49 protein-coding genes and 2 riboswitches (2 of these 51 only partly in view) are annotated in these 57671 nt (G+C 43.4%); of the genes, 20 read left to right on the top strand and 29 right to left on the bottom strand.

What is annotated here, in order from left to right; translation table 11 throughout:
- The 3 genes from AACW90_RS16885 to AACW90_RS16875 all read right to left on the bottom strand — a co-directional run.
- Positions 1–820 carry the 5' portion of a Wzz/FepE/Etk N-terminal domain-containing protein gene (locus AACW90_RS16885; RefSeq protein WP_390236782.1) on the bottom strand. It extends 158 nt beyond the left edge of the window, so 820 of the gene's 978 nt are visible here — the first part of the coding sequence; its start codon is at positions 818–820; its stop codon lies beyond the left edge, outside the window.
- A gap of 87 nt (positions 821–907) precedes the next feature.
- A complete protein-coding gene (locus tag AACW90_RS16880; RefSeq protein WP_390236780.1) occupies positions 908–3529 on the bottom strand; it encodes an SLBB domain-containing protein in 2622 nt (873 codons plus the stop codon).
- A gap of 73 nt (positions 3530–3602) precedes the next feature.
- Complete coding sequence (locus AACW90_RS16875) at positions 3603–4952, bottom strand: capsule assembly Wzi family protein (protein WP_390236778.1); 1350 nt, start codon at positions 4950–4952, stop codon at positions 3603–3605.
- 333 nt (positions 4953–5285) lie between these two features.
- Between AACW90_RS16875 and AACW90_RS16870 the strand changes: the two genes are divergently transcribed.
- From AACW90_RS16870 to AACW90_RS16855, 4 genes are all read left to right on the top strand, one after another.
- Positions 5286–5540, top strand: coding sequence for a hypothetical protein (locus tag AACW90_RS16870; RefSeq protein ID WP_390236776.1), 255 nt, complete (start codon positions 5286–5288; stop codon positions 5538–5540).
- A gap of 129 nt (positions 5541–5669) precedes the next feature.
- Positions 5670–6356, top strand: coding sequence for a YjbF family lipoprotein (locus AACW90_RS16865; RefSeq protein ID WP_390236774.1), 687 nt, complete (start codon positions 5670–5672; stop codon positions 6354–6356).
- A 3-nt stretch (positions 6357–6359) separates the two neighbouring features.
- Complete coding sequence (locus AACW90_RS16860) at positions 6360–7139, top strand: capsule biosynthesis GfcC D2 domain-containing protein (protein ID WP_390236772.1); 780 nt, start codon at positions 6360–6362, stop codon at positions 7137–7139.
- Positions 7136–9409, top strand: coding sequence for a YjbH domain-containing protein (locus tag AACW90_RS16855; RefSeq protein WP_502226698.1), 2274 nt, complete (start codon positions 7136–7138; stop codon positions 9407–9409). The genes AACW90_RS16860 and AACW90_RS16855 overlap by 4 nt, the downstream gene beginning before the upstream one ends.
- Positions 9410–9504: 95 nt before the next feature.
- Here the strand turns inward: AACW90_RS16855 and AACW90_RS16850 are convergent, their stop codons facing one another.
- From AACW90_RS16850 to AACW90_RS16760, 19 genes are all read right to left on the bottom strand, one after another.
- The gene (locus AACW90_RS16850) at positions 9505–10374 is read right to left on the bottom strand and encodes a helix-turn-helix domain-containing protein (protein WP_390236768.1); all 870 of its coding nucleotides are present in this window, start codon (positions 10372–10374) and stop codon (positions 9505–9507) included.
- 210 nt (positions 10375–10584) lie between these two features.
- Positions 10585–10902, bottom strand: coding sequence for a VcrB family reductive dehalogenase putative membrane anchor (locus AACW90_RS16845; protein ID WP_275137241.1), 318 nt, complete (start codon positions 10900–10902; stop codon positions 10585–10587).
- Positions 10902–12539 carry a 4Fe-4S dicluster domain-containing protein gene (locus AACW90_RS16840; RefSeq protein ID WP_390236766.1) on the bottom strand — a complete coding sequence of 546 codons (1638 nt, stop codon included), beginning with the start codon at positions 12537–12539 and terminating at the stop codon, positions 10902–10904. The genes AACW90_RS16845 and AACW90_RS16840 overlap by 1 nt, the downstream gene beginning before the upstream one ends.
- A 36-nt stretch (positions 12540–12575) precedes the next feature.
- Positions 12576–13676, bottom strand: coding sequence for a tetratricopeptide repeat protein (locus AACW90_RS16835; RefSeq protein ID WP_390236764.1), 1101 nt, complete (start codon positions 13674–13676; stop codon positions 12576–12578).
- 119 nt (positions 13677–13795) lie between these two features.
- Positions 13796–14362, bottom strand: coding sequence for a histidine phosphatase family protein (locus tag AACW90_RS16830; protein WP_390236762.1), 567 nt, complete (start codon positions 14360–14362; stop codon positions 13796–13798).
- A complete protein-coding gene (locus AACW90_RS16825; RefSeq protein WP_390236760.1) occupies positions 14356–15675 on the bottom strand; it encodes a cobyrinic acid a,c-diamide synthase CobB in 1320 nt (439 codons plus the stop codon). Before AACW90_RS16825 ends, AACW90_RS16830 begins: the two co-directional genes overlap by 7 nt.
- An 11-nt stretch (positions 15676–15686) precedes the next feature.
- Positions 15687–17153 (bottom strand): cobyric acid synthase, encoded by a 1467-nt coding sequence (locus AACW90_RS16820; protein WP_390236758.1) that lies wholly within the window; start codon positions 17151–17153, stop codon positions 15687–15689.
- A gap of 41 nt (positions 17154–17194) precedes the next feature.
- Positions 17195–18214: a nicotinate-nucleotide--dimethylbenzimidazole phosphoribosyltransferase family protein gene (locus tag AACW90_RS16815; RefSeq protein ID WP_390236756.1), complete on the bottom strand. Its 1020-nt coding sequence runs from the start codon at positions 18212–18214 to the stop codon at positions 17195–17197.
- Positions 18215–18216: 2 nt separating this feature from the next.
- Complete coding sequence (gene cobU, locus AACW90_RS16810) at positions 18217–18783, bottom strand: bifunctional adenosylcobinamide kinase/adenosylcobinamide-phosphate guanylyltransferase (protein WP_390236754.1); 567 nt, start codon at positions 18781–18783, stop codon at positions 18217–18219.
- On the bottom strand, positions 18776–19837 hold the full coding sequence (gene cobD / locus AACW90_RS16805; protein ID WP_390236752.1) for a threonine-phosphate decarboxylase CobD: 1062 nt from the start codon (positions 19835–19837) through the stop codon (positions 18776–18778). The genes cobU and cobD overlap by 8 nt, the downstream gene beginning before the upstream one ends.
- On the bottom strand, positions 19837–20769 hold the full coding sequence (gene cbiB / locus AACW90_RS16800) for an adenosylcobinamide-phosphate synthase CbiB (RefSeq protein ID WP_390236750.1): 933 nt from the start codon (positions 20767–20769) through the stop codon (positions 19837–19839). The genes cobD and cbiB overlap by 1 nt, the downstream gene beginning before the upstream one ends.
- A 40-nt stretch (positions 20770–20809) precedes the next feature.
- Entirely contained in the window at positions 20810–22183 is a 1374-nt protein-coding gene (gene cobA, locus AACW90_RS16795) for a uroporphyrinogen-III C-methyltransferase (RefSeq protein WP_390236748.1), read from the bottom strand.
- Positions 22170–22997 (bottom strand): precorrin-4 C(11)-methyltransferase, encoded by an 828-nt coding sequence (gene cobM, locus AACW90_RS16790; protein ID WP_195705408.1) that lies wholly within the window; start codon positions 22995–22997, stop codon positions 22170–22172. The genes cobA and cobM overlap by 14 nt, the downstream gene beginning before the upstream one ends.
- Positions 22994–23866 carry a precorrin-3B C(17)-methyltransferase gene (cobJ, locus tag AACW90_RS16785; protein WP_390236745.1) on the bottom strand — a complete coding sequence of 291 codons (873 nt, stop codon included), beginning with the start codon at positions 23864–23866 and terminating at the stop codon, positions 22994–22996. Before cobJ ends, cobM begins: the two co-directional genes overlap by 4 nt.
- Before the next feature lie 30 nt (positions 23867–23896).
- Positions 23897–25552, bottom strand: a complete 1656-nt coding sequence (locus AACW90_RS16780) for a cobalamin biosynthesis protein (RefSeq protein ID WP_390236743.1) — start codon at positions 25550–25552, stop codon at positions 23897–23899.
- A 12-nt stretch (positions 25553–25564) separates the two neighbouring features.
- Positions 25565–26329: a precorrin-2 C(20)-methyltransferase gene (cobI, locus tag AACW90_RS16775; RefSeq protein WP_390236741.1), complete on the bottom strand. Its 765-nt coding sequence runs from the start codon at positions 26327–26329 to the stop codon at positions 25565–25567.
- A complete protein-coding gene (gene cbiE / locus AACW90_RS16770) occupies positions 26322–27575 on the bottom strand; it encodes a precorrin-6y C5,15-methyltransferase (decarboxylating) subunit CbiE (RefSeq protein ID WP_390236739.1) in 1254 nt (417 codons plus the stop codon). The genes cobI and cbiE overlap by 8 nt, the downstream gene beginning before the upstream one ends.
- A gap of 4 nt (positions 27576–27579) precedes the next feature.
- A complete protein-coding gene (locus AACW90_RS16765; RefSeq protein ID WP_390236737.1) occupies positions 27580–28233 on the bottom strand; it encodes a precorrin-8X methylmutase in 654 nt (217 codons plus the stop codon).
- Entirely contained in the window at positions 28221–29438 is a 1218-nt protein-coding gene (locus AACW90_RS16760; protein ID WP_390236735.1) for a cobalt-precorrin-5B (C(1))-methyltransferase, read from the bottom strand. The genes AACW90_RS16765 and AACW90_RS16760 overlap by 13 nt, the downstream gene beginning before the upstream one ends.
- A gap of 100 nt (positions 29439–29538) precedes the next feature.
- A riboswitch (cobalamin riboswitch) is annotated at positions 29539–29706 on the bottom strand.
- Between the two features lie 500 nt (positions 29707–30206).
- Positions 30207–30387, top strand: a riboswitch (cobalamin riboswitch).
- Positions 30388–30558: 171 nt separating this feature from the next.
- Between AACW90_RS16760 and AACW90_RS16755 the strand changes: the two genes are divergently transcribed.
- The 10 genes from AACW90_RS16755 to AACW90_RS16710 all read left to right on the top strand — a co-directional run bounded on the left by AACW90_RS16755 (position 30559) and on the right by AACW90_RS16710 (position 41540).
- Positions 30559–31593, top strand: coding sequence for a sirohydrochlorin cobaltochelatase (locus AACW90_RS16755; RefSeq protein ID WP_390236733.1), 1035 nt, complete (start codon positions 30559–30561; stop codon positions 31591–31593).
- A 42-nt stretch (positions 31594–31635) separates the two neighbouring features.
- Entirely contained in the window at positions 31636–32553 is a 918-nt protein-coding gene (locus tag AACW90_RS16750; RefSeq protein WP_390236732.1) for an ABC transporter ATP-binding protein, read from the top strand.
- Positions 32546–33283: an ABC transporter permease gene (locus AACW90_RS16745; protein ID WP_390236729.1), complete on the top strand. Its 738-nt coding sequence runs from the start codon at positions 32546–32548 to the stop codon at positions 33281–33283. Before AACW90_RS16750 ends, AACW90_RS16745 begins: the two co-directional genes overlap by 8 nt.
- Entirely contained in the window at positions 33280–34230 is a 951-nt protein-coding gene (locus AACW90_RS16740; RefSeq protein WP_390236727.1) for a FecCD family ABC transporter permease, read from the top strand. Before AACW90_RS16745 ends, AACW90_RS16740 begins: the two co-directional genes overlap by 4 nt.
- A complete protein-coding gene (locus AACW90_RS16735; RefSeq protein ID WP_390236725.1) occupies positions 34223–34960 on the top strand; it encodes an ABC transporter ATP-binding protein in 738 nt (245 codons plus the stop codon). Before AACW90_RS16740 ends, AACW90_RS16735 begins: the two co-directional genes overlap by 8 nt.
- Positions 34914–35693 carry an ABC transporter substrate-binding protein gene (locus AACW90_RS16730; protein WP_390236723.1) on the top strand — a complete coding sequence of 260 codons (780 nt, stop codon included), beginning with the start codon at positions 34914–34916 and terminating at the stop codon, positions 35691–35693. The genes AACW90_RS16735 and AACW90_RS16730 overlap by 47 nt, the downstream gene beginning before the upstream one ends.
- Before the next feature lie 195 nt (positions 35694–35888).
- Positions 35889–37154: a 4Fe-4S binding protein gene (locus AACW90_RS16725; protein WP_390236721.1), complete on the top strand. Its 1266-nt coding sequence runs from the start codon at positions 35889–35891 to the stop codon at positions 37152–37154.
- A gap of 2 nt (positions 37155–37156) precedes the next feature.
- Complete coding sequence (locus tag AACW90_RS16720) at positions 37157–37384, top strand: hypothetical protein (RefSeq protein ID WP_390236719.1); 228 nt, start codon at positions 37157–37159, stop codon at positions 37382–37384.
- Positions 37385–37392: 8 nt separating this feature from the next.
- A complete protein-coding gene (gene nifJ / locus AACW90_RS16715) occupies positions 37393–40965 on the top strand; it encodes a pyruvate:ferredoxin (flavodoxin) oxidoreductase (protein ID WP_390236717.1) in 3573 nt (1190 codons plus the stop codon).
- A 74-nt stretch (positions 40966–41039) separates the two neighbouring features.
- Positions 41040–41540: a flavodoxin gene (locus tag AACW90_RS16710; RefSeq protein ID WP_390236715.1), complete on the top strand. Its 501-nt coding sequence runs from the start codon at positions 41040–41042 to the stop codon at positions 41538–41540.
- 75 nt (positions 41541–41615) lie between these two features.
- On the opposite strand, the gene AACW90_RS16705 is transcribed toward AACW90_RS16710, so the two are convergent.
- Positions 41616–42356, bottom strand: a complete 741-nt coding sequence (locus AACW90_RS16705; RefSeq protein WP_390236713.1) for a siderophore-interacting protein — start codon at positions 42354–42356, stop codon at positions 41616–41618.
- Positions 42357–42456: 100 nt separating this feature from the next.
- On the opposite strand from AACW90_RS16705, the gene AACW90_RS16700 reads away from it, so the two are divergent.
- Entirely contained in the window at positions 42457–42885 is a 429-nt protein-coding gene (locus AACW90_RS16700; RefSeq protein ID WP_390236711.1) for a MarR family winged helix-turn-helix transcriptional regulator, read from the top strand.
- 72 nt (positions 42886–42957) lie between these two features.
- On the opposite strand, the gene AACW90_RS16695 is transcribed toward AACW90_RS16700, so the two are convergent.
- Entirely contained in the window at positions 42958–43920 is a 963-nt protein-coding gene (locus tag AACW90_RS16695) for an aldo/keto reductase (RefSeq protein ID WP_390236709.1), read from the bottom strand.
- A 1164-nt stretch (positions 43921–45084) separates the two neighbouring features.
- Here AACW90_RS16695 and pdxJ point away from each other — a divergent pair.
- Entirely contained in the window at positions 45085–45816 is a 732-nt protein-coding gene (pdxJ, locus tag AACW90_RS16690; RefSeq protein WP_390236707.1) for a pyridoxine 5'-phosphate synthase, read from the top strand.
- Positions 45817–45909: 93 nt separating this feature from the next.
- Positions 45910–46929: an erythrose-4-phosphate dehydrogenase gene (gene epd, locus AACW90_RS16685; RefSeq protein ID WP_390236705.1), complete on the top strand. Its 1020-nt coding sequence runs from the start codon at positions 45910–45912 to the stop codon at positions 46927–46929.
- 87 nt (positions 46930–47016) lie between these two features.
- Here epd and AACW90_RS16680 read toward each other — a convergent pair whose 3' ends face one another.
- From AACW90_RS16680 to ptsP, 5 genes are all read right to left on the bottom strand, one after another.
- A complete protein-coding gene (locus AACW90_RS16680) occupies positions 47017–47397 on the bottom strand; it encodes a RidA family protein (RefSeq protein ID WP_195705428.1) in 381 nt (126 codons plus the stop codon).
- Positions 47398–47480: 83 nt separating this feature from the next.
- Positions 47481–48734 (bottom strand): aromatic amino acid transporter, encoded by a 1254-nt coding sequence (locus AACW90_RS16675; RefSeq protein WP_195705429.1) that lies wholly within the window; start codon positions 48732–48734, stop codon positions 47481–47483.
- A gap of 110 nt (positions 48735–48844) precedes the next feature.
- Positions 48845–50311 carry a tryptophanase gene (tnaA, locus tag AACW90_RS16670; protein WP_390236702.1) on the bottom strand — a complete coding sequence of 489 codons (1467 nt, stop codon included), beginning with the start codon at positions 50309–50311 and terminating at the stop codon, positions 48845–48847.
- 850 nt (positions 50312–51161) lie between these two features.
- Positions 51162–51626: a heme-degrading domain-containing protein gene (locus AACW90_RS16665; protein WP_390236700.1), complete on the bottom strand. Its 465-nt coding sequence runs from the start codon at positions 51624–51626 to the stop codon at positions 51162–51164.
- 13 nt (positions 51627–51639) lie between these two features.
- Complete coding sequence (gene ptsP, locus AACW90_RS16660; RefSeq protein WP_390236698.1) at positions 51640–54144, bottom strand: phosphoenolpyruvate--protein phosphotransferase; 2505 nt, start codon at positions 54142–54144, stop codon at positions 51640–51642.
- A gap of 535 nt (positions 54145–54679) precedes the next feature.
- Here ptsP and AACW90_RS16655 point away from each other — a divergent pair.
- From AACW90_RS16655 to AACW90_RS16645, 3 genes are all read left to right on the top strand, one after another.
- Positions 54680–55753 (top strand): PTS fructose transporter subunit EIIC, encoded by a 1074-nt coding sequence (locus tag AACW90_RS16655; protein WP_390236696.1) that lies wholly within the window; start codon positions 54680–54682, stop codon positions 55751–55753.
- A 132-nt stretch (positions 55754–55885) separates the two neighbouring features.
- Positions 55886–56203 (top strand): PTS fructose-like transporter subunit IIB, encoded by a 318-nt coding sequence (locus AACW90_RS16650; protein ID WP_390236694.1) that lies wholly within the window; start codon positions 55886–55888, stop codon positions 56201–56203.
- 115 nt (positions 56204–56318) lie between these two features.
- On the top strand, positions 56319–57671 hold the 5' portion of the coding sequence (locus AACW90_RS16645) for a formate C-acetyltransferase (protein ID WP_390236692.1). The gene runs 948 nt beyond the window's last position; the window shows 1353 of its 2301 coding nt (coding positions 1–1353); the start codon lies at positions 56319–56321; its stop codon lies off the right edge, out of view.

Below are 57671 nucleotides of genomic sequence, written 5' to 3'. Positions count from 1 at the left end.
CTACTTCTGCCAACATCAAATTCTTAGTCTGATCTTCAATCAATTGAAAGAATACCGAACGCATATCTGATACATCCGTTTTCTCTATCTGTTGCTTTAAATATTCTATGTTGCGCTTTGTTTCGTTCAGTGATTTTCCTTTCATCCACGAATTAAGGTCTTCAACCAACCATTCAGACCACTGCTGAGCGATAATCGGCGAAAAATGCGTTATCGACAGCGTCACTAAGCCCGTATCTTTAGCTTCGACGCTACCTAATACCTTCTTGAAAACTTCATACGCCTCCCAGTCGGTAGGCACTACTGATTTACCCACAGGAACCTCTCGAATCCACTGCTGACTCGTTTCGTCGTATAAATCAGAATCAATCACCAGTTCGCCAGTAGCTGCATTCCACTCGACACTTGCCATTAGAGGAACCAGTAGGTCATGTTTTTTTATAAACGCATTCAGGAACAGTCGAGAGCGGAGAACCGCAAGTGACATGCCTCTATTGTCGGTAGTTCCGCCGCCCAAATTAATACCCGCTAACGATGCAAGGCCACCAAACTGTGAGGCCATTGCAGCCATACCACTTTGACCACCGTCGCCAGAAGACGCAAGTATCACCTCAGCTTTATAGGTGTTTGGTTGCGAAAGCGCGTATAACACACCACCAATAGAAAAAATAAATGTAACAACAATAATGACCCATTTCCCTCGCCAAAGTGCGATGAATAATTCTTGCAAATCGATCTCATCGGAAGCTTCTGATGAGAAATTCTGCTCTGAATAAGGATAAAGCTGTTGATTTGGGTCTTGTAACGTTCGCATATTCATAAGGAAACTTTATCAATAGGTACTCAGCAATACTAATAATATGAAAACGTTATCTAACCGATAGCGTTTCCACTCAAATAACACCAACTAATCTTTGACCGCACTCCAAGCCACACCAATTTGGTACAACACTTGAGTAGCAGAGGTCAATGTACTCAAACCATCGAGGTAATCCGTATCAATAGGGACGATAATAGTATCCCCTGGAGCCAAAGGTTTGTCCTTTCTACTAAACCAGAATGAATTATTGGGTAAAACAACAGAGCCATCAGCTCTTACAATATAAATACGGTCTGTATCCGCCTGTTTTTTGGTTCCACCAGCCGACGAGATATATGCTTCTACTGTTTCTCCCGGTCTGAATGTATGATTAGATGCAAATTGAACCTCACCCATTACTGCTATCGTTGGGTTTGTAGCAGGAATAAACAGTTTGTCGCCTTTTTCTAGCATGACATTAGCCGCCTCATCGCCCGTCATCGCTTTCTCTAGGTTAATAATCAAACGTCCTACGGCTTCTGTTTTTGCAAGCTCGTCGGCAATAGCTAGCGCGTCGGTAGGTGATGAGGCGTAAGATGTTGATGAATTTTGTCGACGTAGTGCAAGCCCACCAATCTCTTGCTTTAATTGTAGGTTTAATAGCTCTAAGCGTTCTTGCTCTTGTCTTTTCAAGCGAACACGGCTAAATACCGCCCCTTTTGAGTAAGCAAACTGAGTAAAACCACCAGCGCGAGCCACAACATCTTGAAGCCTATCTCCACGTTGAAAGGTATATCTTCCAGGAAATTTTACTTCACCTTGTAATTCGATGATCATATCTTGCTGCCAATCAGGCTGAGTTTTAATGACCAAATGATCTAAAGGTTGAAGTGTAACCGACATACTCCCATCCAACGCCTCTTTCAATGCAAATGGAAAATGAGATACCTGATAACTTTCTACCGTTCTTTCTTTTCGCGTTATTTCTGCTTCGGTTAGATAGGCATCATCGCTCAATCCCCCCGCCGCTTTGATGACTTGATCTAAAGATTTCCCCTCTGGCAATGGGTATGTCCCAGGGAACTTGACCGCTCCCGTCACCTCAATAATGCTTGCAGAATGGTGTAGTGCAGACTGCGCTTTCAAACGTTCAATTATTGGATTAAGCAGCAACTCACGGCTCGTTTGTTTTATGTTATCAGCACGAGTTACTGTATCTTTGTTCTGAACATTGAGCTCGCTTAATGAGTCAACGTTTACGATTCCACCCGTCGAGGCGTCTATAAACTCACTCGATTTATTCGCCAACTTCTCATTACTAATAACTTTCTTATTTTGATTACTTCCGAACCAGTAATCTAATGCTAATCCGTTATCAAAAACAAATAATTGGTCCCTCTCATGCAGTTCAATATTATCGATAGATCTCGGGTCATTTAGAACATTGCCTAAATCAAACTGTAATACGCTGATCTCACGGTCCGCATTTATTTCTCTCACCACAAGTGCATAATCTAAATCTGCATTTTGCTTCAAGTCACTTTCTGCTGATGAAATGACATCACTTATTTTCATTCCAGAGAAAAACCGCACAGCACCCTGACGAACTACTTCGCCTCTAATCGCGATAGCATTTTTCAATGCATTGGAAGACGCCGATATAGTCACTTCATCACCGTCTTTCACGATTAACTTACGTCCAACAGCCGTCGCAAGATCCGCTGTGATTTGCTCCATTCCATTTGTGGAAGTACGCTTTATGCTAACTTTAGATAGATAAGCTCGAGGTGTGGCCCCGCCGGCAATTGAAAGCAACTGACCTAAAGTGGTTTTACCTTTAAGTTCATAAATAGCCGGCCGATTTATTTCACCTTTCAACATGACATTCGATAGTTTGGTCGGCACAAATAGCGTATCGCCAGCCAATAACCTCATGTCATTCGATGTATCTCCATTAAGCAACAGATCATAGAGGTCAAGAGTTGCGACGGTTTTACCTTTACGCTTCAATTGAATTTTACGCAACGATCCCGTCTCTTTAACACCACCACTAGCAATCAACGCTTGCGTCAAGGACGTTAATCCATTGACGTTATATGCTCCAGGCTGCGTAACTTCACCAACCACGAATACTTGCATGGTGCGCATTGCCCCCATAGAGACCACCACCTCCACGCCCATCACTTTCTGCTTCACTAGGTTAGAAACATACTCTCGTAACTGCGAAAAAGTTTGTCCTGCAACAGATAATGGACCAAGCGTCGGAAAATAAATAAAACCTTCACGGTCAATGGTCAAATTCAGTTCTTGGCTAGTTTTTCCGTAAAGTCGAATAGTAACTTCGTCTCCAGGTGCCATTATGTAGTCTAACGGCACTGGCATATTATCAATCACCGTAAATTCCATCGGTGAACCAGAGAATACATCGTAGCCAAAGGATTTAAGTTTGTCCTCGCTTGTATTGGTATCAGGTATTTGTGCGACAGAAATTTGTGTTTCTGTCACCCTCTCTGGCGTAATCTGTTGTATCGGCGGCTCAGTAGACTGGACGTCCCCACTTAATAGTGTGCGTACATCCACACCATATTGCCGAGCAAGTTGCTCCTGCTGAGCTTTAGGCAGACTTTGGAATTGTTTAATTTGAGCAGGTGTAGGGGTATAAGCCAAGGCGCTGAAATTAACGATGCCAGCAATAACAATAAAAGTGATAGCAATATTTTTTATAAGCATGTTAAATTCTACGTGACATATTGATTGAAGACAGAAAATTATTTTTCAATGTAAATACCTATTTATCAAATAATTAGAACCTAAATTCGTAACCAGTCCAGAATGTTGTTTGATTCTCTTTTGGTGATGTCTCAGCTTTTAACTGAGAATAACTTAAACCTGCGTGCAGCATTCCTGCAAAGGCCGGAAGGCGATAGTTGGTTTGTGTAAACGAGCGCTCTTGTTGTTCAATTTCCGACTTCTGATAGCTAAAACTTATCTTATGGTCATTACGTAATTGAAGGTAAAATGCAACCGAATAACTTTCATCCATTTCATAGGTATTAACCGATGCTTCTTTATAAGACCCTGGATACACACCTATTCCCACATTAGCGTTCGATGCTTGCCAATAACTTGTTGAATGTTGATCCGTAGTATGCTGAGATTCCAATACAACACGAACAGTATGAAGACCCACATTAAAGCTACCAGTCCAACCGACTAACCAAGCCCCAACTTCAGATAAATAAGCGGTAGAAGCCAATTCTACGTAAACGCTATGATAAAGAAATGCTGAATCAAACAGTGATATTCCAGGTAACGTCAATTTAGAATCTAACGCAATCTGTTCATCTCCTTTGTTAATGTTAGCGTCATCGAACCAAGCTTGATAGGTTACGCCTAATGTGACTTTTTTTGATGGCTTCGCGACTACTCTCGTTGCGCTATGATGGTTAAAAATTGCATCATTAGGCTTTTCTAATAAGCTCTCAAATGTCCAAATACCTAACCAGTCATTCTGATTTATATAACTTACACTGAGATCAGGTGATGCCTTTGCATAGGAACCAAAAACTAAATTATGTTGCCACCCTTGCCCCCACCAACGGTCAATATTACCAATTGATAAAAGCCAATCACCTGCATTTAATGAAAGGTAAGAGTTATCCCAGCGAATATCATTTTCTTCATTGTATCTAGAATAACCAGACGTAATACGAAAAGCATAATCGTTATCTAGATATTCATAACTTAAATAACTGCCCCATTCATCTCTGACAAATGCTCCAAAACCAGAAATAATGGGTTGTTCATTTGCTGCAACAAATTTAGCAGCGCGATTTCCGCGATTCAATTTGGCAGAACTCAAACTGTACTTCAACTCATTGATTTCAACAATAACAAATTCAGGCAGATAAACCGAATCGGTTGCTAACTCGTCGCCAAACAATGACCAACGCAGCGGGTAATGACCGGTAGGCGAAGAGATTTTACCAGCATCGGATAGGAGGACAATAGATGAGCGTAGAAATGGATCTTGTGCTTCTAGCCAAGGGGAAGCTTCTAACGAAAATGACAATGGAAAAATAACAAGATAAACAATTTTTTTTGCCAATTTATCAATGAGATGAAAATCATTGCCGTTCAAGATGGTCATCATACTTCGCTTACCCAATTCCATTCCAATTACAACCTAACTTACTGTATGATATGTTATTTATGGTCATTTCCATGAAACAAGCGCGCAAATTAACATATTTCATATTAAGTAACAAGATAGTAATTGGTTTTTTAATTATTTATTGCTATAAGTCAAAAAATATATATATTTAAATTCACTAGTCAGGTAATGTCATTTATATCAATATGAATTTTTAAAATTAATATTGCAGAATAAAAAATAGAACTTATTTAATTATGTATTTTTTGTTATATTCCTTTCGCCAACCGTTATTCGTTGGCTTTAACATCGATGTTTTATAAGGAAAAAACTATGTCAAAGGGTTTAACTGCTCTGATTCTAGCTTTATTTGCTAGCTCAGCGATGGCAGCGACTGAAACTGCAGGAACTGCTGCAGCGGGTTCTACTGGTGGCACTGCCGCGGGTACAACTGCTGCGGCTGCGGGTACTGCAGCTGGTGTTGCAACAACGACTGTTGTTGCCGTTGCAGCAGCAGCAGCGGTAACTGCCGTTGCTGTTTCTGATAACAGCACCTCAGGTACCACTGGTACCACTGGTACTAACTAAGCTAGATGTTAGCAATCTAAAAGCCATCGACGAAATGTCGATGGCTTTTTTTGACTATATTCCGTTTTAAGTCATTCGTGTTAAGTGACCCGTACGATGACATTCGTTTTTAAATAGAAGTTATTACCAATGAAAATCCTTAAGGTTTCTGTTCTAACTACTGCCTTATCAACTGTATTGATGACTGGCTGTACCCAAAACTACCAAAACGTATTCTCAACGCTTGATGAAGCAACGTTTGGTTTTGACGATGTTAACAAATCCCAACAAGAGATCGCCGCACTGCCGTACGCGAGCAGTAACGTCATCATTGATGAGGGCGCTCAAATATTTGTTGTTTTAGCTTTGGTCGAACAATCCAACAACAATAAAGACCAAACCCAACTTAAATGGGCAAGTTCAGACTACGGCATGTTTGTTACCGAAAATGGCCGTCTTGTCAAAACACTTAGACTACCAAGCGATAATTTGGCGGGTTTGACTAACCCAAATAATACTGACCCTCTAATGATAGATGGGCAAAAACCAAAACAACGCACATGGGAAGCCATTTATGACTGGCAACCAGACTATCGTTTTAACTTTCTTGCGACTATTAATTGGCACTTTGTTTCCCAACAAACCATTGCATCAACAACATGGACTAAAGAGACGAACTATTACCAGGAAGAGGTGTACATCCCCTCTTTAGATTATGAATTCACTAATCATTTTTGGTTAGATAAATCAACCCATCAGGTCGTAAAGTCTATCCAATTCATTGGTCCTGATATGCCCAGCGTCAATATGACCATTCTTAAACCTTATGCCGGATAAACCATGCTAAAACCATTTAAATATCTATTGGCAAGCTTACCTTTTTTTACCTTTTTTGCTTTTGCCAATACGCTGACCGTCAATTTGTCAGAGTATTCTGTCAACCTATCCTATCCGCAAACCTATCGATTACATCAGGTTATTTCGGATACCAATAGCCTTGTGGCTAATAACCAGTACGCTACCCCGTTTTGGTTGCGTGCACAGTTGATCCAACCCGACCTAAATGAAGATATAAAGATAGAGAAATCTAAAATCTTAGAGAAGCTAGAGTATCTCGCTAAATATCATCCAGAATTTGCTTTGAAAGCGGATAGTATTCGCACTGCTATTAATGAAAACCACTTCAACCATCGCTATTTTATTTCTTTAGATAATGACCAGATTCGACTAGAAAGCCAATTGAACCCATTGCTTAAAGGCACTTATACGCTGATTACGCCACCTCGGCCTAAACAGGTTTACGTGGTAGGTACATTGCAAGCCATTACTCCGGTAACACACCAAAACGGTGCAAATCCATTGGCCTATTTAGACGCTGTTTCGTTACCATCTGGTAGCGATATTACCCATGTTTTTGTCATTCAGCCCGATGGCTATGCGATCTCATTTTCCAATCCCATTTGGCAAAATAACAAAACTTACCTTGCTCCAGGCGCCATTATTTTAGCGGGCTTTGATTCACTTCCTAAAGAGTATGCCTCGTTGAACCAACAGGTCGCGGAGCTGCTTAGGTATATGGAACCTATCCAAGAAAACGCATTTGAAGAAGAGGCCAAATGACCATGAATATCAGAACTTCTTCGTTCCGTTTTGTTTGCAAATCGGTATGTTTAAGCGCCGCCGTGTTTAGTAGTGCTGCTTACGCAGACACATTTAATGATGCTACTTTGCATACCTCACAGTCGGATTTTGGTGGGGTCGGTTTAATGCAAATGCCCACAGGAAGAGTGGCACCAGAAGGCGAATTCAATCTTGGGGGCACCTTCAACCAAGATTACTACCACGGCTTTGTCTCTTTGCAATTAATGCCGTGGCTTGAAACCACCATTCGTTATACCCAAGTTCAGGACATGCTATTTAACAGCAATTATGACTATAGCGGCGATAACGAATACACAGACAAAGGTATGGACTTTAAAGTCCGCCTGTTAAAAGAGAGCGACTGGATACCAGAAACATCCATTGGCATTCGAGACTTTGGCGGTACAGGGCTGTTCGATGGTGAGTTTGTCGCGGCAACCAAACGATTTGGCAATCTCGATTTTACTCTCGGCATCGGCTGGGGTTACCTAGGGACACGAGACAACATATCCAATCCATTCTGCAAAGCATCGGACACCTATTGCACTAGAGACGATACTTACAAAAATAATGGGGGTTCTGTCGACTTTGAACGTTGGTTTAAAGGCCCTACTGCCATTTTTGGCGGTGTAGAATACCAAACCCCTTACCAACCACTTCGATTTAAAGTTGAGTATGACAGCAATGACTACAGTCAAGATTATCCTGTTACAACTGGGGGTAAAGACTTAGCACCACACACCCCTTGGAACGTTGGCGTACTTTACGCACTTCAAGGATGGGGCGACTTTCGGGTAAGTTACGAACGCGGAGACACGCTAACAGTGGGTGTAAACCTGCATAGCAACTTCAATGACATGCATTCTACTTGGCGGGATACGCCTAAAGCCGCGTATAAGCCTCGAGCCAATGCCGAAAACCCTGATTGGCAACAGGTGGCTGAAGAGATAAACGACAACGCGGGTTATGCGCAAAACAACATCTCTACCTCTGGCACAAATATCACCGTACAAGGTGAACCAGAAAAATATAGAACGCCTGAAACGGCACATGAACGTAGTGCGTTAATCTTGTCTCAAAATCGATCGAATGAAATCACCACCTATACCTTTATTGAACAAAACAGAGATCTAGAGCTACAAACAACCCGTTATGATGCTGATAAGTTCGATGCTTTTGCTAACAATGAATATATCGATGCGAGTTTTACCGACGCTCTCCTGCCGGAAGACTCTAAGGAAAAGCAGTTTGGCGAAACGGTGCGAAAGGATAACCTTGCGTCTAAAAAACCGGAAACGCAACTCGCTTCCTACCAGGAACCATTATCTTATGGTATTGCACCAACATTAACGCAAAGTTTTGGGGGCCCCGAAGGGTTCTACCTTTATGCGCTTGGTGTTACAGGTAGTGCCAGTTACCGGTTAACTAACAATTTGGAGCTGAGCAGTTCTCTCTATCTAAATCTTGCTGATAACTACGATAAGTTTAACTATATTGAAGACGACCCACATATCGATAATTTCTCCGTTCCGCGTGTTAGAACGTTGTTTAGATACTATGTTCACGACAATCCGCTTAGAATGAATAACTTGCAGTTAACTTGGTTCGAGCAACTTAACGAAAATATTTATTTTCAGGGCTACGGCGGTTACTTAGAGTCTATGTTTGCCGGTGTTGGTGGTGAGGTTCTGTATCGTCAACAAAACGCTAACTGGGCAATCAGTGCTGATATTAACCTTGTATCCCAACGTGACCCAAACAGCTGGTTCTCGGTCTACTCTGACGATTATTTTGAGTTTGACTCCGGTTGTGAAAATGGGGTTTACACCACCTCTTGCGCAGCGTATGTCCTTTCCAAAGGCACCACTGGCTTCGTCAACTTGTACTACATGCCAGAATGGGAGCTACTGCGAAACACCAAGTTTAAAGTTGGCTTTGGTCAATTTTTGGGACAAGACAAAGGGGTGCGAGCCGATTTCTCGAAACAGTTTGATTCTGGTGTAATAGCAGGTGCATATGCAAGCTATACGGATCTTACTGCAGACGAGTATGGCGAAGGTAGCTTTACCAAAGGATTCTATATCTCGTTTCCACTTGATATCTTGACGGTGAAACCTAGTCGTAATCGTGCGAGCTTTAATTGGCAACCCATCACAAGAGATGGTGGGCAAACCTTGAATAGAAAATATGAGCTATTCGAAGTGACCGATTCTCGATCACCATGGTTTACAAAACCTGTCTCCCATTAATCGATAGATTGACGGCCGAGTGAAAAGCGGAACAATGGCTGATATTCGTGATAATTACGAGTATCGGCCATTATTAGTACCGCAAACTAGTTTTATTAACCGGGATTATTCTCAGAGAAAAACTTAGACATATTCCTAAACTCCGTTGGCGAGATATTCGTGTGTCTTTTAAAAAACTTAGCCAAATTTGTTGGCTCATTAAACCCAAGACTAAATGCAATGTCAGAGATAGGGGTAGAGGTGTAACCAATCAATCGTTTCGCTTCAAGTACCAGTCGAGCATCGATAACCTGTTTAGCCGACGTACCTTTCACTTTTTGACAGACTGAATTGAGCCGTTTAACCGACATCCGCACGTCGTCTGTATAGTCACTTACATTGTGTCGATGATTATAACCTTTCTCTACCGAGTCACTGAATATTTGGAAAGAACCAAACTCTTTGTTGCAACACATCTCTTGTTGACTGTAGTTATGCCTAAAAAATATTTTATATAGAATACTTTGTAACAGATTTCTTTGCAGTCTGGCACTCACTAGATCTTGACGGGCCTGACACTCTTCGTACAGCATACTGAACTCGCGTCCTACCAAATCCAGCACATCATTCATGTTGTCAACACTTCTGATCGCTTTCGTAATCGCGAAGTTTGCAGATAAATTATCAACCGGAAAAACTTCCGAGTCCTGAAAGGTGACAACATACCCATCCCACTGGAAATGAGAATCAAAATAGTGGACTTGATGGGGGCTTAACACCAACAGAGTACCGGGCCGACAATGGAAAAGTTTGTTATCAATATAGTGGTAACCAGTACCTTCTGTAATCAAGATCAACGCGTAAAACTCGACTCGATGAGGTTTCGTCAATTCGTCCTTACCTCTACGAAAAATAAGGTTTTTTATGCTACCAACACTAATACCCATCAAGTAGTTATCGTTATCAAAACAAATATTTTCTATCATACTAGATTTCTATCTATGGTTAGCTCATCTATCTGGGTTTATAGGATAGCCAATTCAAGCGTTGGCTAAAGGTCTATTTAGACCCTTGAAGGATACATTTCTGCCATTGGTAATGACCTTGATATCAATCAGGTTATTGAACTATTTTTAGAATAGAGAAAAGAGAGGAAAACCCTCCACATGTTACCGAGTGGAGGGGTTAGTATGACATTACGCCGTCAGTTTTGCTTTTTCACTCAAAACTAAGAGAATTTTTAGCAAAATCGCGCCTCCAATGATAATTGCCGTCCCAACGAAACCAAGGAAATACCAACCAGCATTACCTTCATTCTCGCCAAGCAGCGTAAATGCACCGGCGATGGTGAGGATAAGAGAAAACCACCAACCCATTACCAATGTCCATTTCCAGCCATTCATACTAAGGCCATAATCTTGAGCCCATAGCTTAGCTGACTGATAGATAAACACCTGCACGGCGCCAAGTACCATCCAAAAAATTGGATCTAAAATCGTTGATTGTGGAAACATTAGAAACCCTCCCAGTTACCGTCATAGTCCCAGTCTTTATCAATGCCTTTGAAGAACTCTTCCGAACGCAACCATTCGGGTGGTTGATGGTAGTTTGCCAATCGACCTCCATTATGTGGCGCGGCATAAGACTCTGCATCGGGATAGTAAAAAAAGTTGTGTTGCATCGCTAATAATGCTTTTCGTGTTAATCCTGTTGGGTCTCGCGGATCCGCTTCTTTAACCAAGGTGTGGATCCAGTTATTACGGCGCGTATACGGACAGACCGCAATACAGACCCGACAGCCTTGTTGGCCATTAGAAGGCAATGACGACCACATGCGATAGCAGCTATCTTGGTTGAACTCGAAGATCTTATAACCACGTTGTATTGTATCAGGTCCGTCCGCTAAACTAATCGACCCACTTGGACACGATGTCGCACAGATTTTGCATTCATTACAGAAGTCTCGAACACCGATATCAATAGGCTTATCATGCTCAAACTCTAGGTCCGTGACCACACATGCTAAACGAATATTGGGGCCTACTTCTGGCGTTATCAAACAACCATTTCGAGCCGACTCTCCAAGCCCAGCTTTTACCGCTAGCGGCGGCAACGTCATTTCATAATCCCCACCAGGAACCATGGCTCGCCCTGCCCAACCAAGACGATTTAAGAATACCTCTAACTTACCGGCGGCAAAGCGCACTTCACTATAGGCTTCATAAGACGTACCGTAACCCGGCGCCGCGTACATGCCATCCCAGCTCATTGGGACGCCAAGAATGATGACCGATTTCCAGTGATCCGGAATTTTATCGCCCCAGTTTTCGCCATCATTTTCAACACCACGCATGATATTTTTAAAGATGAAATCCGGGTCAATGGCGGTGATACCAACGAAGCTGCATCCCATTTGATGAGCCACCTTTTTAATCAATTTACTCGCATGAGCCGGTGTCTTAAATTCACGCTTCTTAATTATTGGACGATTTTCATTGGCCTTATCTTCTTCACTCGCCAATCCCGAGCTTTTTAAGCCAACACGACCTGCCGATGGGTCGCCATACTGGTCATCATAGATGCTCTTAAAGTCAGCAACCGAAGGGTCACCATGAGGGGGAAGAGGCCAGTTGATTTCCACCCCATTTTGGCCATACATTGAGGCATTGTTAGCATGATCATAAGCATGTGCAATGACGAAGCGATCCAAATATTTATGTTGCATCTTTGCAGAGATAGCGCCCTGTTTAAATGCTTCAACGATCTCTGGCCAACGAGCAGGAAATTTACGGTAGTAATTAACAACACGTTCATCTGGGCAACTTTGCCACCCACCAGCAGGATCCCAACCGCTTTGTATCGCACCACCGATCATGCCGAGACGTTTGAATAAAAAATCTTCCCTTTCTGGACGTTGTTGTGTGCCCACCTTAATCAATGTGGGCGCGATGTCGACCCGAAACGGTTCGCGATCAAAGAACATGTCTTTTCCAGCTGCAGTTCTTCCCCAACCCGTATCTTGATCAGGCTCCCGTCCTAACACAAAACCTGTCGCGGCTCCTACGCCGACGGTCGCCACCGCTGCGGTTGCTCCCCCCATCTTGAGAAAATCGCGACGGCTTGGATTCTCCGCTTTATCGTCTTTTTTCATTTAACTGCTTCCTTAAAGTAAGGGTAAACCGAAGGATTACCCAATCACAATTGCTAAATTTGTTCTGATTTCTGTATATTCTTTTGTATATTGAACTCTCAGGTGGGGTGCGTTTTCTAACAGCTTGATATACGCAATCTCCGCTTCCGGCCAACGCTTAGCCTGATACAGGACAATAAATTTCGATTCGAGGGTTTGTGTATCAAATGGTTCTAGAGACAACAGCTCATCCATATCGATCAGAGCGTCATTCCAGTTTTCTAGTTGTATATTTGAATTTCCACGGATATAACGTAAGTCAATGGCTTTCGGGTAAGCCGTCAGATAACGAGTAACCAGATCAACCGCTCTCTGATACTGTTTACGCTCATAACAGATCACGCACTCAAGTTCGTCCAACTCAAGAATGTTGTCACCACATAACTTACGTGCTTTTTCAATATAGCTAGCGCTGTCGACAAAGCGCTTAGTTGCATTAAGACAGGCACACATCGTGAGATAACCACCGGGGTTATTTTTATCCGTTTCGATAACTTGCCTAGCGTATTCAATGGCAGGTTCAAACTGTTCAAGCTGGTAATAGAGATAGGCAAGGTTCATTAAACTGCCTATATGTTTCGGGTCTTTATCTAGGCTTTCCTTGTAAAAACCAACCGCGCTTTTTGTATCTCCGCTGACACTTGAGCAGAACGCTAAGTGAAAAAATGGTTCGGGTGAATCTGGGTTCTTTTCGCAGGCATTCATAAAGCATTGCTTAGCCTGATCAAGAATACCGATCTGCATCAGAGCACGGCCAAAGTTGATCAGATATTCGCTGCTTCCGTCCATTTCTATCGGCTGCAATACAGTGAGTGCAAGTTCTGGTTGTTGGTTACGAAGGAGAATTTCACTGGCTATCACCCTTATATCCATCGTCAGATTGGTTCTTGACCCATTGATATAAAAACCGGTTACGCGCTTCTGCGCCTCTTGAATAAGCTGATTTTCATTATTATTTAATGTCGACACCATAAACTGCACTTCATTTTTCAATGAGTGCAAGGTCTCTTCAACCTTACGCTGCCACTCTTGTTTAGTGGCATCGATATCTAGAATGAGAAACAATTCTTCTACCCAACTCGCCTTAATGTGGTCCATTAATTTTCTATCCCATATAACCTTATTATGAGTAGGGTATAGAATTAGGCTAAGGGCTAAAGGTAGAAATAGTAAGGTGGGGGATACAAATCAGCCGTTAGGGCTAACATTGATAAATATCAATTTATCTCGACGAGCATATCAATAATAACAGGCGATCCATTGTCCTCAATACCACGACCGCCATGCCATGAGGGGATCCCTTCTACAATATTAATAAAAGCTCGTATCCACTCGCCATGAGAGACGATGACAACATCTGAGTGAGAAGGATGCTTATCTAACTCTGACAGAAAGGAGCAAATACGCTGTTCAAATTCGGCTTCAGATTCAAAATCGAACGCATTGCCTACCTTTTTTGTATAGCGTTGGTGATAGGCCTGCCACTGTTCGCGTAGTTGGTGTTCCTGGTTGATTACTTTGCCTTCAAGCACACCAAATTTACGCTCGCGCAAGCGAAAATCCTGTGTGAAGTCAACACCAATAAGGCTCGCAATAATCCGTGCTGACTCACAAGCCCTACCTAAGTCACTTGTATACATAACAGGGTAACGGAGCGTAGGGAGTTCTATTTGTTTAAGCTTACTTATTGCGTCCTTTGTGAGATCGCTGTTGAGGCAACCTTGAATTCTTCTTTCCAAATTCCATTCTGTTTGCCCATGGCGAATCAATACAAACCTCAACATCCATCTCCAAGCAACTCGCCTTTAAACATTTTGGCCACCAACGGAAGGTTATAAGGAAAGTACCAGTGGATATAGGATGCGATAACCTTTTTATGTCTCCAAACAGGGTCAAGCTTGCGACCACGCTGTGAAACGGGCATACATAACTGCGGTTCCTTCGATTCCGTTTTAGAATAATGGAATGTATGGCCTCGCAACACCTGCTTTTTTGCTAGCTCGCCTTCAACCAAACCGAGGGCAGCCAATGACGATTGCATCTGCGAATCAGCATCTAACACACCACACATTGATGCTGATTGTCCATCAATACCCGCCAACGTTTGGTTTAGATAGAGCATTCCACCACACTCTGCGACAACCGGTTTATCCGCCTCCACGTGGGCTCTAATCTGAGATTTCAGTTCGAGGTTTGATGATAATTCGTCAAGATATAACTCAGGATAACCTCCTGGCAGATAAAGCGAATCACACACGGGAAGAGACTCACCATTGATTGGAGAAAAGAACGTAAGCGCAGCTCCAGATTCCTCTAATAGATCGAGGTTCGCCTGATAGAGGAAGCTAAACGCCGTATCATTCGCAATGGCAATGGTCGTGCCTTTTAGATACGGTTTCACTCGAATTTGGGCTGTTGATGTAAATTCTACGGCTGGTGGTAATGGTATTTCTCCAGTTTGAGCAATCAATTCAGCTGCAAGGTCTAATCGCTCATCAAGGTCTTCTAATTCCTGTGCCTGAACCAAACCCAAATGCCGTTCTGGTAACGTAAGTCCGCTATTCTTGGGCAAATAACCACAAAATTCTAACGAATCCGGCAGCGATTCTTTGAGCATTTCAGCATGGCCAGCAGAGCCGACTCGATTTGCAAAAACACCGAACATCTGAATATCGTCACGAAAATTCGCTAAACCGTAGGCAACGGCACCAAATGTCTGAGCCATTGCACCTGCATCAATAACCGCCATCACTGGAATACCAAGTGTCGCGGCAATATCTGCGCTAGAACACTGTCCGTCAAACATCCCCATAACGCCTTCTATCAGAATTAAATCGGCATCTTTAGCGGCTTCCGTCACCATTTGTTTGCAGTGCTCCTCTCCACACATCCAAAAATCCAACTGATACACCGGTTGACGAGAGGCAAACGAAAGAAAGTTAGGATCAATAAAATCAGGCCCGGTTTTAAATACCCTAACCTTCTTTCCTTGATTGGTGAAATGACGGGCAATGGCAGCGACCACCGTGGTTTTACCACTACCAGAGCTCGGTGCGGCGACAACTAATGCAGGGCAGCTTTCTTTAATGACATTCATGATACTTACTCCTACAAGTCCAGATCCGGCCAAAGTTTTTTCAGGTCAAGATGTTGCTCTATCGCATCAGCAACACGGTTGATCCCGTCTTCTCTCATCTGAGCAAAATCACACCCCTTAGCCTCTTCTAATCCAGCCCATCGAAGAATAGCGCCACAGGCATCAGGTGACTCAAAGATGCCATGTAGATAACTGCCAAACACTTGGTCTTCGAACCCCATCGCGCCATCTTTACCATCCTCGAGTGTTAGCGGTGCATCTTCGGTCACGCCCTTGGTTTCACCCGCGTGTATTTCGTAACCAAACACATCAACGGTCTCTTGCCCCGGGAGAGTCAAACTTCCTTTGGTCCGCTTGAGTTGCTTGGTTTTTTTAAGCTCTGTTTCCAATGGCAGAAAACCTAAGCCTTTGCTGTCTCCGCATTCACCCTCAATCCCTAACGGATCCGATATTTTTTCGCCTAGCATTTGGTATCCACCACAAACACCCATCACTTTCCCACCGAAGCGAAGGTGACGTTCAATCTGTTTGTCCCAACCTTGATCCCGTAAATAGGCTAAATCACTGCGGACACTTTTTGAGCCCGGAATAATAATCAGGTCGGCCGCAGGCAGAGGTTGATGTTTACCAACAAAGACAAGATCGACATTAGGGTGCATTCGCAATGGATCAAAATCGGTATGGTTACTGATACGTCGCAGTACAGGCACAACCACTTTCAATTGCGTTTCATCATTGTTTAACTGGCTGACATCAATCGCGTCTTCAGCCTCCAACATCAACCCATGAAGATAAGGCAATACCCCAATAACCGGTTTCCCTGTCTTTTCTTCCAGCCATTCCAAACCATTCACCAGAAGCGCAATATCCCCTCTAAAACGATTAATAACAAAACCAACCACTCGATTTTGCTCTGACTCACTTAGCAATGCCAACGTGCCATAAAGGTGTGCAAAGACACCACCACGGTCGATATCTGCAACAATAATTACAGGAATATCGGCCTCTTCAGCAAACCCCATATTGGCAATATCATGATCGCGTAGGTTGATTTCAGCAGGGCTACCTGCCCCTTCAATAACGACGGTTTGGAACGTGCTTTGCAATCGGTCAAACGACTGCATAACATACGGCATCATCTTAGGCTTATAGTTATGATAGCCCTTTGCATCCATATCCGTTAATACCTTGCCATGCACAATAATTTGCGCACCGGTATCGGAATTAGGCTTCAACAATACAGGATTCATATCGGTGGTGGGTTCTACGCGACACGCATAAGCCTGAACGGCTTGAGCACGCCCTATCTCACCGCCGTCTGCGGTAACCGCACTGTTCAATGCCATATTTTGAGGTTTAAATGGAGCCACATTGACCCCTTTTCTGGCTAACACTCGACAAAGTCCAGCAACCAGAACGCTTTTACCCGCGTCAGAGGTGGTTCCCTGAACCATTAATGCTTTAGAGCAAGACTGCATTTTTCTATCTCCTAGGGCCATACTTTTTCCAGTAGGCTTATCTAAACCTCAGTAAACCAATGTGCAACCGCATTATCCATACTTTCTATTATTTCAATGTGTGATAGACCGTGTTGTTCTGCAAAGACCAGACACGCTCCTAGACCACAACCTTCAACGACATACCCTCTTTCGTACATCCGAATAGCGTCAAATTTTGACTGAAGAAAATCCACTTTTGGGGTGGTTAAACTGCACTCATCCGGTAGCGCATTGGCGGCTGTTTTCGAGTCGTGAGAATCAAGCATCCAACGGGTCGTCGCAACAGAAACATTCTTTGATTTAGTCTTACCATTCATGGCAATAACAGGGGCAAAGACCATTGTCCCCCCTGCAAAGTTAAGGGCGTTCAGGTCGGCATTAAGCAAAGCACAACACGCTCGCTGAGTTGGGTCTGAACATTCCATATTATTAACATAGTCACTCACATCGCGGTCCAATAGCGCAGATTTCTTCCATAAATCATCGACAGCTTGAGATTTTTTAATTAACTTTTCTGGGTCTTTAGTACTCCCCGAAAACCAGAGCGATTCGTCGAGTAAGCGTCGTAACCAAAGTGTCGCGAATGTCGTACCACCTATTCCAGATTCCGCAATCAGATGTTCTTCTTTCTCTAGATTTTGTCGACGGAGTTCCGGCACAAGAACCTGTTGAATTAGGGCGGACTCATCACCTGTTTTGCATGAGTGAATGACCACGTCGTCCATGTTGCTATCACTAAAATCTGGCACATTGTCCAAACCAAGTTGATAACAATGAAGACGAATTTTGAACCCTTTCTTTTGCAAAGCACTAAAAAGCCCATGAACCAATATCGCTGGAGTAACCGAACCATTACCCAACAGAGGCGAAGGCAAATATTCTCCATTTAAAAAGGTGTTGGCTTTACCACAGGCAATGAGCTCGGTGTCTCTGGTTGGATGAAGCTGCATTAATCCTTCACCCGCACCAGCATCACTGATTAAATGCAGGTTAGGAACGGGCGCAACAGAATTCAAGGTAATGTAATTCAACCACGTCATCGTTAATTTCCTTTCAGCGTTAATGGTAATCCGGCGGTCACAAGGGTAACTTTTGGGATCTGCGCAGCAATGGCTTGATGAAGCCAACCCGCCTCATCAACAAATCGGCGATTCATCTCACCCATCGGAATAATACCGCAGCCAACCTCGTTACTGACCAGAATGACTTGTCCGGGTAGTGCCTTTAGCGTATCAATGAACTCTTCTTTGATCTCTGCCCACTCTCTTGGCTGCTCACCAAATAGGCAATTACTCAACCAAAGTGTCAGGCAATCGACCAGTATACAGTTGCTCTCATCGCTGCACTTCATTAGGGTCTTAGACAAGTTAAACGGCTCTTCAACAACCAACCATTCGGACGGTCGTTGATTTTTGTGTCTTTCTACCCGTTTCGCCATCTCTTGATCTCTGACTTCAGATGTCGCGATATAAATGACTCTTTTTCCACAGGCTTTAGCCCTGTTTTCTGCATAACTACTTTTACCAGACCGTGCGCCGCCAAGTACCAGTTCAACATCGGCGGTTTCGTCAGCATCTATAGCGTTTATGCTGGTTTCTAACTCACTCATAGATAGGATCCTTGTTGCGTGTAGCGACTCTATTCCTTGCCAAAAAATATAACGCTGATTCCAGTTTTTTCCACTGGGTTTCATCTGCGGGCAGACCGAAGCGAAGCGCATTTTTCTCATCACAAAGGCGTGTTAACACGTGTTGTTGGCAGAGAAAATCATGACATATAGCCGCTTCATCTAGGTAAACAGTGATGAAGAGATCCGTAACCGATGTTCTATCGTCGAGATATTCCCCCAAAAGACCACTCAATCGAATAGATGCTGACTTGATACGATGTGCGACCTCTTTTTGCCATTGGTGATCGGATAATGCCTTTTTCATCACCCAGCGAGCGGGACCTGTAACCGTCCACGGACCAAGCAATGCTTCTAGTGACCCTTTAATGTTTTCCGACGCAAAAACAAAACCCACTCTGGCCCCCGCTAGCCCAAAAAACTTACCTACCGATCGAAGAATAATCAAGCTACTCTGTTGCTCGTCAGTACTCAGCATCGATATCTCTGGTGTGCAGTCAGCGAAAGCCTCATCGACGATAAGGTAACCCTTTTTCTCTTGCATTTTTTGGCTGATTATTGCGAGTGCGTTCTTAGAACTAAACTTACCTGTCGGGTTATTGGGGTTGATAATCAACACCACGTCACTTTCTGCAACCTGTTGTTCCGACGGAAAATCATCATAAAACAGTACATTCCAGCCACATGAATCTTGTTCAAATCGTGTCCATGCATGTTGGTGTTCTTTGTAACCAACCCTTGGTAACGATATTGTGCCACAACGACCCATTTCTTTAGTAAGAACCGCGGGTAGAGAGACAATGGCGGCCTGAGACCCTGCGACAATAACCGGGTCAGAAAATCCGCCATAATAACGCCTAGCCGCCACTTCCAAACCATCATTATTTTGAGGGAGTTGGTTCCAAACAGAAAGAGGGATGTCGCCTATTGGATAGGTAAAAGGGCTCACACCTGTTGAAAGGTCAATCCAACATTCTGGGTCTGTACCATATTCAGCGGCTATCTTATTCAGATTGCCACCATGTTTAATCGCCATCAACTTACTCCTACGATGACACAAATTAACCAGAGATAACCGAGAGCAAAACTCCCACGAGAGACCAATCGATTGGCCTCGGGGATAGATTGCCATTGCGCAGGTTTACCTATGCCCATCGGTTTTTTGTCGTGCAGTACGCCATGGTAATAGGTGGGTCCGCCAATCATCACTTGCAACGCACCAGCACCAGCGGTCATCACGACGCCACCATTTGGGCTGCTGCACTGTTTTGCCTGTTCCCGCCAACACTGCATTGCACTACCGAAGTTACCTTGAAACGCGTAAATCACCGCGGTAAGACGAGCCGGAATCCAACCGAGAAGATCATCACTTTTTGCGCTAAAAAAACCAAAACTCAAATACTGTTTATTCTTGTAGCCCCACATGGCGTCCAGCGTATTAGCAAGACGAAATAACACTGCACCCGGTGCGCCAAAGATCAAAAACCAAAACATAGGAGCAAAAACGGCATCATTTCCATTCTCTAAAACAGATTCAATCGTTGAAGAGGTGATCTCTTTTTCAATCATTTTGTCGGTATTCCGGCTGACAATCATCGACACATGATAACGTGCCTGATCTATATCACCCGCTTTTAGTGGTCGATAGATATTCTGCGCATGTTCGATAAGACTTGTCCCACCGATGGTCAGGTAGACCACTATCGCATTCAGCCCGAACCATAATGGCAAAGATATCTGCGCGACCCATGCCAAAAAAATATACGTCGTGGCCACAACGGGAATAACCGCCATTATCCACGCAAGTACACCCTGCTGTTTCTCACTAATGAACGAACACGCCCGGCACATCTTTTCAAGGCTATTTACCATACGCCCAAAACCGATCAATGGGTGGAACCGTTTTGGTTCTCCAAACCATCGATCCAACCACAAGGCAACCACAAGGATAACCGCACTAACTAACATGCTCTCCCCTATGGTCAACTCAACATTAGTGAGCAGAAAGTCAGGCAACATCAGCGCGTTCTCGCGAGCTCAATACGTCTGACATATCAACGAATTCAGGGTAGTCGATATTATCTAAAAGATACCCGTGCTGGATTGCCCACTGGCGAACTTCTTCGTTTAATGGAACCAATTGAGCGCTCTCCAATGCAATAGAATGGTGTGAAATGATGGATTTAAGTACCGCAATATCTTCTACTAATAACCAATCGACCATTGGAATCGTATAGCTAAGTGGCTCACTATTAACTCGTCCAACAAGATAGTATCGGTTTTTTTCACCAAACGCTTTCTCTTCATTTACGGTCAATGTTAGTGCATTGTCAGATACTTTTTCTGCTTGAATACCAATATTTTTCAACGCCATTCTAACAAAGCGGTTGTTACTACCTAATGGCATCGCGAATTTTCTGATGTCCCAATGATGTTCTTGTACTGCATTCCACCAAAGGTTAAACGAGGGCAAGTCGCCGAAAGCGAGTTCTGGCGCCGTCGCTAGATAGTCGAGGTCTTCCTGATCGATCAACGAACTGACTCTGGTATTTTCGATCGCGATAACCTCAGCGCCCTTGTCACGTAAATAGGCCGTTTCTTCATACTGACCACAAACAAGCATCCTAACGCCAGTTAATGGCAGGGTATTTCTCCAGTTAAGTTCCTCAGCTTGGGCGACAACCTCACCAACAATCACTAGAGCCGGTCCCTTAAGTGTGGAATGATCGACTTTTTCAGCGATAGTACCCAGTGTTCCCGTAATACATTGATGATCAGCACTTGTCGCCGAACATATTAACGCGATGGGGGTATGCGAACTTCTGCCATTTTCGATAAGGTTTTGGGTATGCTGTGCCAGTTTTTTGGCTCCCATATAAAGCACTAATGTACCACCCGCTTGACCAAGTCTACTCCATGACGCAAGCGTCTCGGTATTTTTATGTCCGCTGACAAAGGTGACACTAGAAGCGATACCACCGCTTGTCAAAGGAAAACCGGAGTAAGAAGCCGCACCTAATGCCGCGGTAATACCCGGTATTATTTCATATGGAATGTCGTGTTGTTTTAGATCGCGACACTCTTCAGTTGTGCGACCAAAGATACACGGGTCACCCGCTTTAAGCCGAGCGACGCGTTTACCCGCTAACGCAAATTCCGTTACATCTGGGTGCATACCGTATTCAATATGGATGCCTTGATAACCACGATAACCGACCTGATGCAACTGAACATGTTCTGGAATAATGGAAAGGATTGCGGCGCTCACAAGCTTGTCATAACAAACCACATCACAGGTACTCAGCAACTGTTTTGCTCGACAGGTAAGCAGGCCGGGATCGCCGGGACCCGCACCAATCAAATAGACTTTACCTTTCGTCATGTGACTCTCCCTTTACTGAGGTCTCTACTTCTAAAGCGCGACGAGAAGAAGGCTCAACCACTTTCGCTTTACGGCATGCGTGTGAAAAGGTGGGATCGTACAGCTTAGAATCAACAAAATCGTCTATAGCAAATACTTTGCTGACAATGATCATGGCCGTTGACCGGATATTAGCGTCATGCATCTTGTCGGCGATGTCCGCTAAGGTGCCACGAATAATGCGTTCCTCTGGGTGCGAGGCTTTTTCCACCACACAAACTGGCCAGTTTTGTGGATAAACATCGCTAAGTTCACGCACAACTTTTCTTATCAAGGTTGCGCTTAAAAATAAGCATAGCGTCGCTTCATGTCGAGCTAAAGACTTGAGATTCTCTTTATCTGGTACCGGAGTACGACCAGAGGCACGCGAAAGGATAATCGTTTGGCACTCTTCTGGAAGCGTCAACTCCTGCCCCAAAGCGGCCGCAGATGCTTGAAATGAAGACACACCAGGAATGACTTTCCAGTCGATACCCAGCACCTTAAGCCGGCGTGTTTGCTCAGCAAGGGAAGAATAGATAGATAAATCCCCCGTCTGTACTCTTGCAACATCTTGTCCTTGCTCATGGGCGTCGGTATACACTTTGGTGATTTCATCCAGGTCCATACTGGCAGAGTTGTACACTTTCGCCTCTGGATGAGCGCGTTCAATAACCGCTTTAGGAACCAAGCTTCCGGCATAAAGAATAACCGGACAGGTCTCTACTAACTTTGCACCTTTTACTGTGATCAAATCTGGGTCACCCGGCCCGGCACCAATAAAATAAACGGTCATACGACTTCCTTACTGTTTTGTACCATGTCTTTATCAAGAGATTGTTGCGGCTCAATAGAAGATAACTCCTTTGAAGCGTATTCAAGAGAACGCCCTGGAGTTTGACCTTCACGTGTCTCGCCATCTTCTAAAATGTATTTGTTCTTATAACCACGAGGGGTCACTATCCAGTCCTTGAAACGATAACTGCTTTCGTTCCCCACAATAACCGCTGCATTCATTCCAAACTCAAGATCGGTAAAACTATCCAGTGTCGAAAGCTGCACACTCTGTTCATCTCGATAGGCCGCATTGACAACGGCGACAGGCGTGGTCGCTGGTCTGTGTTTAAGAATGATTCGTTGCGCTTCTACAATATGATTTTGACGTTTTCTCGACCTCGGATTATAAAAGGTAATCGCGAAATCAGCCATTGCCGCCGCTTCTATGCGACGAGTAATGACCTCCCACGGGGTCAAGAGATCGGACAGCGAAATCGTGCAACTGTCATGCCCTAACGGTGCGCCAACTAACGACGCGCAAGCATTGGCCGCGGTAATGCCGGGAATAGTTTCCACCTCAATATGAATCTGATGCGAAGAGAGCAGTTCAAACACGAGAGGTGCCATCGCGTACATGCCAGCATCCCCAGAGCAGACCAACGCCACATTCCTACCTTCTTGAACCAGTTTAATGGCGGCATCGGCACGCTGCCACTCTTTGGTCATTCCTGTTCTTACCAGTGCTTGTTCGTTAATAAGCGAGGCGATAAGTTTCACATAGAGACCGTAACCCACTATCACGTCGGCTTGTTTAATCACTTCTTGAGCGCGGATCGACATCAAATCAACGCTTCCTGGTCCTAATCCCACCAAAGATAATCTAGCCACAGTTTGCCTCCTCGGCAGGTGTTATATTTTTCATAATTGGTTCGTCTCGTCCGCGCCTTCTATCTGCGCGAAATATTTATTGTCTATCGCTTGGGAAAGCGGCCTATTATTCGCCAACGCGTTAAACAACGCTCTCCATTCTTGTTCGGAAAACGCTTCAATACCTCGCAGCCAAAGTGCATTATTTTCAGAAGGTTCTTGGTTTTCAGAAGAAGGCGATTTGTCACTTCGCTGGTAGATCACCATTGTCGAACGATTGCGACAAGCACCGGCACACATAGTTCTGCTTATTTTTATTCGCTGCTCTCCTGTCGACAACCCCATCGCTTTCAATATTGATCGCAAATCATGGGCAAGATTTTTGCTTCCTGCCTTCGCGCAACGTTTACCTTCACAGATTAAAATATGGTGTTTATAGAACAGCATTGGCCGATCCAAATCCACATGCTTTGGCTTGCATTGATAGCCTTCTACCACTTCATTACCGTAGGCATTTACTTTGATTTCATTGGTTTTTGACTCGCTATCGCCATGCCGAACTTCGCTGCCATGTTTTTTCTCACCAAACCAGTTCTTACGCTTATGCCTGACCAAAGATTCAGTAAATTCGCGGCGACAACACGCTATCGTCATGTTGAAACCGTCTTGCTTGAATACCCATTTTGGTACGACAAGCTGTTTAGTCCCGCTCAGCTTTAATGCGGCTGCTTCTGCCACAGAATTGCTGCCGGTCACCTTCTTGACGTAATCTGACGGGCTTTCTATGCCTTCAAATCCATCCAGTTGTTGCGGTGTATAGGTGCTAAATAACCACTGATTCTGCGCAGACAGTTGTTGCAGTCCAACTTCGTCCGCCTTGAGGTCGATACTCGCGAAGGCCTCAACAGAGTCTAAACAGAGATTAAATTGTTCGCTGAAGGCTTCTAACCCCGCTTTCAACACTGACAAAGGTGTATTTCGGTCGCAACCTAAACCAAAAATTAAAGATTTTGGTCTCCAAAGTACGACCTTATTTTCCCAGCCGGATAGGTCAACTTGGTTTTCATCACTGATGAGGATTGCACCTCGATAATGGGCACTTTCGACACCATCAAGGCTGGTATGGCTAATGAGGTTAGCGGGCATGCGCTTGTCGTACTTCCACCAGTTTTTATTGCCCGTTTGTTGCGCGATAATCACTGGTTCTTCATTGACGATAGCGGCAGAAACCTTTGTAATTGATGGTTCTGAAATGGGGTCAAGAACCCAACCAAAAGGGGACCCAATCATGTCCGCTGACACCGTCTCAGATACATCGGATGCCGTTGTTATAACGGGTGTCGCCTTTACGACATGGGCGACTCGTTCGGTTAATTGATTTGCGCCACCGCGATGACCTGAAAGCATGGAAATAGCAAACGTCGCTTGCTCATCCAGACAGACCACCGCTGGATCGTTTATCTTGTCTTTCAGCAATGGCCCGATGATTCGACTGACAATACCGCTAGCACAGATAAAGATATGGCCATCATACTGATTAAACCTATCCGCAACAAAGCTCGATAACGGCAGCGTCAATAGTGTTGCGTCTGGTGATACATCTATCGCAACTGGAGACACAAAGAGATCGGCAAAAGGGAGCGCCCTTTTCAGCTTAGCCCCTTGTTTTTCGCCCGCTACGGTGATGGCGTAAATCGCAAGTTTCATCTTCTCACCTACTTATGCTACCGACTGTTTGCCACGTAAGACGCCACGGCGGCTACGAATCGACAATTGAACCATAGAGAAATAACGATGCTCTTCCGGTACTTGGTCAAGATTATGGTAGATCTCTTGTTTATCGGTGCTGGCATGAGAAACATACGTCGCCGTATCGCTCAAACCAAGCTCTTTCAGTTTCGCCGACAATTGAGGGATCATTCGACCTGCTTTGATAAGCATGATGGTATCGAATTCTTTTACCAGAGTATCAAGGCTCTCAATTCCGTAGGTTGCTGGGACGACACAAAAACGTTCCATACCATCCGCCAACGGTATCTTTGTCGCCGCAGGGACCGCTGTAATTGAGGTAATTCCAGGGACAATAATCGGCACTATCTCGGGTGCTATTTCATCAAGCTCTTCTTGAATATAGGCCCATGTGCTGAATACAGAAGGGTCACCTTCGGTCACAAATACCACCGATTTACCCTGTTTGAGACGATCAAAAATAGTCATCGCTGCTACACGCCAAGCCGGAACATTGACACTCGCATCACGAGTCATGGGGAAATGCAAAAAACAACGCTCTCCCGGGATATCTTTTTCAGGCAATGCACCGTTAACGATCTCCCAAGCAAATGAGTCCGCTTTTCCTTTATTTTTTTCCGGAATCGCTACAACATCAGCTTCTTGAATTAATCGAGCTGCTTTTAGCGTCAACAATTCACTATCACCTGTACCTACACCAACAGCATATAGCTGACCGAATTTGCCGTTATTCATTAATTTCTCCCGAAGGGTATTTAGATTTCACAATTGAAAAGAGGTGGATAGGATTCTCCGCCTGATAACGAAGATACTGCGCCAATGGTTGAGTATTAGAAACGTTCACTAGCTGCGCTTCGAAATTTAGCCCGTTAGATTTCGCCCACTGATAAACATCGACTACTGTGTCCATCGTGACGGCTGAAACGACTAAGCGGCCACCGCTATTGAGTGCGGCCCACACATAAGAAAGAATGTCGTTCATTGCGCCTCGACTTCCACCAATAAAAACAGCATCGGGACTTGGCAGGTCCTTCAGCGCATTCGGGGCAGCGTCAGATATAAGCTGAACATTATCGGTGGCATGCGCGCGCATATTCGCTTCTATGTGTTGAAAGCAGGTTTGATTGCATTCCACAGCGAACACCTTGCCTTTTGAGGCAAATTTAGCAGACTCGATAGAGATAGACCCTGAACCCGCACCGATATCCCAAACCGTGTCCTCTGACTGAATACACATACTGGTAAGAGCAAGGTGTCGTACCGCTTGCTTAGTAATCAGCCCCTTTTGTGGCATACGCATGACAAAGCTATCATCACTCGCAAACTGACCATTGCCTCCCCACCTTGCTTGTTCTTCCCGTTGCGCGACAATGATATTCAATCCATCGAACAGGATCTCGCTACTAGCCAGTTCCTCGACCGAAAACGAGCGAATGCGCTCTGTAGTTCCACCAAGTTGCTCACAGACGGTAAGCTTCCAACCAGATTCACTGAACTGTTGCATGTGTTTTGCCATAATTTGCGGCGTGTTTTTATAATCCGTCAAAATCGCAAACAGGCTACCTGACTGCATCTGTGCCACCATTCCAGCACGCTCTCTGCCATGGCAGGAGAGAAATTGAGCCGTCGACCACGATAATCCCAAACGAGAGAATGCAAGTTGGGCCGAACTTTGGGTCGGAATGAACAGAAGTTCTTCAGCCGGTAACCTTTTTAGTAAGGTTGTTCCGATGCCAAAAAAAAGAGGGTCACCGGAAGCGAGAACCACAACATCCCCTTCTTCAGACGCATCAATCACCTTATTTAACCAGACAGAAAAACCTTCGGTCATATCGAGAAAATCACCATCGAATTGAGGAAACCATGCCATATGGCGAGGATGGCCTGCCACAACTCTGGCTTTCGACACGGCATTTACTGCCCTGCTGGTTAAGCTCATACACCCATCTTCAGCAACACCAATTACCGTAATACTTGCCATAGGTTTATACCGTTTGATAGAGAAGGGCGTGAATAGTTGACACCACAATAGGGCTGCCGCCTTTGCGGCCGACGCTCGCAATATAAGGTATCTTATTCTGGTCAATGAGAGCCTGTTTGGACTCTTTAGCTTTAACAAACCCAACTGGGATACCAACGATTAGCGCCGGTTTTATCTCCTCAGCTTCCACCATTCTTAGTACTTCAAACAGCGCAGTAGGTGCATTACCAATGCCAATTATCGCACCGTCTAGTAAGCCCAGATCTCGTGCTCGACGCATAGCCCAAATAGCTCTAGTTTCACCCTTCGCTTTTGCAATGGTGATTACCGCTTTATCACTGATAAAACAGTGGGTATCATTTTTATATACCGATAATCGTTGGGCACTTAAGCCACTGGTGATCATCGTCACATCACTAATAATTGGACAACCCGCTTTTAGTGCTTCAATTCCTGCTTCGACCGCCCCGTCACTAAACCGAAACAACTGAGCAAACTCGAAATCACCCGTGGTATGAATTGCCCTTCGCACAACTGGCCACTGCTTCTCGTCAAACTGGTGGCCACCGTGAAATTGGTGGACCTCTTGATCGATAATAGAGAACGAATCATTCTCGATTACCTGCCCTTGTTGGGTCATCTGTTTCATTGTGTCCATGTCTTTTCACCTGAAATTTGGTCAATAGGTTTGGTTGGGTTTGATATAGCATTCACATCGGAATATCGGGCTAAGGGTTTGCCATCGAAATCGATTAGAACGACATCGATATCCAATTCATTTGTTACATAACGGTCCGCATGAATTTTTGCCTCCTGACACAAGCGCTCAAGAAACAACTCTGGTCGGTCTTCTCTAACTAGCTCTAATACATGGCGTCCCGTGTTGGCCGCATAGATTTTATCGCATAAGAGAGGGGATACTTTTGCCTCTCTGGCAAGCTTGCTAAGATGTGTAAAGTCGATAGCATGACCAGATACATGAGTCATCATTCGACCGGAAATTAATTTGCCTAACTTACCAATCATCACCACCAAGGTAACGCGCTTTACGTGAAAGCGTTTCGCCGCTCTTAACCCAACGCCAATAAAATCGCCGGCCTGAATAAACGCCAATTCCGTCAGTTCTGGCCATTGCTTGATCGCCGATTTTTCTGAACGGCTGCCCGTGGTCAAAATAACGTGCTCTAGACCATTGCTTTTCGCAACCTGAACTGACTGTCTCACTGACGCCGCATAAGCAGATGTAGAGAACGGCTTAACCGTTCCACGCGTGCCCAAAATAGAGATTCCACCAATCAAACCTAGCCTTTCACTGATGGTCTGTTTCGCGGCTTCTACTCCTCCGGGAGCCGAAATAGTAAGTTCAAGCCCAGAATATGGTTCGCCTAAAGCATTATTGCTGTTTGGTGAAAATGTTAACGTTGAATGATCCCACTCTAGCTGCACCATTTCGAGGATATTGGCCCTAGGTATCGGATTGATAGCGGGTTCACCGACCGGAAGTTCAAGCCCCGGAAGCGTCACAGTCGCGATCCCTTCCCCACCTTTGAGCTGAATTCCAGGGTGCCGGCTCCACTTAGCTGTACACTGAATCTCTAGGCCATGGGTACAGTCGGGGTCATCTCCCCCGTCCTTAATAATACCGGCAAGTACTTGCTCGGTTTGTCGTTCAACGATTCGTTCTAAACGAACCAGTTGAAATGTCACCAAGTCTCGATTGGGAAGTTGAATGTCTATTTGAGAGAACGGCTTATCCGAAATTAGCATCCGCACAGCCGCGCGAGCCGCCGCCGCCGCACAAGCCCCTGTGGTATAGCCCCAGCGCAGCTCTTTATTGCTTTTCGAACGCTTTAATTTACCCACTAACAGAAACTCCGGCACGATCGGGATAGTTATATATAATCAAACATTAATGCGGCCGAAATCGAAATACAATGACTCTGAGTGATCCCGCCCAGGCTGTTTGATTGTTGGTTATTTAGCAGGTTCTGACTTACGAAATATATATTCAATCACACAAGATTACATATTTCGTTCACAGTTGCGGGTACAGTTCAGGGATTTAACCTGATTCACTTTATAAAATAGCACTCAGAAGATATAAACGAGCACCACCTATCACTAAATATTCCCAAAGTCTCTCATACAGCATCGATAATAAAATTGATAAATATCAATTTAGATTAAATGATAGAATCATAACCATGAAAAATATCAGTAATTGATATGAAGGTCTTTTAATAGAAAAATATAACTTACTAATATTATTGAATTAAAATGTGATATGTGCGCACCGAAAGAATTTTACTATTAAATATTTCGACGAAAAACAGTGACGTATATCTCATAAAAAAGAATATTGCGATTATAAAATCGGCGAATGGCATCTTTTTATCCTAAATGGGATGGTATTTACCATAACTGACAATTTACACACAAAGTCATTGCTTAATTGGACATGAATAAATAGTGGTATGGTTCTTTTTATTTATATGTTGTAAAAATAAACATCTTTATATTTGTTGATGTTAATCACTATTATAATTGATGTTTTTAAGGCAATATGATTGTCATTCAGGTGTAATATTTATTAAATTGACCTGAGCACAGAATAATGGACATCATTCAATGCCCATTATTCTGTGTTTAGGTTAAATAGCACTTAAAAGGGAATCAAGTTAGACGCTTGAGCTGTGCCCGCAACTGTAATTGGAGAGTCGGCAGACATTAGTCCACTGGATAACATCCGGGAAGGCGCGCTGCCAGATGTTGACCCAAAAGCCAGGAGACCTGCCTGAATAATAATAAAAACTCTAACACTAGAGTTTGTAAAGGCGAGCGGGTTACTCGTGGTTTACTGGCCTATTTATGGCCGGTCCCGATATTCAATCCTGTAAGCCAAAAATAATGGTCACACGAACCCCATCAATAGACCCACCATATGATGGAAAGGACGTTGTACTTAAACTTACGGAATATAATAATGTCAAATACTAAACGTTTTAATTATATGTTTAATATACATAAAATCCCTCGCAAGGCACTAAAGATCATCTCTATCGGGCTATTGACCACCTTGCCTCTTATCCCTGTTGTTCACGCTTCTGAACCAACGGCTAAAACAGAAAAATCCGCTATTGTACTCGCCGCATTTGGCACAAGCTATGACACAGCAATCGGGTCACTTATTGGTATACAAAAACAGGTCCAAGACGCCTACCCAGATACACCCGTCCGGTTTGCATTTACTTCGAGTATTATTCGTAAAATCTGGCATAGACGCGCATCGGATGATGAGTATCAAAAAAGTCATCCTGAGGTACCACAAGGTTTTTACCAAGTGAAAAATGTACTCGGTACGATGGCTGATCTGCAAAACGAAGGCTATAAGAATATCGTGGTTCAAACAACGCTACTGTCACACGGTGAAGAGTTTATCGATCTTAAAGCCACAGTCGACGCTCTGGCTTCCATTCAAACAATAAAAGAGAAATGGAAACCATTTAATAAGGTCGTTCTTGGACGCCCACTAATGGGCACATGGGGGTCACACAACCCGTACCGAAAAGACTTAGACCAACTTGCTGAAGCACTCGCTAGCGATGTACAACGAGCAAAAGAAAACAATACTGCTTTGATCTATATGGGTCATGGCAACGACCATCTTTCTACCGGTCTCTATTATGAATTGCAAGAGGTGATGAATAAACGTTACCCCGACGTAAATATCTATGTTGGTCTGGTGGAGGGCTACCCCAACTTCGATAATATAATGGAACAGTTAAAACGCGACGCAATAAAAAGTGTTGCCGTAAAACCGCTAATGGTCGTAGCTGGAGACCATGCAAGCAACGATATGGCTGGTGATGATGAAGATTCGTGGAAAGTGATGCTGTCAAAGCAAAACATCAAAGTAACCCCTTTACTCGAAGGATTAGGTAGCAAAGAATCCATTCAAAAGATCTATCTTCAACATCTCGTCGACGCGGCAAAAGACGCCAACATAACGCTACGTTAACACCGTTGATCATACTCATTTAATAGAAAGAGCAGTATAGCCATGATTTCAGATCAACATCACACCGATGACGCTTTCATTGAGGTTAAGTCATTGACCCGGTATTTTGGTAAAAGCAAAGCTGTCGATGAGATGAGTTTTTCCCTTCGTCGCGGAGAAGTGTGTGCCTTTCTGGGACCGAATGGAGCAGGAAAAACGACAACAATCAAGATGATGACTGGGCTGCTCGAACCTGACTCTGGTCAGGTTCTGTATGAGAAGACAGAAAATCGTTCTGACCGACATAAATTGAGGCGATTAATCGGGGTCGTTCCTCAACACAATAATGTTGACCGGGAGCTAACCTCCGTTGAGAACCTTAAGGTTCATGGCCTATTGTACAAAATGCGCGGTGCTTCCCTAACACAAGCTATCGACGAATGCCTCGAATTTGCCGGGCTAACTGAACATAAAGACAAGCCAGCCTCAAAGCTATCAGGTGGCATGAAACGAAAATTGGTTATCGCTCGAGCGCTAATGCACAAGCCAAAAATCTTGTTTTTGGATGAACCAACGGTGGGATTAGACCCCCACAGCCGAAGAAAAATGTGGTCTTTTCTCAATAAAATCAACAAGGAACGTAACTGCACTATTTTCCTCACTACGCATTATATTGAGGAAGCAGAACGATTAGCGGATCGCGTCATCTTTATAGACAGCGGGAAAATAATCACACAAGGAACCGCAGAAAACCTCAAGCACAGCTTGGGGCGCTATGTTCTTGAAATAGAAACCGAGGATTTCCATCAGGAGTTTTATGATAACCGAGAGCAAGCGTTGGAAAGACTCGCTGATATCTCTCACGATCCTATGGAAACCCGTTCTCCAAAAACAAGAGTAAGAGAAACCAGCGTCAGAGAAACCACATTGGAAGATGTTTTCCTCCATTTCACTGGAAAAAGGCTAATAAAGAATGCTTGATGGTGTCGTAGGCATTTACTATCGGGAATGCACCGTATTAAAGAAAAAGATTGTCCGTGTCGTATTGGCAGCAGCGGTTCCTCCGTTCCTATATCTGATGGCATTCGGCTATGGCGTAGGTAAAGGAACCACCGTTGAAGGTATCGAATATCTCACATTTTTGTTACCGGGACTTTTAGCGATGTCGAGTATGAACCATAGCTATAATATCGCGAGCGAAATCAATATCAGTCGTTTCTATCTAAAGATATTTGAGGAGTACCTGTTGTCACCTAACCAGCGATGGCAAATCGTGGCTGGCGAAGTGGCTTATGGCGTCACTAAAGGCATGATTCCTGTCGCTGTAGTGGCAATTTATAGCGTTTTTTGTGGTATCAGTTTGCATTTCTCTATTCAGTTTGCCTTGGCTTTGCTGTTGCATCTGATTGCCTTTGCTCTTATTGGTTTTATCATCTCACTCAAGATGAAAAACCATAGAGATCAGGCGACCATGAACTCATTTGTGATTACCCCGATGATGTTTCTTTCTGGCACATTTTTTCCTGTCGATCAGATGCCCATGGTGATTCAGATACTGGCTAAACTTTCCCCTCTAACTTACAGCGCGGATCTCATTCGCTCTTCTCTGTTGGATACCCCTTTTAATACCTCATCATTGGCTATATTGTTTGTTCTGACGCTCATACTGCTGTTTGTCGCTAATCGAATTGTATATAAGGTCGAAGCATGAGGTGGACATTAGTTACTATCTTTATTATTTGTATGCTGCTTTCAACGCTGATCGGCCCCAACTGGATCAATCCTTTTGATATGTCGCCGATCGAATACAAAATTCTGACCGAACTTCGAGTGCCTAGAGTGCTATTTTCGGCCGTTATCGGTGCCATGTTAGGTCTTAGCGGCAGCATCTATCAGCTTACGTTGAAAAACCCTTTGGCAGACAGTTTCACCACTGGCGCGGCTTCATCCTCAGCATTGGGGGCCGTATTAGCCATTTCCCTTGGTATGCCGGTTCACTTTGTCTCTGTATTTGCTTTTATAACAGGGTTAGGTGGACTCACTATGGTTTATCGGATGTCCCTGACAGCGGGACGGATTAACCCAATTACAATGATCTTAGCAGGGGTCGTTATGAATGTGGTCGCTTCTGCGGTGATCAGCTTTTCTAAGTACTATTTTGAGGACTCTCTAAACTCCATTGTCTATTGGTTAATGGGCGGCATTTTTATGGTCAACGTAGAAAGGTTAACCATTTGCACCTTATTGTTTTCGGGCGTCTTCTTTTATCTGCACCGCAATTCAATGAAACTGAACATCTTGGCTCTAGATGAACACTCGGCGCAGAGCCTTGGTGTCAATGTCCATCGCCTTCGTTCCAAGGTGTTTATCGCCTCGACCTTACTGGTTTCGGTGGCGGTCAGCTTTTCAGGGATTATCGGCTTTGTTGGTCTTATCGTTCCCCATATCTCTCGCAGTCTTTTTGGCAGCGATATGAAACATAATATCTTTTATTCCAGTTTGTTTGGTGCGTTTCTGCTTATGGCATCAGATACTATTGCGAGAGTGATAATTCCAGGTGGGGCTGAGCTTCCAGTTGGTATTATGACGGCGGTATTCGGTGGTGCGTTCTTCTTCTATCTGTTAAAGCACCGAAGGGAGCACTTCTGGAATGGCTAATATCAAGATTCAAAATCTAGAATATCGCAGAAGCGATTTCTCCCTTAACGTCCCTTCATTAGCTATTGAATCTGGTGAAAAAGTGGCATTAATGGGTGAAAACGGTTGCGGGAAAAGTACACTGATAAATTTGCTTGCTGGGTTAATCGAAACCCCTCAACAATCCATATTTTATCAGCAACAGCCATTGGAAGAGATCACCCACTCTACACGGGCGAGGCTGTTTTCCGTTCTGCCACAGTTTTCAGATATCTCATTTCCGTTTAGCGTCCTTGAGGTTGCGCTGCTTGGAAGATATGTACACTTAAAAACCAATGAGTTCCAACAACAGGATAAAGACAAGACCATCGAGTTACTGAAGTTACTGGATATAGAACAGTATAAGAAACGCAGTTATTCAGATCTCTCTGGTGGTGAAAAACGCCGAGTGATGTTAGCGCGCGTGTTAAATCAGGAGGCACCAATTATCTATTTAGATGAGCCTAACTCCAGCTTAGATATCCGTCATACATTAGAAATATTTGACCACTTACACCAATTGCCACAGACGGTCATCACTTCTGTACACGATATCAATCTAGCGTATCGCTATTTTGATCGATTCCTTTTCTTTAAGAAAGGGGAGCTTATTTATGATGTCCTTAGGGACCAAGTAACCCCACAACTACTCTCCGAGGTTTACGATGTTACGGTGTCTTCTGATACTACTAGCTTTAGTTTCTGTTCCTGAAGCTATAGCCTATGAAAGAATTGTCTTACTTGCGCCCGCTGCAGGTGACATATTGATTAAACTTGGCGTTCAGGACAAGGTGGTCGGCGTTACTCGCAGTAACGACGACTTCCCCAATGCGCTAAAGGTAGGTTCTCACATCAAGCCAAATGTTGAGTTACTGAAAGGCCTAAAACCAGACCTTCTTATCATCAGCTCAAATCGATTTTTTTCTGAGTATATGTCGCAGCAACTAGACGTAGAGGTGATGAAGTACGACCCCGTCACGTTGGACCAAATCCTTACGCAGATAACAAGCTTAGGTGAGCGGACAAATAGACAGTCTGAGGCGAATAAACTTGTCCAAGAGCTTGTTCATGTTCGTGAACAAATTCAACCATTGAAACAAAAACCAAGGGTAGTTTTTGAAGTAACAGAAAGCCCATTTATGGTGGCAGGAGATAAGAGCATAGTGAATGGTATTATCGGCGCTGCGGGCGGTGATCTTATCGCGCCTACTGGGCGTAAGGTTGCCAAATTTAACATCGAAAGCATCCTGATTGAGGACCCAGATTACTATATCTATCAAGTCGGGCCTATGAACAAACGCCCTACTCTGCCGTCACAAAGACCAAACTACAGCATACTCAGTAGTGAGTTTATGAAGGTGGACCAATTAGAATTTTCACGCGCAAACACTCGGTCTTTCTATCTATCATTGGAACTAAATCATCGATTTAATACGCAGCAATAGCAGGCCTTAATTCGAGCCTAAATATATCATTGGGGGAAAACATAACTCATCATTCCCCCTAACCATTGATGAAAATCAACCTTAACCATGTTTGGACTTTTTGTATCTGAAATGGGTTGTTATCTACCTTTATACCATTCGCTATAACGCTACCATGAGCAAAAATTACGCTTATACCCTTTTGGTAGGTAGGTCATGGCTCGAAGATCTAAAAAAAAATCAAACCTTGTCGTCGAAAAAGTTGCCGCTATAGCTTCATTAATATTAATTATTGCCGCTTGGTGGTTTGGCGGAGTTGAGATATCTCAGCGTCAAAGCACTATGCTAAATTCGTTGCTAGAAGAGAACCAGCAACTCGTTAAGGTTGATGATAACCTTTACAAAATCACTGAAAACGACGAACAAAAAGCATGGTTAGGCGTTGGGCAAGGGGTTGGCTACGGTGGTGAACTTAGCGTCGCAATTCGTATGAATATACAAGGCGCCATTGAGCAAGCCAGTATCTTATCCATCAAAGACACCGCCTCTTATGTGAACAAGGTGATTGAACATGGTTTAGTGAATAAATTCCTTGGCACAATGGGCAGAAGTCAGATCCCCGTAGATGCCATAAGCGGCGCAACGTTGTCTTCGAATGGCATTCTAAACGCCGCGAATAATGCCGTAGACCCGATTCGTGAACAGATCTTTGGCTATCGCCTAGAAGAAGCATCTAGCCCATTTGATACGGTAAGCTTCCTTGATGGACTCGCGGTGGTGTTCTTCCTATTGGCCATTTATGTCAGCCGGTCTACCAGCATCCATAAAAACAAGATGCAATGGACCGTGATGATTTCCGCACTGCTTATATTTGGTTTCTACTCGGCTGCCCTTGTTTCTTCCGCCACGATGGGCATATTAATCTCGGGGACATGGACATCAGGCCTTGGAAATTATACCGCCATTATTCTTCTGATACTCAGTGTCGGCTATATTCTGTTGTTCAACAAAAATATCTATTGTCAGATGATCTGCCCTATGGGTACCACACAACAATGTCTCTCTAAACTTACTAATGCGAAAACCATCAGCCTTAAACACAAAGCCTTTCATTGGTTCCCACGGCTTATTTTATTGGCGACGTTGAGCGGTGGTTTGTACTTTAGAAATCCTGCGGCATTCACCTTTGAACCATTCGGTATTATGTTCAGCATGGTGGGTTCTATTTATCTATTTATTCCGACTATTTTGTTGCTCATCACCTCGCTGTTTATTCATCGTCCTTGGTGTAAAACCCTCTGTCCTATTAATGCGATGACCGACTATCTGCTCTTTATAAAAGAGTGGTACAAACAGGTAACCAAACCGAAAAGGATCAAAAAAAATCCTGCAGGAAAACAAGACAAACTAACGCAAAATAAGCGCACCAATACACACCTCAAAAATGAGCAACCAATCACCATCTCTGTTGAGGAGTCATAAGTATGAGAAAGCATTTTCTATATCTATTTTATGCCGTGACATCCGGTTTCATCCTACTGGCTTTACATCAAGACATTACCCTGGTTCTGAAAACCAGCAGTTCCAACAAACCTCAATATGTTTTTAGTCAAATCACCGATGACAATGCTGAAAAACGCAAGCAGGAAGACATGGATATCATTCGCCAATGGGCCAAGGGATACGATCCAAGTGCTCGTAACCACGACTGAGGTAGAACATGAACGTAAACAAAAAGGTGGGGACCACCACCACTCAAAAAGAAACAGAAATTAGGATAATGGACGGCAATGAGGCCGCGGCTTCTGTGGCATATCGCTGTAACGATGTCATCGGCATCTATCCGATTACCCCATCTTCTGCCATGGCAGAGCATTGCGAAGAGTGGACGAACGACCAAGTCACTAACTTCAGAGGCGTCATACCTAGTATTTACGAGATGCAGTCGGAAGCCGGAGCGGCAGGTCTTGTACACGGGGCATTAACGGCAGGCTCTTTAGCCACCTCTTTTACCTCATCACAGGGATTGTTATTAATGATCCCAAATATGTATAAGATAGCGGGCGAACTCACCCCTTTTGTACTGCATGTCGCGGCGAGAACAGTGGCAACACACGCCCTTTCAATCTTCTGCGATCACTCCGATGTGATGGCGGTACGTCAAACTGGCTTTGCTATGCTTTCAGGCAATAACAGCCAACAAGCCCATGACTTAGCATTAATTGCTCAGGCAGCCACATTACAAAGCCGTATCCCCTTTGTGCATTTTTTTGATGGATTCAGGACCTCTCATGAGCTAAACCACGTCCAAACTATCCATAATGACACAATAGAAAAAATGTTAGATGAAGACGCTATTGCACAACACTTTCAGCGAAGACTGACACCAGACGCTCCAACACTCAAAGGTTCTTCACAGAACCCGGACACCTACTTTCAAGCAAGAGAAGCGGTAAACAGTTATTATAATATCTGCTCTAACATCGTCGTCGACATGATGGGAAAATTTGGCGAGCTTACCGGACGTCATTACCAACCTTTTCAATATTTTGGTGATGAAAAAGCCACCGCACTTATTGTCGTGATGGGATCCGCCACAAGCACCGTGAAGCAAACCGTTACTGGATTGCAAAAAAAGGGTAAACACGTCGGTGTTCTATGCGTTCATCTATTTCGGCCGTTTTCTGTCGAGCATTGCTTAAGCGTTATTCCATCAACGATTCAAAACATTGCAGTACTGGATAGGACCAAAGAACCTGGTGCCATCGGCGAACCACTATACCTCGACATGCTCGCAGCAATGTCACAAAGCTGGCACACACACCATAGCACCCCCACACCGGAAATTTTTGGTGGACGATACGGAATCTCTTCAAAAGAATTCACCCCTTATCATGTAGAGTCTATCTATACTGCTATAGAATTTGGCTCAATCTTTCATAGCTTTACGGTCGGTATAACCGATGACGTCACCAACCTTTCGCTACCATTAGTCCATACAGGCATCGACTACGATGAGTCAACACTCCGGGCACTTTTCTATGGGTTGGGATCAGACGGTACCGTTGGCGCAAATAAAAATACCATCAAAATCGTGGGCTCCGACAGCCCTTGGTTTACCCAAGGTTATTTTGTTTATGACTCCAAAAAAAGTGGGGGGATGACCACATCTCATTTGCGATTCGATAACACCCTAATTGATGCGCCTTACCTCATAGATAAAGCAGACTTCCTTGGTTGTCACCAGTTTAGCCTGCTTAAAAACAACGACATTCTGGCCCATGCCAAACGGGGTGCAACCGTTCTATTTAATTCTGTCTATTCAGCAGACGAGTTGTGGGGACAGCTCAATTACCGCGAACAGAACCATATCCTTAAAAAGAATTTAAGGATTTACACTATCGACGCCAACGACCTCGCGAATCGATGTGGTATTCGTGGTCGCATTAACAATATTATGCAGCGTGCTTTCTTTTTATTGACCGAATTACTCACGCCTGACCAGGCATTTGAACGACAAAACGAAGCCATTAAAAAAACCTATCAACGTAAGGGTGAAAAGTTAATCCATGCCAATCTGGCGACAGTAGCGAAAACCGAAGCCGATTTATTTGAGGTTTTACCCAATGTTAATACATTAAGTAATCCTGAATACGTGCCAATTGTCTCGCGTCATGCTCCGGAATTTGTAAAAAAAATAACAGCTGAACTTTTACAAAACCGTGGAGACCAATTACCTGTAAGTGCTTTTCCCGTTGATGGTCAGTGGCCCACTGCCACCAGCAAATGGGAGAAACGAGATATCGCAAGTTTTGTCCCACAATGGAATCAAGAAAGCTGTACTCAATGCAATATCTGCAGCTTAGTCTGTCCTCATTCCGCTATTCGAGTAAAAGTGGTCAGTCGCACATTGTCATTAAAAGATGCTCCTAAATCCTTCATAACTACAGACTATAAACTGCGAGATTTCCATGGTGAACGATACACCCTTCAAGTTTCACCTCAGGACTGCACTGGCTGCCAGCTTTGCGTGGATATGTGCCCTACTCTGAATGAAAGCGATGGTTCAAGAAAAGCATTGAAAATGGTGGCTAGGGCGTCAGTATCAGTAGAACAAAACCAGAATTTTGAATACTTCACCCAATTACCTGAACTTAAAGCTATCGAAGTCAAGCGCATCGATGCCCGAAGCAGCCAGCTTTTGGAGCCATTACTTGAGTTCTCTGGGGCTTGCTCTGGCTGTGGGGAAACCCCTTATATTAAAGTGATCACCCAGCTGTACGGTGACCATATGCTGATTGCCAACGCGACAGGTTGCTCTTCGATATATGGAGGAAATCTACCCACCACACCTTATAGCCAAAACAAACAAGGACAAGGGCCTGCGTGGGCAAACTCCTTGTTTGAGGATAACGCAGAGTTTGGTCTGGGTATGCGGATGGCATTAGAAAGCGAACAAGATATCGCACTGACTCAACTTAAAACCATGCAAGACTCTCTTCCGAAACCTCTATTCGAAGACATTATCAAACTGGTTAACGATTCCTCAGTTAAAGGAATCACGAAGCAACGTGAGAATATCAGACACCTGAAACAGCTGATTACTGAAGAACACTCAATGACGCAGTATGCCAATTCACTAGTCGCAAAGTCCGTATGGATTATAGGGGGTGACGGATGGGCATTTGATATCGGCTATGGCGGTGTAGACCATGTGCTAGCAGGCAATAAAAACATCAACATCATAGTGCTAAACAATCAAGTTTACGCCAATACCGGTGGACAACAATCAAAGGCAACCCCAACCGGTGCCATCGCCAAATTTGCTAGCGAAGGTAAACAAACCGTAGGAAAAGATCTTGGTATTACCACCATGATGAATGGCAACGCCTACGTCGCCACTATCGCTATCGGGGCGAATATGAATCAAACCTTGAAGGCGATTCAGGAGGCAGAGTCTTACCCCGGTCCATCTTTGATTATCGCTTACGCTTCCTGCATTACCCACGGTATCAACATGTCTGAAGGTATCGAACAACAGCAACAACTTGTCGATACCGGTTTGTGGCCACTCTACCGATTTGACCCTAGACGAAAATCCAAAGGTAAAGCTGCGCTTCAGCTTGATTCACGGCCTGCGAAACTCGGGGTGGAACACTTCATTGAACGCCAAAATCGATTTAAGCAGCTTTCAACAAAAGATCATGAACGCTATCTACAAGGGATCGCTTCACTGCAATCTCAAGTCGAACATAAACAATCATTACTTAATCAATTAGCTGAATGGAAATAACGCCAAACGTATCGACATTCGATTAGTCCATACACTCAAAATTGGTATAAACACTAAATATAGAGAGAACAACAATGGCAAACATCGCCGTATTTTATGGGAGTGACTCCGGTTCGACAAAAAAAGTCGCCGCGCTTATCGCTCAGCAATTTGGTATCGATAGCTACGACATCGCAGATATAGAATTGGAGAATTTCGAACAATATGACCTTATCATTCTCGGTACGCCGACAGTAAACAACGGCGAGATTCAGTCTGACTGGGACTATGTACTCGATGACATCGAAGATCTTAATCTAACAGACACCAAGGTTGCGGTCTTTGGCTTAGGAGATCAGATCGACTACGCCGACACTTTTGTGGATGCCATGGCCGACCTTGCGCAAGCATGCGAAGAAGCAGGCGCGACACTTATTGGTCCGTGGCCTTCTAAAGGCTATACGCATTCGGAATCGAGAGCCGAGAAAAACGGTTTGTTTGTCGGCCTTGCTATCGATATGGAAAGACAAGCGGAACGTACACATGAGCGAGTTGAAAACTGGGTAAGTCAACTGAAGTCATCCATGAACGAATAAAAGTGCGTCGAAAGATCGATATAAGGGTGACGAAATGAAAGCCGAGGGTCGATAAATAGACTATAACGTTAACGACTATACTGGGTTAACTTTCTTTTGAGCGCCAAATCGGTCAGCATCGACGCCTTTTTTCCAATAACCTACGGCAAAAATATTCAGTCTATCAAGGCCGATATCTTCTTGTAATACAGGACGCAGTGAACGAATGCTTCTGGCTTCCAATCCCAAAAATACATGGGTGTCTTTCGACATCCCCTGTGCCACCTTTAGAACTTTTTCCTCTAGGGTTATCGTCGCTTCATCCTCCACAAACCATTCCGTATTTTGTGAATCGTCATAATCCATCTCTATTATGTCTGCACGAGTAGGAACCCCAATGATCGCTTTCACGTCCGTTCCGGGTCGAAACCTTGGTACATATCCGTTTATTGCATTTATCGAAGTTATGTCCCCAACCAACAAATAGCTATGGTGGTCGTAGTTGGTCATTTTCATTGGCCCTGGCCCAGCAATCATAATGCTATCTCCAATTTTTGCATGCCTTGCCCAATTGGTAGCAGGACCATTATGACGATTGATGACAAAATCAAGTCCTAACTCTCTCGTCTGTGGGTCAAAAAAACGAATGGTATATGAACGCATCTTGCGTTCATTTTCATCTTGTGACGGCAAAACCACCTTCACATATGAACCTTCCAAATCAATAGGGAAGTCTTGCATACCCTCTCCAGTCAAAACAATGCGACGCATATGTGGAGAAAGTTCGATAATTTTTGACACGTGTGTTAAACGCGCTTTTGGTTTATTTGGTCGCATTCTGTTTTCCTCTTTAACTTGAACAATAGCAATTAAGTTGATAAAGTCTACTATAGTTCTTAATGGTTGACTATGTCAACTATATTGTAAGGTTATTTTTATGAACAACGATTCTATCTCCGACACTATTTTCAATATGGTTCACTTATGCCGTTTAACAATGCGGTCAACCCTTAAAGCGAGCGAAATTGGATTAAATTCCATGCATATCAGATGTTTAACTTTTATAGAAAAAAATGAAGCATGTACAGCTAATGATATCGTCAACTTCTTTGCTAGAGATAAAGCGCAGATAGCTCGCCTGATTAAAGAGATGATTGATAAGGGTTGGTTGTCGAAGCGTGCTAACCCTGAGGACAAACGAAGCCAGTTTTTGACTCTGACAGAAGGTGGTAAAGCATTAATGAAGTTAGTATCCGAGACTCAGAGCAGTATGCACAATAAAATGCAAGAGAACCTCACCGAACAAGAACTGGCTGAATTCAGAAGAGTAGCCGACATAATCTCGTGCAATCTTCGCAACGTTTAAACAAAACGAGCTAAGTATAAGCCATACGATAGCAATCGCGAGCGTATGGCTTATCTTGCTTTACCTAATACCTTAATCGTATATTGGCATAAAGCGGTCAAATGCAGCTTCACAAAAATCACCGGGGTCGTTAAAACGGCGATTAATATTTAGGCTTGAGATCTCCGCCATTTGATTGTCTGTGAGTGAGAAATCAAAAATAGATATGTTTTCCTGCAGACGTCCGATATTGGTACTTTTGGGAATAATCGAACAGCCGCGCTGTATTCCCCATCTTAATACTATCTGTGCTGGGGTCCTGTTATGAGCTTTTGCAGCATCAATAACCACCTGCTTTTTGAGTACAGAATCCAGCGTTTCTGCCATGTTCATTTCTAGATAAGAGAGCGAACCTAGCGGTGAAAATGAGGTCACTGCAATACCATAATTATTCGCCAATCTTATTAACTTTTCTTGAGTAAGATAAGGATGGGACTCAATTTGAAGTTCAGATGGCTTAATTTTAGCGTATGCCATTAGGTCATTCAGAAGTCCGGTATTGTAATTACAAACACCAATATGCTTAACCAAACCCAATTCTACAAGCGCTTCCATACCTTGCCACGTCTCATATAAAGGAACCGGTGCGAGTTCCATTGTTGGTTTATCGGCCTCTGGATCAAGCAGCCATTCTGGCGGGTAACGCGTCTCAAATGGGACATAAGGTTGAGCGATGGGGAAATGGATAAGATAAGAGTCTAGGTAATCAACACCGAGGTCAGAAAGCGTACGTTCTAATGCCGGTTTTACATGTTCTTTTTTATGGAATGTATTCCAGAGTTTAGAAGTAATCCACAACTCTTTCCGAGTGACTATTCCTTCCGCAATGGCGCGTTTTATCCCTTCACCGACTTCCTTTTCGTTACCATAATCGCAAGCACTGTCTAACAGTCGATAACCCAGTTTAATCGCGTTATATACTGTATCAGCACACTGTTCTTTATTGATCTTCCATAAACCCAAACCAATTTGTGGAATCTTGTATTCGCTTCTCATTTAACGTCCTTAATTACCTATTAATCGTTATGCAGTGTCTCATCTACGATGACATTAGTCCTAATGCATTAGTCCAATGCCGTTCGGTTAACGTTATCTAAACCTGTCATCTCGATTAAAATGGGACTATTTTCACGAAAACCAACGTCATCCCCATGAAAATGGGGATCTAAGATTCCCGTTTTCACGGGAATGACGAAGTATTTGGCACTAACCGAACGGCATTGTAGTGCATTAGTCAGTCTTTTTCATCGCCTATTCATTAAGGTTACATAGTTTAAACCGAGTCACAACCTTCTGCTTACTGCGTATTCATAAAATTAGAAGCGTGCACATTCGCGTCGCTCTTTACAGCAATTAACCTTGACTAATCCTTGATCCTTAGCTTGCGACCAAGACAACATATTCAATAATTCGTCGTCATATTCCCGTGAAAACGGGAATCTTGGTAGGTTTAGATCCCCATTTTCATGGGGATGACGAAATGTGGTAGCCTTATGTGAACAAACAAGTGTCAACGAACAATGAGCATAATCTCTTCAGAGGTCATTGGCTTATCGAAATAGCGCATAAATTGATCAAACTTTTTATGTCACCATTTGAGAACGTGAAGTCACCGGATTGCAGATTTTTAGCCCTCCTTTTGACTACAAAAAAATGTCAAATTATCTTATCTGGTTAAAGAATACTGATTGTTAAAATCGTATACGTGTTCACGTTTTCATGGGAATTATTTGTATGTTACTCCTTGCCCGATACAATAGAGAACACAAATAGCCATTGTTAGGATTATACAAATAATGACACGTCAAAAAATAGTGTTGGAGCCAATGCAATTGGCTTGGTTTAATATCGACTATAATATTTCTGCACGCATCTCTGCTATTTAATTTTTCTTCGGTGATTTCTCACCAAAAATAACAACCTACATCCATTAATTATTACAAAAATTGAAGTTATTTAATATTTTCAATTTGCTTCTCAATGTTTGTAATTGGTTATTTTAATACCGTTGTTAATTCTACTCTGCCTTGCCTTTGTTAATTACCTATAGCTGCACGAAAATGACGATGAACAAGGTATACATAGTCGATAATAATCGTATTTATCATCCTACTCGAACACAACACTTATCAATTCCAGTATCAAAAATGGAGTAACAGAATGAACTCAGTTTTATTAGGGGTCAATATTGACCATATTGCCACACTACGAAATGCACGTGGTACTAAGTACCCAGATCCCGTACATGCTGCTGAAATAGCAGAAAGAGCAGGTGCGGATGGTATCACTATCCATCTACGAGAAGATCGACGCCATATAAAAGACAGAGATGTTCGTATTCTTCGTGACACCCTTCAAACTCGCATGAATCTTGAGATGGCTGTTACCGATGAAATGGTGACAATTGCGCTAGAAGTAAAACCAGAGTTTGTCTGCCTAGTTCCTGAGAAACGAGAAGAGCTAACAACTGAAGGCGGATTAAACGTCAAAGACCAGTTAGATAAAGTCAAAGCTGCCACACAAACCCTTTGTCAGGCAGGTATCCACGTTTCCCTATTTATAGACGCGGATAATGAACAAATATTTGCTGCTAAAGAGTGTGGTGCACCATTTATTGAGCTGCATACCGGTCATTACGCCAACGCCAAAACAGAGCACGACCAACAGATTGAACTTGAAAAAATCTCTGCAGCAGCAACCTATGCCGCCAGTCTCGGTATTATTGTGAATGCAGGTCATGGCCTCACTTATCACAATGTCGCGGCGATTGCTGCCCTTCCGAATATTTATGAGTTGAACATCGGTCACTCTATTATTGGTCGAGCGGCCTTTGATGGACTAAGCAAAGCGGTTTCTGATATGAAAGAAACCATTGCTATAGCGCGCCGCTAAACCATGCATCATTGTCATCATTTTTAAGAAAATGCTGATGAGAGCAAATTATTATTACCTGCGTAACACGTTAAGCTGAAGGAAAATATAAAGATGATTAGAGTTGCCATCAATGGTTTCGGCCGTATAGGAAGAAACGTTCTCAGGGCTTTGTATGAAAGCGATAAACATAAGACCATTGAAATAGTCGCAGTAAACGAACTTGCAGAACCGAACGCCATGGCTCATTTGTTACAATATGACTCCACTCACGGACGTTTTAAGAACCCCATTACTTATGATGAGCGGTGCCTGTTTATTCACCGAGAAAATAATAACGTTGATTCTGTCCGCATTTTTCATTTTGCCGATATTGAACGCCTTCCTTGGCAAGACCTCAAGGTTGACATCGTTTTGGATTGTACCGGTGTGTATGGCAGCAAAGCTGATGGCGAGAAACACATCGCTGCGGGCGCAAAAAAGGTTTTATTTTCACATCCTGGTTCGAATGATTTAGACAACACGGTTATTTACGGTGTTAACCATGAGACGCTGAAACCGGAACATAACATTGTGTCAAACGGCTCCTGCACCACCAACTGCATTGTGCCTATTATTAAAATACTGGATGAAAGCTTCGGCATTGAGTCCGGCACCATCACCACGATTCATTCATCTATGAATGATCAACCGGTCATTGACGCTTATCATTCAGACCTTCGCAGAACCCGTGCTGCAAGCCATTCGATTATTCCCGTCGATACAAAACTTCACAAAGGTATTGGAAGGATATTCCCTAAGTTTTCTGATAAATTTGAAGCCATTTCTGTCAGAGTTCCCACCGTCAATGTCACCGCCATGGACCTAAGTGTCACAATCCACGCCAGTGCAAATATTGATGAGATCAATCAAACCATATTGGAGGCTTCTAGGTACTCATTGCGAGGTATTGTTGATTATACTGAAGTCCCGTTAGTTTCCAGTGACTTTAATCATGACCCTCACAGCGCGATCGTAGACGGAACCCTGACTCGGGTAAGCAATGGGCATTTAGTTAAAATGCTGGTTTGGTGTGACAACGAATGGGGTTTTGCTAATCGAATGCTCGATACTGCTCTCGCGATGTTTCGTTAAACTCGACCAACAAAACAAAAAAAAGAGTGCAACCGAATTGGGTTGCACTCTTTATTAGAACGACTTATTTCACTAAGACGTAAAAACCTACCGAACAGCGATAACTTCAATTTCGATTTGCGCGTCTAGAGGTAATCTAGCCACTTCAACACAAGAACGTGCAGGGAATGGCGCGTCATGCTTATTGAAGAACACTTCGTACACCTCATTTATGCGTGCGAAATCATTGAGGTCTTTTACAAATACCGTTGTCTTGACAATATTCTTAGCCGTTAAGCCAGCTTCCGTTATTATCGCCAATGCATTTTCTAACGATTGAGTGGCTTGCTCTGCAACATCATCTGGCATTACTTTTGTTTCTGGATTGATAGGTAATTGACCTGATGTAATGATCATACTGCCTAAATCCACGCCTTGTACGTACGGACCAATTGCTGCAGGCGCACCGGATGTTTTAATCGCAACCATTTTACTTTCCTATTTATTTGAGAGGCTGGTTATCTATATTGTTAGATAACCAGCGAGTTATTGAACCTTTTACTTAATTCTGACTATCCCACGTACGAAGGAAGGAAACCTAACATCGACATGATATGGAACACGGCGGTTAACACACCGAAACCCATAACAAGATAGATCATAACTTGACCACCAGGTGCTCTAAAGCCTTTATCTCCAGTCTCTAACATACGTGCTTTTCTGACAAGAAGAGCAGGAATGATACACGTCCAAACCGTTGCCGCAGCGCCAGCATAACCAATGACGATGACAAAACCGAAAGGGAACAACAGCGATAAAACAAGTGGTGGTAAGAAAGTAACCAACCAAGTTTTTGCTCTTCCTTGCTTAGTATCTTCAAACTTGAACAAGTCTGCTAAATAGTCAAACACCCCAAGTCCAACACCAATGAAAGAAGACAAGATTGCCGCCATTGAGAAGGTATTAATCGCATTGGCTACTTTTTCAGATTCAATAACTGAACCTAATGCCGTAAGTAATGCATCTACATTACCGCCCTGCTCGATGATAGGACCAAACTGGCTTCTTGGTAAATTTCCATAGATACTAAACAGCCACAAAAAGTACAAACTCAGCGCGATTACTGTACCAATCAATATGGCGTACTTCGCTCTTGTTTCTTCTCCGTAGTAAGCTCGCATAGAAGCAACCGAATGATGATAACCAAACGAGGTTAACGCCACTGGTAGCATTGCTAAAGCGTAAGGCGCATAGTTTGCTTCCGCGTTGATAGTGTCAAACAGTATCGACATATCGACTTTGATTGCTAAACCTGACACACCAAACACAAAGCTTAAGACCATGAATAAGATCAAAACAACTGAAATTCTGTCTACTGCTCTGGTGGAGTGCCATACAAAGGCCGAGAAAACTAACACAAATAAGATAGACGCTATTTTACTATCTAGATTCAACGTATCTTGAAGGATAAGGCCAGAAGATGTGATATAAGCATAAAGTAATATCCCTCCTACAAAATAAACCGCTAGGTTATTGAACATGTTGATTTTGTCACCAAGCATGTCTTTAGTTACCGTATTAAACGATACCTTTAAGTCATAATGCTTGAATGATTCCAACAACATCCAACCCGACACTGTCATCACAATCATTGTTAATGTAATGGCAAGAATTGACCATACTGTCCATGCACCCGCTCCTGCGCTTGGTAGGCCTAACATACCGGCACCAACACAAACACTGGCGATAATACATGCACCACCAATCAGTGAAGGGCTTTTTTCCGCAGCTTTATCATTTGATGTAAACGTAGAACTCTGTTCCATTTTTCATTCACTCTTGTTATTTCACGTTATTGGACTACATACCTAAATCGTATTATTTTATTATCTGTTTAGGTAAAGAGGCACCCAAATGGGTACCTCTTTTATAGCAATTAAGCTTTTTCGAGAACTTTGTCTTCTGATTTATCAGCTTGCTGTACCGCTTCAACTTCTTGTAAACGGGCAGTAAAGTGACGAAGAACAGCTGGCTCGTAAGTGAAATCTAAACCTTTCACGTTTGCTGCATTTTCTTTTACTTTTTGGAATGCTTCGATAACGAAATCCATGTGCGTTTGGGTGTATGTTGCACGTGGAATAGTCAAACGTAGTAGTTCCGCAGGACAAGGATGTTGCTTGCCCGTTGCAGGATCACGACCTAGCAATAGAGAACCAATCTCAACCGCACGAATACCCGCAACTTTATATAACTCGCAAGCAAGAGCATGTGCAGGGAATTGACCAGCAGGGATATGAGGAAGTAGCTTACCCGCATCAACGAATGCAGCGTGGCCGCCGGCTTGTTGACAAACGATGCCCAAACCTTCTAATCCATCTACAAGGTATTGAACTTGGCCAATACGATATGCTAGCCATTCCTGACGCATTCCGTCATAAAGACCAACAGCAAGACGTTCCATCGCGCCGCCTTCTAGGCCACCGTAAGTTGGGAAACCTTCTTGTACCACACACAAAGTACGACACTCAGTGTATACGTCCATTAGAGAGTCATCTTTGAAACAAAGTAGGCCACCCATTTGTACCATGGCGTCTTTCTTCGCTGACATCGCTAGTGCATCAGCGTACTTGTAAGATTCAAAAGTGATCTCTTCAATTGTCCACGTTTTGTATGCTTCTTCGCGCTGTTGAATGAAGTAAGCATTCTCAGCATAACGAGCGGAATCCATGATGACTGGAATGTCATATTTTTGTCCAATTTCGTACACAGCTTTTAAGTTTGCGATAGAAACAGGCTGGCCACCAGCAGAGTTACAAGTAATGGTGCTCACAATGTATGGTACGTTGGCTGCACCCGCTTCAAGAATCGCTTCTTCTAGCTTAACTAGGTCAAAGTTGCCTTTGAAATCTGCATTTACAGCAGTATCAAATGCTTCTTCTGTGTATACGTTTTTCGCAACACAGCAGTTCATTTGAGTATGACCTTGCGTTGTATCGAAGAAGTAGTTAGATAGAGCGACCATCTTAGTACGGTCAAGACCCTTCTCCATTTCACGTTTCTTGATTAAAACAGGGATGTAAATTTGCTCAGCACCACGACCTTGGTGAGTCGGGATTGTGAACTCATATCCGAAGATATCTTTTACTGCGTTTGCCAATGCATAATAGCTGCGGCTACCGCTATACGCTTCATCACCAAGAAGCATTGCTGCTTGCATTTTTTGCGTAATTGCGCCTGTACCACTGTCGGTAAGAAGATCAATAAATACATCTTCACTATCAAGCAAAAATGGGTTCATACCTGCTTTAATAATTGCTTGGTCACGATACTCACGTGTAGTACGTTTTACAGGTTCAATTACACGAATGCGGAATGGTTCTGGTAGATGCTTAAAGTTTTCCATAATAATGCCTTTATATAGTTACATGGTGTTATTTCACCATGATTAAATTAGTTACGAACAATCTCGTTATTCTTATCTTTCTTTTAAAGAAGCCGAATAAAAATTCAACTGCATTAAACGCGACATACTAATAACGAAATATTAAATACAAAAGTTTTTTTGATATATATAGGCATAAATAATCTCACAATCTAAATTCTATAGATTGAAAGAGGCATTGTCTGCTTATATTTCTCCATTGCATTGCAACGGTTATTTTAGATAATTTTTGACTTTTTCTTTATTAAGAAAAATACTTTAGACCAATGCGCCATATTTTATATATATAAGCCCGTTGATTTAATAAAATCAATAATAGAAATTAGTCGTAAAATGTTACCGAAATTTTTAAGGCGACGTAGGAACGTCTCTAGAAGTTATTCTGAAGATAAATGAAAGGAGAGTATGTGATCAATATTATACCAAGCGAGCAATGCTGGCTCTGAACTATATTGAGATTTAAGGTACATGTTCATTATATGTTCCCACTTAAGAAAAGCGATGCTTTAAATTCACAATTATTATGCTGTAGGTAATTTGATAAATATATGCCCAGCATTAATAAATGTGATCAAAACAGGAAAAGTATTCACCTCTATTTAGAGTAACAAGTGCTCTGTCACAAACCTCTTATTTATACGTATTGCCCTTCCCCGTTGGATGGCGATATCTAGAACGGTCGGCGGAATGACATTCGTGTTGATTACACACTTACTTAGCTTGCTATAGTGCATCTTTTGGAAGGATTTTTGACGTTGAAAAAGAAAAGGTGCCTGACATAGGCACCTTTTCAGATAGAGATATGAATGGATTATTGCTTTGATAAAAAAGTCGTTAAGGTATCTACGATTAATTGGTGATCCTCTTCCTGAGGAAGACCCGACACCGTAATCGTCCCTACTACGCCGACATTACGTATGGCCAGAGGGAAGCAACCACCAAAAGGAGCATACTTTTTACCATCGACGAGCGAGCTCTCTTCTATCGAAACACCTTTGTTCTTGTAATAGTTGCCTATATACCAAGAGCTATTTTGATAGCGATTGACCACATTTTTTTTACGCCGGATCCATTCAAGGTTATCAATCCGGGTTCCAGGCATGGCGAAACTAAAAATACAGAGGCCATTCATCGCAATATCAATAGCAACATTAACCTTTTTATTTTCTGCGGCGTCTTTTAGAGCACAGCCTAGCTCCCACGCTCTTTGATGAGAAAAATGCGTAAACTGAAGACGCTGTTCCTGTTCCAAGATCTGTTCGAGCAATGATGACATGACGGTAGCCTCTTTATAGTTCCAGTTCAGTTTTTAGCATACTTTCTATCTCTTCGGTTGAACTTGCATTCATCAAGTTTTGACGGAATTCTTCATGCATAATTCGTCGAGCTAACTTTGAAAATATCTTCATGTGTTGATCACCCGCTGCGTGCTTGTTCAATGTCAGCATAATGACGAACTGAGCTTCTTCGTCGCCCCATTGGATAGGTTTAGCGAGACGAGATACACTGATAGTCGATTGCTCTATATGTTCGCTTTTGGTATGCGGTATTGCAAAACCAAACCCCAACCCCGTGGAAAATACATCTTCACGAGCCCACAGGTCGTCCGCAAGTTTCGTTGGATATCGGCAACGCCCAGCCAAAAACAAGTTATCTGAAAGTGTTTTTATCACCTCTTCTTTGCTGCGTAAATCGTTATCTAGAGTTATACAGTCTTGTGAAATAAGTGGAGCATCAGACTGATGCATGCGAAACTGTGCTAACAGATGTTCTACCTCTAACGAGGTGCGACAGTTCATCGCCTTATTCAATAACTGGCGACAGCCATTGCTGTCCAGATTCGCGATACGTTCTTTGGTCGCAGGTATACTTGGTGCGCTCATACTTATTTCATCTAAACCCAAACCAACAAGCAGAGGAAGAACCGAACCTTTTGCACCCAACTCACCACACAAACCAACCCACTTCCCATGTCGGTGTACCTCACGTACAACATGGTCAAGCGTCCTTAAGAAAGCGGGGTTTAAACTATTATAGTGTTTCGTTACTTTTGCATTGTCTCGGTCTACTGCCATCAGGTATTGAGTTAAGTCATTACTACCAATACTGAAGAAATCTATCTCTTCACAACACTGATCAATAATGAAGGCAATGGACGGGACCTCCATCATGATGCCCAATGGAATTTTTTCATCGAATGGAATTTGTTCGGCTCGGAGCTCTTTGCGTACCTCAGCCAGAATGTCTTTTACCCACAATATCTCATCCAACGAAGAAATCATTGGAATCATAATCTTCAATGAACCATGTGCTGATGCACGAAGTATGCTGCGTAGCTGACCTTTAAACAATTCCAAAAATTCTTCATAGATACGCACAGCACGATAACCAAGAAACGGATTGTTCTCGGCGGGAATATTCAAATAATCAACGGGCTTATCACCACCAATATCAATGGTGCGCACGATAATAGATTTACCTTGGGCGGCCTCTAACGCCTGACAAAATATATTGTATAGTTCATCTTCATCTGGTGCAGACGACCTGTCCATATATAACATCTCAGTACGAAACAACCCTACCGCTTCCGCGCCATTACTAAATGCCGCTTGGGCTTCAACAGAATGCGCAATATTCGCTGCAATTTCTAACGGTTTACCATCCACCGTCTGACCTTTTTCATCTCGATACTGACTCTGGCGTTTTTCAATGATGTCGATAACTCGCTGCTCTTGTTCGTAGTAACGTCGAAGCGGTTCATCAAGTTCTGTCGCAACTAGGCCAAGGGTGCCATCAACCAAAACCTCATTATCAAGAATCGTTGTCAGCGACCTTTCGTCAATACCCACCAATGTTGGAATAGCAAATGAACGCGCTAGGATAACGGTGTGAGAAGTACTGCCACCATGGGTTAAAATAAGGCCTTTTAATAGATCTTTGTCAAGCTCTAAGAACTGGCTAGGGGTTAAATCATCCGCGATGCAAATCGTCGGTTCGCTTAACCTAAGTGTATTGCAGAAACGCTCTTCACCGTAAACAGACTGTAGCAATTGAAAGCATACGTCACGTATATCTAACTCACGCTCACGCATATAATTAGACGCCGACTTTTGCAGTTGCTCTCCAAAGTGCTTCGCGGTCGCAATTATCGAATCGGCACAACTTCGACCCTGTACTAAATTGCTCTCTAGCGTCGATTTAAACTCAGCATCCTTTATTATTGAAAGATGCGCATTGACGACTTCACCTTCTGTATGACTGGCCGTTTTCAACTGAAGTTCGAATGCTTTTAGAAGCTGCTTTAACCCTTGCAATAGCGCTTGCTGCTCGAGTTCAATATCACGGCTTTCGGGCAAATCGGCTAACGTGTCAAAATTTATAGCGCCAATACGGAGCAGTTTACCGATACCAAATCCAGCGCTTACCGCATTACCTCGAGAAACCTGAGCATTGAGGGCGGTAAAGCTTCGCGGTAGAGGAATAAAATCACCAACCTGTTGCTCCACCACTTCGAGTATAGAATCGCAGTGAGCAAACTCAGTATTGATAAAACGACTAATTTTCTCCAAGGCTTGTTCTTCATCATCACCCTCAATGGTGATCTGGCAATGGTCACCCAACAATGTATCTGTACCAATAAGAGAAAGGACACTTTTTGCATTTGCAGAAATACCGGTACGTTTATTTTGCCACTGAATGATCGCGCTAAATTCGTTACATAGCGCTTCAACATGGCTAGCGGGTCGTGCATGAACACCATTTGGTAATTCACAAGAGAATGATAAAGTTTTCATGAAATTCTGGCCTCAGAATTGATTATTTTACAAACCTCAATACGTATCACAAGAGCGTAAGTAGAATAGATTGATATGCTTTCGTTACACAATATAACGTCATCAAATACACCTCTATTGGACATACCTTCGTTTTACTGGACATTTGTTAGGTGTCCATTCAAATGTGAACAAGCTCAAGTATCCTGCCCATTGTGAAGTATAGATCTCATTCTTTACAATGAAAAAGCAATCAACAGTAGATAAAACACAATAGAAACAATTATATAAACGACTTTTTATGCCCATGCATTCGAGTAACTCCATTTTGAGCCATAGATCACCTTCCTGAACATAACTAACAAAAATCCAGTAAATAGATGATTTATCCTCTAACTGCATAGCACATTTACTCACTATATTATGAACACAACCTTGATGGTCAATTCCAAATATATGGTTGGAAAAATTACAAGCGCTGCGCAGCGAGTAAACGTGAACAAATTAAACTAACTATTCTTTTAATTAAAAACTTTGTGCTCTAAGGAACAGTGTTATGAACGACATCATTTCCATACTCAAAAACACCCGGTCACACTTGATGACTGGTGTATCACATATGATACCATTTGTTGTTGCTGGTGGTATTTTACTCGCCGCTTCCGTCATGCTTAACGGCGAAGGTGCCGTACCTGTAGAAGGTACCTGGTTGCATGACCTCTTTTTTATCGGTGTTGCCGGGTTCCAACTCATGGTGCCAATATTAGCGGCCTATATCGGTTACTCGATAGCTGACCGTTCGGCTCTGGCACCATCCGCTATTGCCGCCTTTATTGGCGCAAACATGTATAACACGGGCTTCTTTGGTGCCATTTTCGCTGGCCTACTAGGTGGTATTGTTGTTCACTACCTGAAGAAAATAAAGGTCCCTTCGTTCGCTCGCTCCATCATGCCTATTTTTGTTATTCCTATTGTGGGTACGTTTATTACTGCAGGTGCCATTGTTTGGGGCATCGGTGAACCAATTGGCGCCGCGACGGCTGGACTCACCGCATTCTTAAAAAGCATGCAAGACTCAAGCATAGTGGTGTTAGCCATTATTATGGGATTAATGATCGCCTTTGATATGGGCGGGCCTGTAAACAAGGTCGCTTATGCTTTCGTTATTCTATGTGTCGGTGAAGGTATCTATAACGTGGCGGGGATCTCTGCTGTCGCGGTTGCTACACCTTCTGTTGGTATGGGCCTTGCGACATTCCTTAATCGAAAACTCTACGAAACGGACGAACGAGAAGCAGGTCGTGCATCTCTCTTAATGGGTACCATGGGTATTACTGAAGGTGCGATTCCGTTTGCTGCTTCCGATCCACTTCGCGTAATTCCATCCATCATGATTGGTACCGCTTGTGGCGCCGTAACGGCGGCTTTACTTGGCGTGAAATGCTTTGCAGCATGGGGTGGATTAATTGTCCTACCAGTCGTTGAAGGGCGCTTTGGTTTCATCATTGCTTTGGCCGTCGGCTCACTGATTACCGCGCTTTTGGTCAACTTCTTAAAAGCTCGACGCAAGATAGGTGTACCGAAAGAAAATGCCTCTGACGATATCAACCTTGATATCAGCATTGGATAACCGAACACATTCATTAAGTGGGTTATCAGCCCTTACGATTGATAACCCGTTCACGATTCGAAATACAACGATGCACTTTTTACTCTACTACCTTTTATTTGGGTAAAAAGTCTTACATCACAGGATATTATTATGACTCACTTAGTAGCAGTAACCGCATGCCCATCTGGTGTTGCACACACTTACATGGCAGCAGAAGCCATCGAATCAGCGGCGAAGGCAAAAGGCTGGACCTGTCATGTAGAAACACAAGGGTCTATTGGCATTGAAAATGCTCTCACAACCGAACAAGTCGCGCAGGCAGATGTTGTTATTTTAACTAAAGATATCGATATCAAAAATCAAGAGCGATTTGAAGGCAAGTTAGTGGTACGTATTGGGGTCAGTGATGCTGTTAAACGAGCTGGAGCGGTTATCGATAAAATCGAAGCCCATTTAACAACAGCGTAGCAAGCCTTTGCTTGTCTTTTCTACCCGCAAAGGCAAGCAAACATAAAATATCAAGGCCGAGAAATGCAAGTCTCGCCCGATAATTCGACCTTAATTAGCCATTACGGAGCTTGCCATGAGCACTGTCAGAATCGAAAACCTCAAATCGACACTTTTTACAGCACAGAGAGAGATCTCTCTAGAACGTGCTCTGCTGTATACAGAAAGTCATAAACTTACAGAAGGCGAACATACGCTACTTCGGCGCGCCAAAGCAACCGCTCATATCTTGGACAATGTCACCATTTCCATTCGAGATGATGAACTCGTCGCAGGTAACCGTACTGTCAAACCACGATCGGGCATCGTTTCACCAGAGATGGACCCGTATTGGATTGAAAAAGAGTTAGATATTTTCGAAAGCCGTCCACAAGATAAGTTCTATATCAGTGACCACGACAAAACCATTTATAAAGAGGAACTTCTCCCTTATTGGTCAGAACGCTCCATGAAGGACTTTATCAACAGCCAAATACCAGAAAAGATCAAAGATGCGGTAGGAAAAAAAATATTTAGCATCAATCAAACGGATAAAGGTCAGGGTCATATCATTATCGACTACGAGCGTTTATTGAATAATGGTCTTGGCAAACTCCTTGATGAACTTGAATCTATCGACGCGGCTCAACCTGGCAATCCTTTTTATCAGTCTGTGGTCATCCTTCTTCAGGCATCAATCCGCCATATTCGTCGATACGAAAAAATGGCACTGGAGATGATAGAAACCTGCCGTGACTCTGTAAGGAGGAAAGAGCTACACTCGATTGCCGCTATATCAGGTAAAATGGCGACGGGTAAACCTGAAACCTTTCCCGAAGCGTGCCAGCTATTTTGGTACATGAATATTATTCTGCAGTACGAGTCAAACGCAAGTTCACTTTCGTTAGGCCGTTTTGATCAATATATGCTGCCTTTTTATCGCCAATCCATTGATCAAGGTGAAGACCCAATATACTTGAAAGAGTACCTTGAAAGTCTATGGATAAAGACCAATGACATTGTGCTACTTCGCTCTTCTAGCAGTGCAAAGTTTTTTGCCGGTTTTCCGACGGGTTACACAATACTGTTGGGTGGGTTAACCGAAACAGGGCGAAGCGCAGTTAACGAGCTTTCCACACTCTGTTTAGATGCCTATCAAAGCGTACAGCTACCACAACCTAATCTTGGCGTTCGCGTGAATGAGTTGATGGAGCGGGAGTTCATGCATAAAACAGCAGAGACCATTCGCCTAGGTACTGGTATTCCACAGATATTTAACGATGAAGTGGTTATTCCTGCTTTTTTAAACCGAGGCGTCTCCCTCGAAGATGCTCGTGACTATTCTGTTGTGGGGTGTGTAGAGCTTTCGATACCAGGTAAAACCTACGGGTTACACGATATCGCAATGTTCAACCTATTAAAGGTGATGGAGCTCGTCCTAAAAAGAAAT

Origin of the sequence: Vibrio frigidus (genome assembly GCF_042465995.1) — a bacterium.
In the GTDB taxonomy this organism is placed as follows: Bacteria; Pseudomonadota; Gammaproteobacteria; order Enterobacterales; family Vibrionaceae; genus Vibrio.
Note: the sequence above shows the minus strand (reverse complement) of the source record. Positions and strands in the feature narration are given on the sequence as shown.

Bases quoted from the DNA above. Each gene is read 5' to 3' on its own strand.
- AACW90_RS16880 (WP_390236780.1), bottom strand. From the start codon at position 3,529: ATGCTTATAAAAAATATTGCTATCACTTTTATTGTTATTGCTGGCATC.
- AACW90_RS16875 (WP_390236778.1), bottom strand. From the start codon at position 4,952: ATGATGACCATCTTGAACGGCAATGATTTTCATCTCATTGATAAATTG.
- AACW90_RS16870 (WP_390236776.1), top strand. From the start codon at position 5,286: ATGTCAAAGGGTTTAACTGCTCTGATTCTAGCTTTATTTGCTAGCTCA.
- AACW90_RS16865 (WP_390236774.1), top strand. From the start codon at position 5,670: ATGAAAATCCTTAAGGTTTCTGTTCTAACTACTGCCTTATCAACTGTA.
- AACW90_RS16860 (WP_390236772.1), top strand. From the start codon at position 6,360: ATGCTAAAACCATTTAAATATCTATTGGCAAGCTTACCTTTTTTTACC.
- AACW90_RS16855 (WP_502226698.1), top strand. From the start codon at position 7,136: ATGACCATGAATATCAGAACTTCTTCGTTCCGTTTTGTTTGCAAATCG.
- AACW90_RS16850 (WP_390236768.1), bottom strand. From the start codon at position 10,374: ATGATAGAAAATATTTGTTTTGATAACGATAACTACTTGATGGGTATT.
- AACW90_RS16845 (WP_275137241.1), bottom strand. From the start codon at position 10,902: ATGTTTCCACAATCAACGATTTTAGATCCAATTTTTTGGATGGTACTT.
- AACW90_RS16840 (WP_390236766.1), bottom strand. From the start codon at position 12,539: ATGAAAAAAGACGATAAAGCGGAGAATCCAAGCCGTCGCGATTTTCTC.
- AACW90_RS16835 (WP_390236764.1), bottom strand. From the start codon at position 13,676: ATGGACCACATTAAGGCGAGTTGGGTAGAAGAATTGTTTCTCATTCTA.
- AACW90_RS16830 (WP_390236762.1), bottom strand. From the start codon at position 14,362: ATGTTGAGGTTTGTATTGATTCGCCATGGGCAAACAGAATGGAATTTG.
- AACW90_RS16825 (WP_390236760.1), bottom strand. From the start codon at position 15,675: ATGAATGTCATTAAAGAAAGCTGCCCTGCATTAGTTGTCGCCGCACCG.
- AACW90_RS16820 (WP_390236758.1), bottom strand. From the start codon at position 17,153: ATGCAGTCTTGCTCTAAAGCATTAATGGTTCAGGGAACCACCTCTGAC.
- AACW90_RS16815 (WP_390236756.1), bottom strand. From the start codon at position 18,214: ATGACGTGGTTGAATTACATTACCTTGAATTCTGTTGCGCCCGTTCCT.
- cobU (WP_390236754.1), bottom strand. From the start codon at position 18,783: ATGAGTGAGTTAGAAACCAGCATAAACGCTATAGATGCTGACGAAACC.
- cobD (WP_390236752.1), bottom strand. From the start codon at position 19,837: ATGGCGATTAAACATGGTGGCAATCTGAATAAGATAGCCGCTGAATAT.
- cbiB (WP_390236750.1), bottom strand. From the start codon at position 20,769: ATGTTAGTTAGTGCGGTTATCCTTGTGGTTGCCTTGTGGTTGGATCGA.
- cobA (WP_390236748.1), bottom strand. From the start codon at position 22,183: ATGACGAAAGGTAAAGTCTATTTGATTGGTGCGGGTCCCGGCGATCCC.
- cobM (WP_195705408.1), bottom strand. From the start codon at position 22,997: ATGACCGTTTATTTTATTGGTGCCGGGCCGGGTGACCCAGATTTGATC.
- AACW90_RS16780 (WP_390236743.1), bottom strand. From the start codon at position 25,552: ATGAAACTTGCGATTTACGCCATCACCGTAGCGGGCGAAAAACAAGGG.
- cobI (WP_390236741.1), bottom strand. From the start codon at position 26,329: ATGAATAACGGCAAATTCGGTCAGCTATATGCTGTTGGTGTAGGTACA.
- cbiE (WP_390236739.1), bottom strand. From the start codon at position 27,575: ATGGCAAGTATTACGGTAATTGGTGTTGCTGAAGATGGGTGTATGAGC.
- AACW90_RS16765 (WP_390236737.1), bottom strand. From the start codon at position 28,233: ATGGACACAATGAAACAGATGACCCAACAAGGGCAGGTAATCGAGAAT.
- AACW90_RS16755 (WP_390236733.1), top strand. From the start codon at position 30,559: ATGTCAAATACTAAACGTTTTAATTATATGTTTAATATACATAAAATC.
- AACW90_RS16750 (WP_390236732.1), top strand. From the start codon at position 31,636: ATGATTTCAGATCAACATCACACCGATGACGCTTTCATTGAGGTTAAG.
- AACW90_RS16745 (WP_390236729.1), top strand. From the start codon at position 32,546: ATGCTTGATGGTGTCGTAGGCATTTACTATCGGGAATGCACCGTATTA.
- AACW90_RS16740 (WP_390236727.1), top strand. From the start codon at position 33,280: ATGAGGTGGACATTAGTTACTATCTTTATTATTTGTATGCTGCTTTCA.
- AACW90_RS16735 (WP_390236725.1), top strand. From the start codon at position 34,223: ATGGCTAATATCAAGATTCAAAATCTAGAATATCGCAGAAGCGATTTC.
- AACW90_RS16730 (WP_390236723.1), top strand. From the start codon at position 34,914: ATGTTACGGTGTCTTCTGATACTACTAGCTTTAGTTTCTGTTCCTGAA.
- AACW90_RS16725 (WP_390236721.1), top strand. From the start codon at position 35,889: ATGGCTCGAAGATCTAAAAAAAAATCAAACCTTGTCGTCGAAAAAGTT.
- AACW90_RS16720 (WP_390236719.1), top strand. From the start codon at position 37,157: ATGAGAAAGCATTTTCTATATCTATTTTATGCCGTGACATCCGGTTTC.
- nifJ (WP_390236717.1), top strand. From the start codon at position 37,393: ATGAACGTAAACAAAAAGGTGGGGACCACCACCACTCAAAAAGAAACA.
- AACW90_RS16710 (WP_390236715.1), top strand. From the start codon at position 41,040: ATGGCAAACATCGCCGTATTTTATGGGAGTGACTCCGGTTCGACAAAA.
- AACW90_RS16705 (WP_390236713.1), bottom strand. From the start codon at position 42,356: ATGCGACCAAATAAACCAAAAGCGCGTTTAACACACGTGTCAAAAATT.
- AACW90_RS16700 (WP_390236711.1), top strand. From the start codon at position 42,457: ATGAACAACGATTCTATCTCCGACACTATTTTCAATATGGTTCACTTA.
- AACW90_RS16695 (WP_390236709.1), bottom strand. From the start codon at position 43,920: ATGAGAAGCGAATACAAGATTCCACAAATTGGTTTGGGTTTATGGAAG.
- pdxJ (WP_390236707.1), top strand. From the start codon at position 45,085: ATGAACTCAGTTTTATTAGGGGTCAATATTGACCATATTGCCACACTA.
- epd (WP_390236705.1), top strand. From the start codon at position 45,910: ATGATTAGAGTTGCCATCAATGGTTTCGGCCGTATAGGAAGAAACGTT.
- AACW90_RS16680 (WP_195705428.1), bottom strand. From the start codon at position 47,397: ATGGTTGCGATTAAAACATCCGGTGCGCCTGCAGCAATTGGTCCGTAC.
- AACW90_RS16675 (WP_195705429.1), bottom strand. From the start codon at position 48,734: ATGGAACAGAGTTCTACGTTTACATCAAATGATAAAGCTGCGGAAAAA.
- tnaA (WP_390236702.1), bottom strand. From the start codon at position 50,311: ATGGAAAACTTTAAGCATCTACCAGAACCATTCCGCATTCGTGTAATT.
- AACW90_RS16665 (WP_390236700.1), bottom strand. From the start codon at position 51,626: ATGTCATCATTGCTCGAACAGATCTTGGAACAGGAACAGCGTCTTCAG.
- ptsP (WP_390236698.1), bottom strand. From the start codon at position 54,144: ATGAAAACTTTATCATTCTCTTGTGAATTACCAAATGGTGTTCATGCA.
- AACW90_RS16655 (WP_390236696.1), top strand. From the start codon at position 54,680: ATGAACGACATCATTTCCATACTCAAAAACACCCGGTCACACTTGATG.
- AACW90_RS16650 (WP_390236694.1), top strand. From the start codon at position 55,886: ATGACTCACTTAGTAGCAGTAACCGCATGCCCATCTGGTGTTGCACAC.